This is a genomic window from Amycolatopsis sp. NPDC045836, from assembly GCF_056431745.1.
In genome coordinates this window covers 55,964-112,849 of the sequence record NZ_JBWKKF010000005.1, presented here as the reverse complement: position 1 = coordinate 112,849, position 56,886 = coordinate 55,964, and the positions used below count along the sequence as shown (strand labels likewise).

Sequence of the window (56,886 nt, the reverse complement as noted above, 5' to 3'; positions counted from 1 at the left end):
GCGCAGCAGCGCGCTGATGTCGGCCCGCCAGCTGCCGGTGCGCGGCGGCAGGTCCGCGCCGGCGAAGCACTGGTCGATCATCAGCTCGAGCAGTTCCTCCTTGTTCGGCACGTACCGGTAGAGGGTCATCGCGCCGGTGCCGAGTTCCGCAGCCACCTTCCGCATGGACAGCGCTTCGATGCCGTCGGCGTCGGCGAGGCGGATGGCGGTGTCCGCGATCTGCACCCGGCTGTAGGACGGCTTCGGGCCGCGGCCGCTCCACTCGGGCCGCATCCAGATGTTCCACGGGGCGCTCGGCTCGCTCATCCGCCGCATCCTCCTCCCGAAAGACTGGGGGATTCATTGTTGCGTACGACGTACCCAGTTGACTAGCCTCTGCGTACGACGTACCCGGTCTGTTTTCGGAGGGCAGCGGGATGGGCGCACCAGGGCACGAGCCGATCGTGGTCGCCGAAGGGCTGCGGAAGCGGTTCGGGGAGACCCAGGCGCTGGCCGGGCTGGACCTGCGCGTGCCGGCCGGCACGGTGTACGGGCTGCTCGGGCCGAACGGGGCGGGCAAGAGCACCACCATCCGCGTGCTCACCACGCTGACCAAACCGGACGCCGGGCACGCCAGGATCGCCGGGTTCGACGTGGCCACCCAGCCCGGGGAGGTCCGCCGCCGGATCGGGCTGGCCGGGCAGCACGCCGCGGTCGACCAGGAGCTGACCGGGCGCGAGAACCTGTGGATGTTCGGCAGGCTGTTCCACCTCACCGGCAAGCAGGCCGCCCGGCGCGCCGGCGAACTGCTCGAGCGCTTCGACCTCACGCACGCGGCGGACCGCCAGGTCCGGACCTACTCCGGCGGCATGCGCCGGCGGCTGGACGTGATCGCCAGCCTGATCATCTCGCCCGACGTGCTGTTCCTCGACGAGCCGACCACCGGCCTCGACCCGCGCAGCCGCAACGAGATCTGGGACGCCGTGCGCACGCTGGTGGCCGGCGGCACCACGGTGCTGCTGACCACCCAGTACCTGGACGAGGCCGACCAGCTGGCGCACCACATCGCGGTGATCGACACCGGCCGGGTGATCGCCGAAGGCACCCCGGCGCAGCTGAAGTCCCGCATCGGCGGCCGCCTCGACGTGGTCGTCGCGCCGACCGCCGACCTGATGCGCGCGGCCAGGGCGATGGCGGAGATCGCCCGCGCCGCTCCCGACGTCGACCCGGACGAGCGCCGCGTCAGCGTGGCCACCGGCTCGGCCACCCTCAGCCTGCCCGACGTGCTGCGCTGGCTGAACATGGCCGGTATCGAGGTCGCCGACATCGGCCGCCGCACGCCCACGCTCGACGAGGTGTTCCTCGAACTCACCCACCGCGAGCAGCCCGTGGCGGAGGTGCCCGCATGACCACGCTGGAGCAGCCCCGGTGGTCGAAGCTGCGCTTCACCGTGCACGACGGCCTGACCGTGTTCTACCGCAACCTGCTCAAGCTCAAGCACAGCCCGGGGCAGGTCATCGCCGGACTGGCCTTCCCGCTGGTCGCGGTGGTGCTGTTCGGTTACGTCTTCGGCAGCGCCATCCCGATCGACAACGGCGCCAACTACCGCGAGTACCTGATGCCGGGGCTGTTCGTGATGAGCCTGACCATGTCGATCGCGGGCACGCTGGCGGTGATCGCCAAGGACAACGGCCTCGGCGTGATGGACCGGTTCCGCTCGATGCCGATGTCGCGGGCGGCGGTGCCGTTCGGCCAGACCGCGGCCGACCTGCTCGTCGGCGCCACCGGCGTGGTGGTGATGTCGCTGTGCGGGCTGGCGTTCGGCTGGCGGGCGCACAACGGCATCGGCATGACGCTGGCCGGGTTCGGCGTGTTGTTCCTGATGAACTTCGCCGTCTCGTGGGTGGGGGTGTTCCTCGGTTCGGTGATCAAGAAGGAGGAGACCGCGTCGCGGGTCGGCCCGCTGCTGATGCCGGTCACCATGATCTCGAACGTCTTCGTGCCCACCGGCGGGATGCCCGGCTGGCTGGCGGTGCTCGCCGAGTGGAACCCGGTCAGCGCCACCGTCGGCGCGCTGCGGGTGCTCTTCGGCAATCCCGGCGTGCCGACCGGCCCCGACGTCGCCTGGCCGCTGGCGAACCCGGTGCTCGCTTCGGTCGGCTGGTCGGTGTTGCTGCTGCTGGTCTTCGCCCCGCTCTCGGTGCGCAACTTCAACCGGGCCGGGCTGTAGGCCGTGCGGGGGTGGCTCGCACCGGAGCCACCCCCGCGATCGGGATCAAGCGGCGGCGACCCAGGTCCGCACCACGTGCTCCAGCACCTGCAGCGGCACGATCCCGGCGCCGAGCACCACGTCGTGGAAGGCGCGGATGTCGAACCGCTCCCCCAGCGCCGCCTCGGCCTCGGCCCGCATGCGCTGGATCTCCAGGCGCCCCACCATGTACGACAGCGCCTGCCCGGGGCAGCCCGCGTACCGGTCGATCTCCAGTTCGATCTCCAGCGGCGCCATCGGCGTGTGCTCGACCAGGAAGTCCACCGCCTGCTGACGACTCCAGCCCAGCGCGTGCATACCGGTGTCCACCACCAGCCGCCCGGCGCGCATGGAGTCCTGGGTGAGCATGCCGAACCGCGACGCGTCGTCGGTGTAGAGGCCCATCTCCTCGGCCAGCCGCTCGGCGTAGAGGCCCCAGCCCTCCAGGTAGGCGTCGATGTTCATCATCCGCCGCACCAGTGGCAGTTCGGTCAGCCCCTGCGCGGTGCAGAACTGGAAGTGGTGCCCCGGCACGGCTTCGTGGAAGGCGATCGCCTCACTGGTGTGCCGCGGGCGTTCCTCGGCGCGGTGGACGTTCGCGTAGTAGACACCCGGGCGGGAGCCGTCCAGCGACGGCTCGATGTAGTAGGCGATCGTGCCGCCCTCGGCCTCCGACTCCGGAATGGAGGTGACCTCGCAGACCTGCTCCGGGATCCGCCCGAACCACCGGGGCGCCACGGTTTCCGCCCGCCGGATGGCCGCCCGCGCGGCGTCGAGCAGTTCCTCGCCGTCGCGCCAGCGGAGCCCGGGGTCCTCCCGCAGCCGGCGGAAGATCTCCGGCAGCTCCCCGGTGCCGAACACCCGCGCCCCCAGTTCGCGGTACTCCCCCGCCAGCTTCTCGATCATCTCCAGGCCGGTGGCGTGCAGTTCCTCCGGCGTCCGCTCGGTGGTCGTGTAGATCCGCGCCAGCGCGGCGTAGCGCTCCTTGCCGTCCGGCTGCCAGCACAGGCCGGGCTGGTCGGCACCGCGTGCCCCCGGCTTCAGCTCGTCCCGCAGCACGTCGCGGTAGCGCTCGAACGCCGGGCGCACCACCTCCGCGAGCAACCGGTCCTGTTCCTCGGCGTACCCCGGCAGTTCGACACCGGGGGTCAGGCGCAGCGGGTCGGCCTCGGGAGCGTTCAGGTACCGCTGCACACCGGCCATTCCGGCGTCCACCAGGAACTCCGGCGCCCGCAGCCCGTCGGCGAGACCGGCCCGGTGCCGGGAGATCGCCGCGTCCAGGTACTCCGGCACCGCCCGCAGCCGGTCCAGGTGCGCCTTGGCACCCGCCTCGTCGGCCACCGAGGGCACCGGCAGGAACAGCAGCAACCGCTGCGCCGGGCCGACCTGCATGTCGCTGACCGAGAACTCGGGCAGCCGGGCGTCGATCCTGGCCACTTCGGACCGGGCGAAGTCGATCAGCGCCAGCCGGGTGGTCGCCTCCTCGGCGGTCCCGGCCGCGGCCGCTTCGACCCGGCGGCCCAGTTCCAGGTAGCGCTCGCGGAACCCGGCTTCGGCTTCGGCCCGCAGATCGGGCAGCTGCCGGTCCGGGATGCCGAGGCCGAGCATCAGCGGCGCCGTCGGCTGCTGCTCGAAGTACAGGTCGAGGAACTCCTGCGCGAGTTCGTCCACAGTGCTCATCCGGCTGCCCTTTCCGCCGCCCACTCCGTCACCACCGCGTCCAGCACGGACAGCGGCACCTCACCACCGCCGAGCACCACGTCGTGGAAGGCGCGGATGTCGAACCGCTCCCCCAGCGCCGCCTCGGCCTCGGCCCGCATGCGCTGGATCTCCAGGCGCCCCACCATGTACGACAGCGCCTGCCCGGGGAAGGCGATGTAGCGGTCCACTTCGGACTCGATCTCCACCCGCGGCATCGGCGTGTGCTCGACCAGGTAGTCCACCGCCTGCTGACGGCTCCAGCCCAGCGCGTGCAGGCCGGTGTCCACCACCAGCCGACCGGCGCGCATCGAGTCGCAGCTCAGCATGCCGAGCCTGGCCACGTCGTCGGAGTACAGGCCCATCTCGTCGGCGAGCCGCTCGGTGTAGAGGCCCCAGCCCTCGGCGAAGGCGTCGAAGTGGCTCACCCGGCGCAGCAGCGGCAGGTGGTCCAGCCCCTGCGCGGTGCTGAGCTGGAAGTGGTGCCCGGGAATGGCTTCGTGGAAGGCGATCGCCTCGGCCTGGTGCCGGAACCGCTCGGTGGCCTGGTGGGTGTTGGCGAAGTAGATGCCCGGCCGCGAACCGTCGGCGGCCGGCCACAGGTAGTACGCCGCCGGCGCGCCCGGCGCCTCGGCCTCGGGCACCGGCTCGACCCGCCACGGCTGCGGCGGGATCCGGCCGAACCACTTCGGCGCCTCCCGCTCGGCCCTGGTGATCGCGGCCCGTGCGGACTCCAGCAGCTCGTCCGCGCTTTCCCAGCGCAGCGCGGGATCGGTGCGCAGGCGGTCGAAGACCTTCGCCAGGTCACCGGTGCCGAACACCCGGGCACCGAGTTCGCGGTACTCCTCGGCCAGCTCGCCGATCAGGCGCAACCCGGTGGTGTGCAGCTCCTGCGGGGTGCGGTCGGTGGTGGTGTGCTTGCGGGCCAGCGCGGTGTAGATCCCGTCCCCGCCCGGCAGCCACTTCAGCCCGACCCGGTCCAGCGGGCGGCCGTGCTGGGCGATCTCCTCGGCGAGCACGGTGCGGTAGGCGGCGAACGCGGGCCGCACCGAGGTCTCCACCAGCTCGGCCCGGCGGCGCGCGAACTCCTCGTCCGGCGCGTCCTGGCGCAGCAGCGGGTCGTTGGCCGGATCAGCGAGGTACCGGTCGAGGTGCTTGATCGCGGCCTCGACGAGGTGCGCCACGGGCGTGCGCCCGGCCCGCACCCCGGCGCGGTGCCGCTCGGCGATCCGCTCGAGGAACTCGGGGATCGCGGCGATCCGGCCGAGGTGCGCCTCGGCGGGCTCACCCGGGGTCACCGCGATCATCGGCAGCGTGGTCAGCAGGCCCACCACGGGTGAGACGAACATGTCGGTGATGGTGAACTCGGCCACGGCGCAGTCGATCACGTCGATCTGCGAGCGCGCCTGGGAGATCAGCACCTCGACGGTGATCCGGTCGGTCCCGGACAGGGTGGTGCGGTCGAGCGCGGCCGCCCGCTCGGCGAGGGAGACGAGCCGGGCGCGGTGCTCCTGTTCGGCTTCGGCGCGGGGATCGCCCAGGCCGGTGCGGGTCTGGTCCAGCCCGAGCAGCACCGGTGTCAGTGGATCGGTCTCGAAGAGCAGATCGGTGAACTCGTCGGCGAGCGCGGTGGCATCGGCGGTGTCGGCGGTGTCGGTCATCAGTGGCCCCCAGTGTCGGCTCGAGTGCTCACCCCGACCCTAACCGCAACCGGCGCGGCCGGGCCTGAACACGGCGGGGTGGGTGAGGCGGTAGCGTGACGGGCTGTGGCCGTGACCGATCCCGTGGATGCCCGCCTGCTCGCCGCGCTGGCCGAGGTGGGCAAGACGGCCGTGCACGAACTCGCCGCGAAGGTCGGCATGGACCCGCGTGAGGTGGCCTACCGGCTGGTGGCGCTCTCCGGCAGCGGGCTGCCGCTGCTGGTCGGGGTGGAGAGCGATCCGAACGGGCTGCGGGCGGCACTGGTCGGCGGGGCCGGGCCGCGCCCGCCGGTCGCCCAGCCACCACCCCAGCCCCAGCCCCAGAACGTGGCGGGCACGCCGTCGGGCCGGTACCCGGTGCACGCCCCACCTCCGCCGCCGCAACGGCCGGGGGTGCAGGGGGTGCCCAGCGGCGCGTACACCGTGCAGGGCACCCCGTCCGGCCGCTACCAGCCACCCGGTCCGCCCCGGCCGCCCCAGCTCCCGCAGCAGCAACCGCCGCACCGGCCGCCGATGCCGCCACCGCAGGCGGATCCGGTGATGAGCACCTGGGGACCACCGCAGAGCGCCTCCTGGGCCCGCGGCGACCAGCCGCCATCGGCCGGGTTGCCCGCCGGCAAGCGCACCGGGAAGGCGGGCGAGGTGCTGGAAACGCAGGGCCTGGAGGGCGAACGCCTGGCGCTGCAACTGCTGGAGGTCCAGGACCCGGCCGACTTCCTCTTCAGCGCGGCCGGGTACAGCCTGGAGCCGGGCGAGCGCGCGGTGGTGGTGCACACCGAGATCACCAACCGCGGCCAGGTCCCGTTCGCTTCGCTGCCGGACAACTACCTGGAGCTGATCACCGCCGACGGCGGGGCCGTCGCCAAGGCCCCGGTTTCGCTGTCCTCCCGGCCCCCGCACCGGATCGGCGTGCAGCCGGGTGAAACCGCGGGCGGGCACACCGTCTACGTGCTGCCGGAGACCACCCGCGTGGTGTCCGTGCGCTGGAACGCCCGACCCGAAGTGGACGAACGTTCCCTGACCTGGTCCATCGAGGACTAGGACTCCGCGCGCAGCTTTTCCAGCGCACTCGCCAGGTCGTCCGGGTACTCGGCCTCGAATTCCACCCAGCGGCCGTCCGCGGGGTGCGCGAAACCGAGCGTCCTGGCGTGCAGCCACTGCCGGGACAGGCCCAGCCGCCGCGCCAGCACCGGGTCGGCGCCGTAGGTCAGATCGCCGACGCACGGGTGGCGCAACGCCGCGAAGTGCACCCGGATCTGGTGCGTGCGCCCGGTCTCCAGCTTGATGTGGGCGAACGAAGCCGCCCGGAACGCCTCCACCACCTCGTAGTGCGTCACGCTCGGCCTGCCGCCGGCGACCACGGCGAACTTGTAGTCGTGCCGGGGGTGCCGGTCGATCGGCGCGTCGATGGTGCCCTTGGTCGGGTCCGGGTGCCCCTGCACCAGCGCGTGGTAACCCTTGTCCACGGTGCGTTCCTTGAACGCCCGCTTCAGCACGGTGTAGGCGTGCTCGCTCTTGGCCACCACCATCACCCCGGTGGTGCCCGCGTCGAGCCGGTGCACCACGCCCTGGCGCTCGGCGGCCCCGGAGGTGGAGATGCGCAGCCCGGCCGCGGCGAGCCCGCCGACCACGGTCGGCCCGGTCCAGCCGGGGCTCGGGTGCACGGCCACGCCGACCGGCTTGGCGACCACCACGATGTCGTCGTCGTCGTGCAGGATCCGCAGGCCGTCGACCGGTTCCGCGACCACCTCGACGGTGCGCGGCTCGGGCAGCGTGACCTCCAGCAGCCCACCGGCGACCAGCCGGTCGGACTTGCCCACCGCGGTGCCGTCGAGCAGCACGTCCCCGGCTTCGGCCAGTTCGGCGACCGCGGTGCGGGAGAGCCCGAGCAGCTTGGCCAGCCCGGCGTCCACCCGCATCCCGTCCAGCCCGTCCGGCACCGGCAGCATCCGCCCGCTCACGGCTTCTTGGCCTTCTTCTCGATCGTCCTGCCGTCGTAGTCCTTGCCCAGCAGCGAAAGCAGGATGACCAGGCCGCAGCCGACGAACAACGAGGAGTCGGCGACGTTGAACACCGGCCACACGTCCCCGTTCGGCGCGAACACCGAGACGAAGTCGACCACGTGGCCCTGGAGCACACCGGGGGCGCGGAAGAACCGGTCGGTCAGGTTGCCCAGCGCACCGGCCAGGATCAGCCCCAGCCCGACCGCCCAGCCGGGTGAGCGCAGCCGCTTGGCGAACCAGATCAACGCGATCACCACCGCGCAGGCGATCAGCGCCAGCACCCAGGTCATACCGGACGCCATGCCGAAGGCCGCCCCGGAGTTGCGGATCAGCTGCAGGTAGACCGCGCCGCCGAGAACGCGCACCGGCTCGGCGAACTCCAGTTCGGCCACCGCGATCGCCTTGGTCACCTGGTCCGCGGCGAGCACCAGCACCGCGATCACCGCGAGCAGCCCCACCCGTCGCTTCGGCAAGGGGGTGTCGGGCGCTTCGGTGGCCTCGCTCGGCTCGGCTTCAGGCGGATTCGGCTGGTCGCTCACCACGCCATTGTCCACGGCGGGTGACCAGCGCGGCGATCGCCCCGGCGGCCAGCACCAACCCCGGCACCAGGCCCGGCGGCGCGGGGATCGCCTCCAGCGAGCCCACCACGGTCAGCAGGGTGACCAGCGCCAGCAGCGGGCTGCGTTCCAGCCAGGCCAGCACCAGCAGGCCGGCGGTGTAGGCGAGCAGGTCGTCCATGCCCGGCAGGCCCATCGCCAGCAGCGTGCTCGCCACCAGGCCGGTCAGCACGCCGCCGGTCCAGCCCGCCGCCCGGCGGGCGCGGCCGGTGCCGAAGTACGCCCAGGCCAGGCCGCAGAGCCCGAGCGCGCCCAGCGGCAGCACGAAGGTGGAGAGCAGGCCGGGCCCGTCGGCCAGCGTCCAGCTGGCCCCGCCGAGGACCGACAGCACCAGGATGGCCGCGACCCCACCGGCCACCAGCCCGGCGACCCGCCACGGCGACGGCCGCGGCCGGGCGCGGAAGACGTACCAGGCCACGGTCAGCAGGAAGATCGCCAGCGCCCCGACCGGCCAGGAGTCGATCGGTTCGAACGGCTGGGCCGTGCGCAGCGGCACCACGCCGTCCGGGCCGGTGGTGTAGAGGTGGGCGACGGCCACGTTCTCGCCGGCCGGGCGGTAGGCGAACCAGCCGAACTCCGGCTCGCGCACGAAGACCACCGCGGCGAGCAGGGCCACCGAGGTCAGCGCCAGCGGCAGCCAGTAGTCCCGCCGGTCCGCCGAAATCGGTTCACGCATGCCGCTGTTCCACCCCGGTCAGTCCAGTCGAGCGCCGATCTCCCGCACCACCGCGACGAGCAGTTCGATGTCGGCCTCGCCGGTGCGCCAGTTGACGATGGCGGGCCGCAACGCGGTCCGCCCCCGGTACACGGTCGTGCCAGCGTAGACCCGGCCGTCTTCGAGCAGTTCGGCCCCCAGCCGCCGGTTCAGCTCGTCCAGCCGGTCCTCGGCCAGGCCGTCCCGGCGGTAGCGGAAGCACACCACGTTCAGGCCGGGCGGGGCGAGCGGCTCCAGCTCGGGCGCCTCGTCGACCAGCCTGCCCAGCAGGGCCGCGAGGTCGTGGTGGCGTTCGACCATGGCGCGGTGGCCCTCGCGCCCGTAGGCCCGCAGCGTGGCCCAGATCGGCAGGGCGCGGGCCCGGCGGGACGACTCCGGGCCGAGCGAGTTGTAGTTGATCCTGGCTTCGTCGCCCACCGGCAGGTAGGCCGCGTCCGGCATGGCGAACGCCTGCCCCAGGCGCTGCGGTTCCCGGACGAAGGCGAACCCGCTCTCGTACGGCACGTTGAGCCACTTGTGCCCGTCGGCGGCGATCGAATCGGCCCGTTCCACCCCGCGCACGAGGTGGGCGGTGCGCGGCGACACCGCGGCGAACAGCCCGAACGCGCCGTCGACGTGCAGCCAAGCGCCGTATTCCGCCGCCAGGTCCGCCAGTTCGGCCACGGGGTCGAAGTCGCCCGCGTTCACCTCACCCGCGTTCGCGATGAGCACCGCCGGACCGCCGATCGCGGCCAGCTCCGCTTCCATCGCGGCGAGGTCGGCCCGGCCGGCGTCGTCGCGGCTGAACACGCGCACGGTGTCGCGGCCGCAGCCGAGCACCTGCAACGCCTTGCGGCTGCTGGGGTGCACGTATCCGCTGGACAGCACGGGCAGGCGCGGCAGGCCGGCCAGCCCGTCGGCGCTGACGTCCACCCCGTGCCGCTCGGCCCACCAGTGGCGCGCGGCGGCGAGGCCGGTCAGGTTCGCCAGGGTCGCGCTCGGCGTCAGCACCCCGCCGTGGGACGCGGGCAGGCCGAACAGGTCCTTCAGCCAGTCCAGCACCACGGTTTCCACCCGGGCCGCGAACGGTGAACTCGGCCAGAGCCCGGCCGCCTGGTCCAGCAGGGAGGTCAGCCAGTCCGCGGCCTGGGCAGCGGGTGTCGAGCCACCGACGACGAAGTGGAAGAACCGCGGGCCGGAGGAGTGGGTGGCCGCTCCGGTGCCGATGCGCAGCAGTTCGCGGACGCTCGGCAGCGTGCCGTCACCGCGTTCGGGCAGCGGCCCGCCGAGTGCGTCCAGCAGCGGTGCCGCCGCCGGGTCCTGCACCAGCCGGCCGGCCAGGGTGTCGAGGTACGGTCCGGCCGCGTCGGCCACCAGGCGCAGTGCTTCGGCCGCCGAATCCCGTTCCGCCAGCGGATCGCTCATCCCGGCAGAAGATCACGGCTCACCACCGCCCGTCCAGCCTCAGTCCAGGAAACCGGGCAGCGGACGCGGATCCGGGGTCGGCGCCCAGCGGCCGTCGACCCGCGCGTACTCCCAGCGCGCTCCCCTGGCGACGATCTGCCGCAGCGCCAGCAGCAGCCGGTCGACGTGCTCCTCGGTGCTGCCGAGGCCGAGGCTGACCCGCACCGCCTGCTGCCCCTCGCCACCGGCTTCGCGGATCAGGCGCCGCGTCGCGATGTGGGCGCAGAAAGCCCCGTCGCGCACGCCGATGCCGTACTCGGCCGAGAGCACCGCGGCCAGCCAGCCCGGTTCGAAGCCGTCGAGCACGAAGCTCAGCGTGCCGACGCGGTCGACGTCGGCGTCGAACAGGCGCAGTTCGGCGAACCCGGGCACCGACGACAACCCGCGCCGCAAGCGCCGGAGCAACGCGTCCTCGTGCGCGCGGACGGCGTCCCAGTTCTCCGCGAGCACCTCGCAGGCGACCCCGAGCGCGTAGACACCGACCGTGTTCGGCGAACCGGCCTCGTGGCGCTCCGGCCCGGAGTTCCAGACCACGCCGACCTCGTCGCGTTGCCGCTGCACCACCTTGGTGGCGCCACCGCCCGCCAGGTACGGCTGCCCGGCACGCAGCCAGTCGGCGCGGCCGACCAGCGCACCCGCGCCGAACGGGGCGTACAGCTTGTGCCCCGACAGCGCCACGTAGTCCACGTCCAGCTCCCGCAGCGAAACCGGCCGGTGCGGCGCCAGCTGGGCCGCGTCCAGCGCGATCCGGGCGCCGTGCTTCCGCGCCACCGCGGCGATTTCGGCGACCGGCAGCAGTTCACCGGTCACATTGGACGCTCCGGTGAGCACCACCAGCCGCGGCCCCGGTGCGCAGGCCGCCAGCGCACCGTCCACAGCGGACACCGCAGCGAGCCGGGTGCGCGGCGGTTCGACGCGGTGCACGCGCGGACCGCGCCACGGCAGCAGGGCCGCGTGGTGCTCGGTGTCGAACACCACCACGGAGGTCTCCCGCGGCAGGCACTTCGCCAGCAGGTTGAACGAATCGGTGGTGTTGCGGGTGAAGACCACGGTGTCCGAGGAGCGGGCGCCGACGAAGCGCCGCAGCACCCCGCGGGTCCGCTCGTAGACCTTGGTCGACACCTGGGAAGCGAAACCCGCACCGCGGTGCACGCTGGCGTACCAGGGCAGGAACTCGTCGACGGCGGTGCGCACGCGCTGCAGGCACGGCGCGCTCGCGGCGTGGTCGAGGTTCGCGTAACCGAGCTGCCCGCCGGTCACCAGCGGAACGGACAGTTCGCTACCGGCGACTTCGGGGACAACGCAGGTGCGCTGGAGTGCAGAACAGCGCGCAGCTCCGCCGAGAGTGGTGGCGGGCGACGGGTGGACAAGCGTCATGGGGAGCCTCCTCGAGGTCGGGACCTCCGCCCGAGGAGATCCGCGCTTGCCCGCCACACCTCGTGACGAGCCAGGTCCTCACCCGGGGCACCCCACCGCGGTTGGAGGGTTGCCGGCCAGCTAGCCGGGGCTTGACGCTGGCACTCATGACCTAGCGGAAAAGGTAACCCACTGGGCGGCGCCCGCGCCAGGGCCGCCCAGTGGGTGAGAGCGCGATCACTTCGCTTCGTACTGGAAATCGCCGGGAAGCCGGACCGCCTCGCCGTCGGCGACGTGCACGGCGGTGCCGCTGTACTGCTCGTCGCCCTGCTCGAACCGCCAGCCGCCGAACACCTTGCCGTCGACCGGTTCCCCGTGCGCGTCGGCGACCTCGCCGTGGATCCGCGCGTAGTCGAGGCCGTCCCACTCACCCGCGGCGACCGCGTCCGCCGAGCGGCTGCCCGCCTCCGGCAGGGTCCACAGGGTGAAGTGCACGTGCGGCCCGGAACTGCTGCCCCCGCACGGCAGCGCGTTGCCGATCTCGCCGAGCACCGTGCCCGCCTCGACGGCCTGGCCGTCGGTGACCGCGATCTCCTCCAGGTGGTAGTAGCCGGTGCGCCAGCCGTCCTGGTGGTCGATGGTCACCCAGTCCCCCGCCTCGCAGTGCTGCAGGCGCGCGGTACCGGCCAGCGGGGCCCGCACCAGCCGGTCGGCCGGGCTCAGGTCGATGGCGTTCTGCACCCCGGTGGTCGCGTCCGAGTGCACCCCGGCCGAGCTGACCTGCTGACCCGCCGCCAGCGGCAGGGTGAACGCCGGGAAGGGACCGGCCGCCGAGGCGGGCGGGGCCAGCAGGAACCCGCCGGTCAGCACCGCCGCGGCGGCCAGGCCGCGAAGGTTGGGGAACTGGTTGCTCAATCCAGCCACGCTCCGTGCTCCTTGCGCTCGCTATCAGCCTTTCGGGCTAATAGACGCGGGTGAAATGTAGGCCATTCGGCCGCATTCGGAGTACACGGAAGCCAAAAGAATATGCGGTATGTGACCCAGGTCACATCAGCTGCCGGATTCGCCCCGCCAGCGGGCCAGCCTGCCCGCCCGGTCGATGGCCCGCAGGCGACGTTCGGCGGTGGTGCGTGCCGCTTCGGTGGTGACCACGAGCAGCTGGTCCAGTTCCTGGAGGCGACTGGTGGCCTGCGGGGTGAACGACTTGCCGTCGCGGACCACCAGGCTCACCGACGCCCCGGTGGGCAGCCGCAGCTCGGACAGGTACACCCCGTGCATCCGCGACCCGCGCTGGATGCGCACCTGGAGCAGTTCGGCGCCGAGTTCGTCCAGCGGCGCGACGTCGACCTGGATCTCCTTCGGCTCGGTCGAGTCGGACAGCCCGAGCCACCGGCCGAGCGGGGTCAGCGTCGCGCCCTGCAGCAGGGTCAGCACGATGACCAGCACAAAAACCGCGTCGACCAGTTCCTGGGCGCCCGGTACGCCCTCGGCGAGCGGGATCATCGCGAGCACGATCGGCACCGCTCCCCGCAACCCGGCCCAGGACAGGAACACCTGTTCGCGCCACGGCAGCCGGAACGGCAGCGCCGAGAGCAGCACCGACAGCGGCCGGGCCAGCAGCAGCACCACGGCGCCGGCCACCAGTCCCTGCGCCAGGCTCTCCAGCAGCCTGCCCGGCGAGGCGAACAGGCCGAGCAGCACGAACAGGCCGATCTGCGCCAGCCAGCCGAGCCCCTCGGCGAAGGACAGCGTGTCGGACCGGTGCGGCAGCCGGGAGTTGCCCAGCACCACCCCGGCGACGTAGGTGGCGAGCAGGCCCGAGGCGTGCGCCAGCTGACCGCTCGAATACGCGACCACGCAGACCGCGACGGTGGCCACCGGGTACAGGCCGGTGGCGGGCAGCGCCGCCTTGCGCAGGGCCAGTGCGCCGAGCCAGCCCAGCGCCAGCCCGATCAGCAGGCCGGCGCCCAGTTCGTAGAGCACCAGCAGCGGCAGCGTCCAGTCCACTGTGGTCCCGGTGGCCAGCACGACCACGGCGATGTAGGCGGGCGCGTCGTTGATGCCCGACTCGATCTCCAGCGTGCCGACCAGCCGCTTGCCGATGCCCGCCGAGCGCAGCACGGAGAACACCGCGGCGGCGTCGGTGGAGGCGAGCACCGCGCCCCACAGCAGCGCCATCCGCCAGTCCAGGCCGAGCAGCAGGTGCAGGGCCGCGCCGGTGACCCCGACGCTCACCCCAACGCCCACAGTGGACAGTGCGATTCCCGGCCACAACGCGGGTTTGACCGCCTGCCAGCGCGTGGTCAGCCCGCCCTCGGTGAGGATCATCACCAACGCGGCCAGCCCGAGCGACTGGGTGAGCGTGGCGTCCTCGAACTCCAGTCCCAGCCCGGCTTCGCCGATCAGCACGCCGATCGCCAGGTAGAGCAGCAGCGAGGGCAGCCCGAGCCGGATGGACACCCGCACCGCGAGCACGGAGACCAGCAGGACCGCCGCACCGGCCCCGAGAACGACCGGGAGCTGCTCCATCCGCCGCCTCCCCTCGTCACCTGATCGCGTGGTCAACAATAGTGAACGCACGTTCGCCCGGTGCCATCGGTGCGGCGCAACGGAAATCGGCGGGGCACCGGTACCGCCGAATGGTCGACCCCGGGCTCGTCCGGAGCGTTCTCGGCTGCGCACCACGGGAATCGATGGAACCCTTGGCTCCCAACGCTTTCCACAAACGACGGCGGAAGCTGATCACGGGTCACCTCCAGCGCGGTGCCGCCACGCGCTTAGTCGGGCGAAGCGCGAGCGAGGAGAGCACCCAGCCCAACGCCGCCGCCGCACGCCCGAGCCGGGCGAAGCCCAAGCGAAAAGATCACCCAGCCCGGCGCCTCCGCCGCGCCGAGCCAGGTGAAGCCCAAGCCAGCGGCTCACCCAGCCGAGGCCGCCCCGCCCACCGAAGCAGGCTGATTCAAGCCAGCGCGGCGCCGCCCGACCGCCCCACCGAAGACTCCACCCAGGCGATCACCCAGCGCGACGCCACCCCACCGCACCGAGCGGCGAAGCCCAGACCGCGAAGTCACCCACCACGAGGCCACCCCCGCCCACGCCCACCGAAGCAGGAGCTCACCCCATCCAGCACGAACCGCCCCGTTCGACCGTTCAGCTCGTTAGCCCGAATGGCCGCTTGTCCAGACCACCGGAAAAGGAGTGTCATGGAGGCAGGCGATTTGTTGTGATCAACAACATACGCGCTGTCACGCACGGCCCGTGAGCGGTGTGGGTCCCTCGGTCCCCGCCAATTTCCCGCCACCGCTCACGGGCCCCCGCTTCAGCGCTTGCGCACCGCCACGGACACCTTCACACCGTCCCCGACGGTCCCCGTGGAGCCCTCGGGCACCGAGTCGTAGCCCACCGACCCGGCCAGGGTCTCCCCGGCGATGAACTCCTCGTGCGCCTTCGCCGCCTCGACCACCTCGGCCGGGGCGTCCACGGTCAGCTCGATGCGGTCAGCCACCTCGAGCCCGGTGTCCCGGCGCGCCTGCTGCACCACGCGCACCAGGTCGCGCGCGAGGCCCTCCGCCGCCAGCTCCGCGGTCACCTCGGTGTCCAGCAGCACCAGCCCGGACCCGCCGGGCAGCTCCGCCGCGGCACCCCGGTCCTTGGCCACCAGCCTGCGCTCGTACTCGGTGTCCAGCAGCTCGACGCCGGCCGCCACCAGCGCGCCGGAGTCCGAAGTGGACCACTCGCCCGCCTTGACCGCCTTGATCACCCGCTGCACGTCCTTGCCCAGCCGCGGCCCGGCGGCGCGGGCGTTGACCGCCACCTCGAACCCGCCGTGCGCGGCCACGTCCGCGGTCAGCTCGACCGACTTGACGTTGACCTCGTCGCGGATGACGTCGGTGAACGGGCGCAGCGCCGCCACGTCCGCGGCCGCCACCACCAGCTTGGCCAGCGGCAACCGCACCCGCAGCTTGTTCGCCTTGCGCAGCGACAGCGCCGACGAGCACACCTGGCGCACCCGGTCCATCGCGGTGACCAGCGCGGCGTCCGCGGGCAGCTCGGTGGTGCCCGGCCAGTCGGTCAGGTGCACCGACCGGCCACCGGTCAGCCCGCGCCACACCGACTCCGTGGTCAGCGGCAGCAGCGGCGCCAGCACCCGGCAGGTCACCTCCAGCACCGTGTGCAGGGTGTCCACCGCGTCCTGCTCCCCGGCCCAGAACCGGTCGCGCGACCGGCGCACGTACCAGTTCGTCAGCACCTCGAGGAACTCACGCGTGGTGGCGCAGGCGCCGGCGATGTCGCTGACCTCCAGCGCCGCCCCCACGTCGGTGACCAGCTCGTGCGTCTTGGCCAGCACGTACCGGTCCAGCACGTGCGCCGAGTCGGTGCGCCACCGGCCCTCGGTGCCCTCGGCGTTGGCATAGAGGGCGAGGAAGTAGTACGAGTTCCACAGCGGCAGCACCGCCTGGCGCACCGCATCCCGGATGCCCTTGTCGGTCACCACCAGGTTGCCGCCGCGCAGGATCGGGCTGGCCATCAGGTACCAGCGCATCGCGTCGGACCCGTCCCGGTCGAACACCTCGTTGACGTCCGGGTAGTTCCGCAGCGACTTCGACATCTTCTGCCCGTCCGAGCCCAGCACGATGCCGTGCGAGACGCAGGTCCGGAAGGACGGCCGGTCGAACAACGCGGTGGCCAGCACGTGCAGCGTGTAGAACCAGCCACGGGTCTGCCCGATGTACTCGACGATGAAGTCACCCGGGTAGTGGTGCTCGAACCAGTCCGCGTTCTCGAACGGGTAGTGCACCTGGGCGTACGGCATCGAACCCGAGTCGAACCACACGTCGAGCACCTCGGGCACCCGGCGCATGGTGGACCGCCCGGTCGGGTCGTCCGGGTTGGGCCGGGTCAGCTCGTCGATGTGCGGCCGGTGCAGGTCCGCCGGGCGCACGCCGAAGTCGCGCTCCAGCTCGTCGAGCGAGCCGTAGACGTCGGTGCGCGGGTAGTTCGGGTCGTCCGACTGCCACACCGGGATCGGCGTGCCCCAGTACCGGTTGCGTGAGATCGACCAGTCGCGGGCGTTCTCCAGCCACTTGCCGAACTGGCCGTCCTTGACGTGCTCCGGGTACCAGGTGATCTGCTGGTTCAGCTCGACCATCCGGTCCTTGAACTCGGTCACCGCGACGAACCACGACGAGACCGCGCGGTAGATCAGCGGGTTCCGGCAGCGCCAGCAGTGCGGGTACGGGTGCTCGTAGGTCTCGTGGCGCAGCAGCACCGCACCGTTGCGCCCGGCCGAACCGGTGCCGTTCTTCAGGTCCCGGATGATGTTCGGATTGGCCTCGAACACCTGCTGACCGGCGTAGTCGGACACCTCGTCGGTGAACCGGCCCTTCGAGTCCACCGGGGTGACCGGGGTGATCCCGGCCGCGTCGGTGACCACCTTGTCCTCTTCACCGTAGGCGGGCGCGATGTGCACCACGCCGGTGCCGTCGTCGGTGGTCACGTAGTCGGCGGCGAGCACGCGGTGCGCGTTCTCCTGGCCCAGGAAGTACGGGAACGGCGGCAGGTACCGGGTGCCGAGCAGCTCGGCGCCGGTGTAGCGCGCCAGCACCTCGGGCTGCTCGCCGAGTTCCTTGGCGTAGGCGCCGACGCGGGCCTCGGCCAGCACGTAGCGCTGGTCCCCGGCGGCGACCAGGGCGTAGGTGACCTCGGGGTGCACCGCGGTGGCCAGGTTCGACGGCAGCGTCCACGGCGTGGTGGTCCAGATCAGCAGGTGCGCGCCGTCGAGCTCGCTGCCGTTGCCCTCCAGCCGGAAGCCGACGGTGACCGCCGGGTCCTGGCGGCTGGCGTAGACGTCGTCGTCCATCCGCAGCTCGTGGTTGGACAGCGGGGTCTCGTCGCGCCAGCAGTACGGCAGCACGCGGTAGCCCTCGTAGACCAGGCCCTTGTCCCACAGCTGCTTGAACGCCCAGATCACCGACTCCATGTAGGTGACGTCGAGCGTCTTGTAGTCGTGGTCGAAGTCGACCCAGCGCGCCTGGCGGGTGACGTACTCGCGCCACTCGCCGGTGTAGCGCAGCACCGACTCGCGGCACGCCTCGTTGAACGCGGCGATGCCCATCTCGTCGATCTGGGACTTGTCGGTGATGCCGAGCTGCCGCTCGGCCTCCAGCTCGGCGGGCAGGCCGTGGGTGTCCCAGCCGAAGCGGCGTTCGACGTGCTTGCCGCGCATGGTCTGGAAGCGCGGCACGATGTCCTTGACGTACCCGGTGAGCAGGTGCCCGTAGTGCGGCAGGCCGTTGGCGAACGGCGGGCCGTCGTAGAACACGTACTCGTTGGCCCCGTGCACGCCGGGGTCGCGGGCGTCCACGGTGGCCTGGAAGGTCCGGTCGGCCTCCCAGTAGGCCAGCACGGCCTGCTCCAGCGCCGGGAACGACGGCTGGGACGGCACCTGGCCGGTCGGTTCACCAGCCTCGGCCTTGGGGTACATCGAGCGCTCCTCGCGGTGTCCAGTGGTCCCGGGTCACGGGGACGAAGCCCGGCCGGTCACGGCCGCGATCCGCGGTACCACCCCGCTTGCCCGCACGCGAAGGCGCGGGCCGCTCGTTTCGACGGCTGTCACGGGCCGTACCCGGCCGGTTCTACTGGGGGCGCGAGCCCTGTTCTTCCGGCGGCTCCCCGGTGATGGCCGGATCAGCGCCTGTGTGCCACCAGGTTAACGCGACCGGGCAAGTCAATTCCGGGGAGGTCCGCTTTCCCGTCCCGCGGACCGGACAACGGCGAGACAACAGACCGTGAGGAATACCCGTCGAAAACCGTGGAAAACCTACTTCTCGGCTTTTTTCAGTGATTTTTTGCCCGCGTCACGGTGTTCGGCGGCGAGGTGCGCATCGGGACCGCAGCGATCACACGGGGTGAAACCCAGATCACGCGCTTCGGCGACGGCGAGGGGAATGGTTTCCCGGTCCACCAGCCACGAGCAGTGGGCGAGGTGGTAACGCGGGTACTCGTCGACCACGAGGACTTCCACCTGCAGCTCGGAGACCACCAGCAGGTCGGCCGCGTCGGTGTCCTCTTCGCCGGGGTCGCCCAGCTCACCGGCGGTGGCTCCGGGCTCCTCGTCGTCCGGCTCGGGCTCGTCGTCTTCCGAGCGCTCGGCCTCGCCCGCGGCGGGGAGCACGGCGGTCGGTTCCTTCTCGGTGGCCTCGGCCGCTTCGGCCACCGGCAGCTCACCGGCGACCTCACCCTCGACGGCGTCGGCATCGGCCTTCGCCGCTTCCGGCTCGGTCTCTTCCTTGGCTTCTTCGGCCTCTTCGGCCTTCTCGGCTTCCACCGCGGCCGGCTCGGCGGTGGTGGTCCGCTTCCGGCGGCGCAGCCACTCGGCCAGCATCACCAGCGCGGCCACCACGGACACGGCCACCGAGGCCCAGGCCCACACCACGCTCGCGGTGATCAGGCCGGCGACGATCAGACCAGCAGCGGCCAGTACCAGCACCAGGGCGACGTAGAGCACGCTGAATTACAGCACGGACGGCACGGCGAAACGGCCCCGACCCTCCGGCAGGAAGGTCGGAGCCGTGAATTCACTCGAACGTGTGGGTCAGCCGGCCTCGGCACGCGGGCCGAACGAGTAACCCTGGCCGCTGCTGGACCCGGTCGCCGACTGGTTGCCCGGCGAGGCCGGGGCCGCCGAACCGCGGTCGTCCAGCTCGCGCAGCTGCGACTCCAGGAAGCCGCGCAGCCTGGTGCGGTACTCCCGCTCGATGGTCCGCAGCTCCTCGATCCGCTTGTTCAGCTGGTTCTTCTCGGAGTTCAGGCTGTTCATCGTCTCGGTGTACTTGCGCTGCGACTCGCGTTCCATCGTGGTCGCCTTGTCGCGCGCCTGCCGCTCCAGGGTCTCCACCCGGGTGCGGGCGTCGTTCAGCATGGTCTCGGCGCGCGTGCGCGCCTCGTTGACCATCGAGTCGGACTTCGCCCTGGCGTCCGAGAGCAGCTGCTCCGACTTGGTCCTGGCCTCGGCCAGCATGCCGTCGGACTCGGTCTTGGCCTCGGCGGTCAGCCGGTCGGCCATCTCCTGCGCCAGCCCGAGCACCTTCGCGGCCTGCACGTTGGGCTCGGCGTTGTCCGGGCCCATGCCGTGCGCCTGGGTCTGCTCCATCGCACTGGGCGGCGGGACCGGGGCCAGCCGCCGGGGCTCCTCGCGCACCGGGGCGGGCGGGGGCACGCTGCCCACCGGACCGGCGGACCGCGCGGTCTCCAACTCGCCACGGGTCGATTCCAGCTCGGCATCGAGTTGCTCGACCTGCTGGCGCAGCTCGTTATTGTCCTCGATGAGCCGGGCGAGTTCGGTCTCCACCAGGTCGAGGAACGCGTCCACCTCGTCCTCGTTGTAGCCCCGTTTGCCAATGGGCGGCTTGCTGAACGCGACGTTGTGCACGTCAGCGGGGGTCAACGACATCAGATCACCTCACGCACTCCATGGCCTGCAGGTCACCAGGGTCCCCGATCACCCTGGATATGCCAGTTGCATCAGTATGAACACAACCAACAGCAGCACCATAATCGATAAGTCCAGTCCGACGCCGCCAATCCGCACCATCGGGATGATCCGCCGAACCAATCGGACCGGCGGGTCCGTAACTGTGTAGATGGTCTCCAGCGTCACCGCAACCCCTCCGGCGGGGCGCCACTCACGCGCGAAGGCGCGCACGAGCTCGACCACGACCCGTGCTGTGAGCAGGAGCCAGAACGCGAACAGCACGTAGTAGAGGACGATCCAGACCGCTTGCACGTCTCCACTCTGCCACACCCGCGCCCCGGCGTGGCGTCAGTGGGCTGACCTGGGCGGAATCGGGTGGTGCACAACACCGTACAACAACCGGGGAACGCGGATCAGGGGCACCGGCCACCCGGCCGGTGCCCCTGATCGCGAGCCGCTTCAGTTGCGCAGGAAGAGCCCGCCTTCGGCGATCCGGCGGCGGTCCTCGGCGGTCACGTCCACATCCGGCGGTGAGAGCAAGAACACCTTGTTGGTGACCTTGTCCATCGAGCCGCGCAGGGCGAACGCCAGCCCGGCCGAGAAGTCCACCAGCCGCTTGGCGTCGGCGTTGTCCATCTCGGTCAGGTTGATGATCACCGGGATGCCGTCGCGGTAGTGCTCGCCGATCGCCCTGGCCTCGGCGTAGCTGGTCGGGTGCAGCGTGGTGATCCGGCTCAGCGGATCCCGGCTGGGCACCCTGGCCTGCTCCGGCACCGGCCGCAGCCGGGCCACCGGATCCGGCCGGTCCACCGCGAGCGCACCCTGCACCGCGGGAGCGGGGGTGGGCGCGCGGCCGCGCGAGCGCGGCTCCTCGTCGTCGAACTCGTCCATCGTGCGGTATCGCCCCCTCGAGCGGGTGCGCACGGGCGGCGCGGCCGGCTCCTCGTAGGCTTCGTACTCGTCGGCGTCGTCGGCGTAGTCGTAATCACGGGAGTTGCGGGAGTCACGCCGGTAGTCACCGTCGTAGCTGTCGTACCCGTCGTAGCCGTCGCTGTCGGCCGGGACCATGCCGAAGTACGCCTTCAGCTTCTGCAGCGCGCTCATGCGGTGTGCCTCCCTGCCTTCTCGACCCTCGCGGCCACTCACGCCTGAAGCCACGCCAGTGCCCCACCATCACACTGCGTCACCGAATCCGACGCCGCTCGATGTTTTCACTACGGTGAGGCTAAACCTCGCCGTCCGAGCAGCGCGGTTCCGACACGCACACAGGTCGAGCCGCAGGCAATGGCTTGGGCAAGATCACCACTCATCCCCGCAGAGAGTTCCACGGCTCCGGGGTGGTCATCAAGGAACTTTTCCCTCGCTGCCGCCAGCCGGGAGAAAGCCGCCGAGGGGTCGGTACCCAGTGGGGCGACGGCCATCAGCCCCCGCAGCCGCAAATCACCCGACTGGGTGAGGTTTTCCGCCAGTGCGGGCAACTCCGGTAGCGGACAGCCACCCCGGCCGGCGGCCGCCTCCGCATCGTCCAGGCTGACCTGGGCGAGCACGTCGAGGGGTTGGTCACGTTCTCCGCGCTCCCGCGCGGCCCGGACCGCCTTCGCCAGCGCCTCGCCGAGCCGGATCGAGTCGACCGACTGCACCTCCTGCGCCCAGCGGACCACCGAGCGCGCCTTGTTCCGCTGGAGCCTGCCGACCATGTGCCAGCGCACCCGGGTGCCGGGGCGCATCGCGGCCACCTCCGCGGCCTTGGCGTTCGCCTCCTGGTCGCGGTTTTCGGCGAGATCGGTCACGCCGAGGTCGGTCAGCAGGGCGGCGTCCACGGCGGGGAACGTCTTGGTCACGGCCAGTAACCGCACGTCCTCGGGGCGGCGCCCCGCCGCCCGGCACGCCTCCCGGATCTGGCTCCGGACGAGTTCGAGGGCTTCGGCCAGCTCGGCCTGGCGATCGGTGCTCATGCTTCCACCCAGGTGATCGCGGCCAGCCTGCCGGTGGTGCCGTCGCGGCGGAAGCTGAACAGCGTCCGGTCCTCGGCGGTGCAGCGCGGGTCGACCCCGATCTTGGCGACACCCGCGTCGGCCAGCTGCCGCCACAACCCCGCGCGCAGGTCCAGCCCCGGCGTGCCGTTGCGGCTCCGGCAGGCGCTGCCGGGCAGGTGCGCCTCGACGTCCTCGGCCATCGCCTTCGGCACCTCGTAGCACTCACCGCAGATGGCCGGGCCGAGCAGCGCCTCCACCCGGTCGAGCTCGGCACCGGCCGACTTCATCGCCTCCAGCGCGGCCGGGACCACGCCCACCCTGGCGCCGACGCGGCCTGCGTGCACCGCGGCCACCACCCCGTTCTCGGGGTCGCCGAGCAGCACCGGCACGCAGTCGGCGACCAGCGCCACCAGCGCGACGCCGGGCCGCGCGGTGACCAGCGCGTCGGTGGCCTCGGCCGGCGCACCGCCCGGTTCGTCGACCACCGCCACGGTGCGGCCGTGCACCTGTTCCATCCAGGCCAGATCGCCTTCGGCGAGGCCGAGTTCACCGGCCAGGCGGCGGCGGTTGGCCGCCACCGCCGCTTCGTCGTCGCCGACGTGGTCCCCGAGGTTGAAGCTTTCGTACGGTGCCCGCGAGGCACCGCCCGCCCTGGTCGTGACGACCCTCCGTATGCGCACCAACGCAGCTTAGCGACGCATGAACGGCGGAACGTCGACTTCGTCGTCACTGGGGTCGTCGGTCACCGGTACGGCGCGGCCGGGCAGGTTGCCCTGGGCGCCCGGCCCGGTGGAACGCGGCGTCGGGTAACCGGGACGGCTCCCGCCCGGCTGCGGCAGGCCGCCGGAGATCGAGCCGGTGCCACCGCTGAAGCCACCGGTGAGCCGGTCACCACCGGCGGGCGGCGGCGTGCGCTGCCCCGGCGTCGGGCTGCCCGGCCGGGACGGGGAGGAAGACGACAGCGGGGAACCGCCGGAACCGCCGACCTGACCGGCTTCGGCGGAGACCGTGGTGCTGCGCGAACCGACCGCGGACGGGTCGAGCTTCTTGTGCGTCGGCGCGCCGGCGTCGAACCCGGCCGCGATCACGGTGACCCGGACCTCGTCGCCGAGCGAGTCGTCGATGATCGTGCCGAAGATGATGTTGGCGTCCGGGTGCGCGGACTCCTGCACCAGCGAGGCCGCTTCGTTGATCTCGAACAGGCCGAGGTCGGAGCCACCGGCGATGGACAGCAGGGCGCCGTGCGCGCCGTCCATCGACGCCTCCAGCAGCGGCGAGTTGATCGCCTTCTCGGCGGCCTGCACCGCGCGGCCCTCACCCCGGGCGGAGCCGATGCCCATCAGCGCGCTGCCCGCCCCGGACATCACGCTCTTGACGTCGGCGAAGTCCAGGTTGATCAGGCCGGGCGTGGTGATCAGGTCGGTGATGCCCTGCACACCGGAGAGCAGCACCTCGTCGGCCGAGCGGAAGGCGTCCATCAGCGAGACGCCGATGTCGCCGAGCTGCAGCAGCCGGTCGTTCGGGATGACGATCAGCGTGTCGCACTCGTTGCGCAGCGCCTGGATGCCGTCCTCGGCCTGCTTGCCGCGGCGCTTGCCCTCGAAGGAGAACGGCCGGGTGACCACGCCGATGGTGAGCGCGCCGAGCTTGCGCGCGATCTGCGCCACCACGGGCGCGCCGCCGGTGCCGGTGCCGCCGCCCTCGCCCGCGGTCACGAACACCATGTCGGCGCCCTTGATGACCTCTTCGATCTCCTCGCGGTGGTCCTCGGCGGCGCGCTGGCCGACCTCCGGGGCGGCGCCGGCGCCGAGGCCGCGGGTGAGTTCGCGGCCGATGTCGAGCTTGACGTCGGCATCGGACATGAGCAGCGCCTGCGCGTCGGTGTTCACCGCGATGAACTCGACACCCTTGAGGCCGACCTCGATCATCCGGTTCACGGCGTTGACGCCGCCGCCACCGATGCCGACGACCTTGATCACCGCGAGGTAGTTGTGCGGGGGCGTCATCGGGATCCGCCTTCCTGATCGTGATTGTGCGTGTAACCGCGCCGGCGGTCGCCCCTCGAACGATACGGGCACGTCTCCACGTCTCCGCCCGAAACCCTCGACCTCTAGTCGAGGCTTAGAGTTATGTCAACTACCGACGTTGTCCAGGACGGTAGGGAGCCGCACGCCCGGAATCCAGGTGCCACGCCGCGCGCGTCGCAATCTCTTCGGCCACAACGCCTTCTTGTGTGGAAAGTGTCAAGCGGCCATCGAGATGGTCAGCAGGGGCGCGGTCGTCGGCGCCGGGGAACCCCCGCGCGGTTCCACCGTGACGCCGAGCGCGGCCACGCCGGTCAGTCCCTGCGCGGTGAGCACCGAACCCGGTTCCGGTCCGCCCGGCACCAGGCCCATCGACCGCACCTGGCCGTCGGTGTGCACCAGCCAGACCTGGTATTCGCGGTCCGGGGGGCGGGCGGGCAGGTTCGTCGCCATGAAGGCGGCCTTGTCCAGGCTCGGCGACATCACCACGGTGCCGTGGCCGCCGGGGTCGTGCGCGGTCACCACGTCGGGCGCGGCGAGCAGCTCGCCCATCGGCGCGTACTTCGCCGTGGCCTCGGCGGCCTGCTGCCTGGCGGCGTCCAGTTCGCCCTGCGTGCGCAGCGCGAGCCCGCCGAAGATCCCGCCGAGCGCCAGGCCGACCACGGCCGCGGCGCTGGTCAGGGCGACCAGCCAGCGCGGCGCTCCCCCACCGCGCCGCGACCGGCCGCCCCGGTCGCCACCCGCCGACGGCGGTTCCTGGCGGGTGGTGCGGATCGCCGCCAGCACCCCGGCCTTCATGCCGGGTGGCGGTTCCTCGGCCACGGCGTTCCCCAGTCGCGCGGCGGTCGCCCGCAGCTCGCGCACTTCCTGCGCGCACGACGGGCATTCGCCCAGGTGCCGCCGGAACCGTTCGCGTTCGACGTCGTCCAGCGCGTCCACGGCGTAGGCCCCGGCCAGCGTGTGCATGTCCGGCGAGGTCATGCGGTCACCCCCAAGCAGTCCCGCAGCCGGATCAGGCCGTCGCGGAGCCGGGTCTTCACCGTGCCCTGCGGGGTGGCCAGCACTTCGGCCACCTCGCGGTAGGTGTAACCCTGGTAGTAGGCCAGCAGCACCGACTCGCGCTGCAGTTCGGTCAGGTGGCCGAGGCAGCGGCGCACCTGCTGGCGTTCCAGCCGCGAGGTGACCGCTTCGGCCACCTCGTCGAACGGGCGGCTCCTGCTCGCCTCGAAGGTGGCCTTGACCTCGCGTTCGGTGCTCGCGCGGGCGGAGCGGACGCGATCCACCGCCCGGCGGTGCGCCATGGTCAGCGCCCAGTTGAGCGCGCTGCCGCGCTCCGGCGAGTACCGCGGCGCCGTGCGCCACAGTTCCACCAGCACCTCCTGCGCCACCTCCTCGGACTGCGCGCCGTCGCGCACCACCCGGCGGACCAGGCCGAGGATCGGCCCGGCCAGCCGGTCGTAGACCTGCTCGAAGGCGCGCTCGTCGCCCTTGGCCACGCGGACCAGCAGGTCCTCCGTCGCCGGTTCGGCGCCGGAGACCGGCCGCAGCTCACCGCGCGGTGCCGTCTCATCCATCGAGTCCTCCGAGTCGGTCGGCGGGAGCCACGGTATGCACATCGGTCCTTCGGAGCACCCCGGCGGCCGGATTGGTGCCGGCTACTCCCCCTTCTGCCCGTCGGTGAGTTCCCGCAAGAGGTCGAGGTGCCCGGCGTGGCGGCCGGTTTCCTCGATCATGTGCATCAGCACCCAGCGCACGGTCACTTCACCGTCGCGCAACGGCACCCGGTGGTCCAGTTCGAGCTTCGCGGCGATTTCGCGGCCGGCCTGGCATTCCGCTTCGTAGGCGTCGACGAGTTCGGCGATGGGCACGGTGGCCGCGGCGGTGAACTCGGCGTCGGGGTCTTCCTTGAAGCGTTCGCGCCAGGGGTCCTCCTGACCGCCGAGCACCACGGAGAACCAGTAGGACTCGACGTAGGTGAGGTGCCCGACGAGGCCGGCGATGGTGGTGTGGCCGCTGGTGGGCACGTGCACCAGCCGGGCCTGCTCGTCGGTGAGCCCGCGTGCCTTGAGCGAGATCGCGCTGCGGAGGAAATCGAGGAAACCGTTCAGCTGTTCGCGTTCGGTACCGGTCCGCGGTGGGTCGGGGCGCTCGGTCGTGTCCATGCCCGGCATTCTGCCGCGCGCGCCCCGGCCGGGCTGAGGGGTTGTCCAGTGCTCGCGGGGCATCAGCCAAGAGGTTGATGCGCCGGTGCCGCCCGCCGCGACATGCTCGAACGGCAACGGCGAGCCGAAGGGGGTCCGATGCCGGGAGGCGCCGACACTAGTCGAATCCGTGGTGCCCAGTTGGTTCACTTGCCGGGTCCCCGCTCGTTCCACCGGCGACCGCGTGTTCGCCGGCCGCCCGCGGTCCGGCAGGAAGGAGTTCCCATGGGTGCGGTGACGGCCTTGCTCGTGTACTCCGAGGACGACGCGAAGGTGGTGCTGCCGGGGCACCCCGTGCCCGACCGCGGCGCGACGCGGGCGATGGCGCGGCGGTTGCAGCCGCACGCGCGGCTGGAGGAAATCGGCGACGGCAACCTGCTGGAGAACGTGAACCCGCCCGAGGGCCGCATGTATGTCGGCTGCTTTCCCGGGCTCACCGTGATCTGCGCCCCCGAGGCGGCGGTGGACCAGCCGTCGCAGCTGCCGCCGAACCTGCTCGAACCCGCCGGTGACGCCACGGTGTACCTGCACGCCATGCACAGCGCCGTGGACTGGTTCGCCTACGCGATGTGGGAGCAGGGCACGCTGGTGCGTTCGCTCAGCCTGGCGCCGGAATACGGGATCCTGGAGGAAACCGGGGACGCGCTGATGTTCGAGAAGCCGTACTGGTCGGGGGACCGCCCGTCGCCGGTTTGGAGCCCGTTCCCGTTCCACCCGCTGGATCTGGGGGAAGAGGCCCTGCGCGCCCTGCTCGGCATCACCTATGAGGGAAAACCCTTCGAGGGCGATCCGGACCTGAAGGAAATCACCCTGCTCGGCTTCCGCTACGACGAACCCGTGGCTTGACGTGATCGCCGTCAGGAGACGGTGGGCAGTTCCGGGCTGGAGACGTCGTAGACCTTGCCCGGCTGGGTGAGCAGGGCGGCCAGCACCTTCGTCTTGCGGTCGAGTTGTTCCGCGTCGCCCCAGCGGATTTGGCGGCCGTCGTTGAGGTCGAGGCGGACGCTCCCGGGGGAGTCGGCGCCGACGGCGGCCACCTGGCCCCTTAGCTGCTGCGGCAGGGCGATCAGCACGGCCGTCGCGGCGCGGGTGGGTGGGTCGTCCGGGCCGACCCGCGCGAGTTTCAGTTCCGGCAGGCCCGCGGGCGCCACCGCCACCTTCTTGAACACGAAACCCGAATCGTCGACCAGGTGGATTTCCTGGCCGGTGTTGAAGAAGCCGATCGGCGTGCGTTCCGAGACGGCGATCTCGATGGTCGACGGCCACGACCGCGAAACGTCCGCGGTGGCCACGCCCGGCAGGGTGAGCACCCGGTCGCGGATCTCGTCGGTGTCCACGCGCAGCATCGCGCGCCGGTCCGGGACGGCGGCGACCGCGCGGATCTGGTCCGGCGAAAGGCTGTTCGCGCCCACCACGTCCACCGTGCGCACGCCCAGCAGCGACGTGAAGAAAACCAGGTACAGCACGGCGAGCACGCTGACCGCGCTGAGCAGCGCCACCCACCGGCGCTGCATCGCCTTCCGCCTGCTCGGCCGGGTGCCGGTGCGCTGCCGCGCGCGCTCCGGACGGCGGCCGCGGCGGCTGGCCGACGCCGAGCGCGCGGGCCCGCGCTCCTCGCCCGGCCCGCGCCGCCGCCGCTGCCTGGCTTCCCTGGCCGTGGTCACCAGCCCTGCTCGCTCCGGCTGTCCAGCTCGGCGAGGATTTCCGGCCCGAGCTGCGTGACGTCACCGGCACCCATGGTGATCACCAGGTCACCCGGCTTCGCCAGCTCGGCGGCCAGGGTGACCACCTGGTCGAACGCGGGCACGTAGTGCACCGAGGACGACACCGTCGAGATCTGGTCCGCGATCAGCGCCCCGGTGACCCCCGGCTCCGGCTCCTCGCGAGCGCCGTAGACGTCGAGCACGATCACCTCGTCCGCCAGGTTCAGCGCCCGCGCGAATTCGGCGGAGAAGGTCTTCGTGCGCGAGTACAGGTGCGGCTGGAACAACACGATCACCCGCCCCGTGCCCGCCGCGTGCCGCACCGCACGCAGCTGCGCTTCGACCTCGGTCGGGTGGTGGGCGTAGTCGTCGTAGACCCGGACGTCGCCGGAGCGGCCCTTGAACTCGAACCGCCGCCGCACCCCGCCGAACGCGGCCAGCCCTTCGGCCAGCTCCTCCACCGGCGCGCCCAGCTCGATCCCGGCCAGCAGCGCGGCCACCGCGTTGTAGGCCATGTGCTCACCCGGCACCGCGACCAGCACGTCCAGTTCCTTGCCGCCGACGGCGACGCGGACGACCCCGCCCTCGGGCCCCGGCGTGTAGTCGAGCACCTTCGCGTCGGCCACCCCGGTGACCGACCGGCCGTAGCGCTGCACGCGCACGCCGTCGGCCTCCGCCTTGGCCGCCAGTTCGGCGGCGGGCTCGTCGTCCCCGCAGGCGATCAGCAGCCCGCCCGGCTCCAGCCGCCGGACGAACTCGGTGAACACCCCGGTGTACGCCTCGGCCGTGCCGTGGTGGTCCAGGTGGTCGGGCTCCACATTGGTCACCACCGCGACCGACGGCGAGTAGGCCAGGAACGAACCGTCGCTCTCGTCGGCCTCGGCGACGAAGATGCCGCCGGTGCCGTGGTGCGCGTTCGACCCGGATTCGTTCAGGTCACCGCCGATGGCGAACGACGGGTCGAGACGGCAGTGCTGCAACGCCACGGTGAGCATCGAGGTGGTGGAGGTCTTGCCGTGCGTCCCGGCGATGCAGGCCACCCGGTGCCCCGCCATCAGCCCGGCCAGCGCCTCGGCCCGGTGCAGCACCGGGATGCCGCGCTCGCGGGCCGCGGCCAGCTCCGGATTGCCGTCCCTGATCGCGGTGGACACCACCACCGCGCTCGGCCCGCCGTCGAAGGCGTCCAGGTTGGCCGCCGCCTGCCCCACCGCGATCTTCGCGCCCTGCGCGCGCAACCCGGGGAAGGCGCGGGAGTCCTTCGCGTCCGAACCGGACACCTCGGCCCCGCGCGCGAGCAGGATGCGGGCGATGCCGCTCATCCCGGCACCGCCGATGCCGATCAGGTGCGCGCGCCGCAGCACCTCGGGGAGTTCCGTCATTTCGCCGCCGCCTCCAGCACGATCCGGGCCAGCACCTCGTCGGCCTCGCGGTGGCCGAGACCCACCGCGGCCGCACTCATCTCCGCCACCCTGGCCGCGTCGGCCACCAGCGGCACCACCAGTTCGGCCACCTTGCCCGGGGTCAGGTCCGCGTCCTCCACCAGCAGCGCCGCACCGGCGTCGACCGCCGGCTTGGCGTTGAGCCCCTGCTCGCCGTTGCCGTGCGGCAGCGGCACAAAAACCGCGGGCAGGCCCACCGCGGACACCTCGGCCGCGGTCATCGCGCCGGACCGGCAGAGCACCGCGTCGGCGGCGGCGTAGGCCAGGTCCATCCGCTCCAGGTACGGCACCGGCACGTACGCGGGCTTGTCCGGGAACTCCTGCACCACCAGCGTGTTCTTCGGGCCGTGCGCGTGCAGCACGCCGATGCCGGCGTCGGCGAAGTCCTTGGCCGCCCCGGAAACCGCGGTGTTGATCGAGGCGGCGCCCTGGGAACCGCCGAACACCAGCAGGGTCGGCGCGTCCGGGTCCAGTCCGAAGTGCTCGCGGGCCTCCGCCCGCAGCGCGGCGCGGTCCAGCGAGGTGATCGAGCGCCGCAGCGGGATGCCGACCACCTCGGCCCCGGGCAGCGGCGTGCCCGGCACGGCGACCGCGACGCGCCTGGCGAACCGCGCGCCGACCTTGTTCGCCAGCCCGGCGGTCTTGTTCGCCTCGTGCACCACGATCGGCACCCGGCCGCGGGCGGCCAGGTAGGCGGGCAGCGCGACGTAACCGCCGAAGCCGACCACCACGTCGGCACCGACCCGCTCCAGCACCTCACGGGTCTTCTTCACCGAGTCGCGCACCTTCAGCGGCAGCCGGATCAGCTCCGGCGTCGGCTTGCGCGGCAGCGGCACCGGCGGGATCAGCTCCAGCGGGTAACCGCGCTCGGGCACCAGTTTGGTCTCCAGGCCGCGTGCGGTGCCGAGGGCGATCACCTTCGCGTCCGGCCGCAGGCGCTTGACCGCGTCCGCGAGGGCGAGCGCTGGCTCGATGTGCCCCGCCGTGCCACCGCCGGCCACGACCACCGTCGGCGCCGCCTGCTCGACGGCTCGCCTGGCTCGGCTGGCCCTGTCCGCTCCAACTGCCGGGTCTGTCACCGACGTCCTCTCCGTGTCGAACTTCCGCGTGCCACGCCCGCCCTGCTGGCTCCGGCGCGGCGTTCGCTCGCGCGGGCCGCGGGACGGCCGCGTTTGGTACCGCTGCCGCGTGCCCCGGCGGAGCCCCGGCGCTTGGTCGGCGGGCGGTACGGCTCGGGCGCCGGCAGGCGCAGCAGGCGACCGAACTTACCGGGCCCCTGGGTGCGCAGCGCGGCCACCGCCTCCGGTTCGTGCCTGGCGCAGTTGGCCAGGATGCCCAGCAGCAGCATGGTCACCACCAGTGACGTGCCGCCGTAGGAGATCAGCGGCAGGGTCACCCCGGTGACCGGCAGCAGGCCGATCACGTAACCGATGTTGATCGCCGCCTGCGCGACCACCCACACCGTCAGCGTGCCTGCCACGATCCGGATCCACGGGTCCAGGTTACGCGTGGCGATCCGCATGCCGACCACGGCGAGCAGGCCGAACAGGCCGATCACCACCACGCAGCCGACGAACCCGAGTTCCTCGCCGATCAGGGCGAAGATGAAGTCGTGCTGGACGTTGGGCAGGTAGCGCCACTTCGACTGCCCCTGCACCAGTCCCTTGCCGAAGAAACCGCCCTCGGCGATGGCGTAGAGCGCCTGGTTCGCCTGCAGCCCCTTGCCCTGCGGGTCGGCGCCGGGGTTGAGGAAGGTCATCACCCGGTCCAGCCGGTACTGCGCGACCAGCGCCAGCACCACCGCCCCGCCGACCCCACCGGCCAGGATCACCCCGAACAGCCGTTTCGGCGCGCCGGCGAACCACAGCAGCGCGATCAGCACCACGCCGAGGGTGACCGTGCCGCCGAGGTCGGGCTGCGCCATCACCAGCGCGAACATCAGCAGCGCCGCGGGCACCACCGGGACCAGCAGGTGCCGCCACTGGTGCAGCACGTTGTACTTGATCACCAGGATGTGCGCGCCCCACAGCGCCAGCGCCACCTTGGCCAGCTCGACCGGCTGCAGCGAGAACGGCCCGACCATGAACCAGCCCTGCGAGCCGTTGACGTTCTTGCCGAGCGGGGTGAGCACCAGCATCAGCAGGCTGAGGCAAACCACCATGGCGGTGGAGGACAGCGCCCGGATCCGCCGCAGGGACACCCGCAGCCCGATCAGGAACGCCAGCGAGCCGATGCCGACGAACATCAGGTGCTTCTGGAACAACGCGTACACCGACGAGCCGGTCTTCGGGTCGTAGGAGGACGGCGAGGAAGCCGACAGCACCATCACGATCCCGATCACCGTCAGCGTGCCGGTGATGGCGAGCACCAGGTGGAACGAGGCCAGTGGCCGCGACAGCCACGCGGTCAGCGCGAACTGCTCGGTGGAGAAGCTCCGCGAGGGCCGCTCCCCGCGAGGGGCGCGGCCGAGCCGCCGGGCGACGCGTGTCGCGCCCGGTTCGGTGTTGTTCGTCTTGCCGGTGTTCCCGGTCCTGTTGATCCGATCCGGCCTAACCACTGCCACTGTTCAGCCCCCGACCTGCCAGGGCACGCACCGCGGCAGTGAAGGCATCGCCCCGCTGGGCGTAGTCGCGGAACATGTCCAGTGAGGCGGCCGCGGGCGCGAGGACCACCACGTCCCCGGGACGTGCCATGGCACTGGCCGCACCCACCGCCGCAGTCATGGGGTCATCGTCACCCGGGCGGAGCGTGTTCACCGGGACATCCGGCGCGTGTCGCGCCAAAGCGGCGGCGATCACCGGCGCGTCCACGCCGAGCAGCACCACCCCGCGCAGCCGGTCGGCGGCCGCTTCGACCAGCGCGTCCACCGCGGCGCCCTTGAGCTGGCCACCGGCGATCCAGACCACGTCGGGGTAGGCGCCGAGCGAGCCGGCCGCGGCGTGCGGATTGGTCGCCTTCGAGTCGTTGACGTAGCGCACGCCGCCGACCTCGCCGACCTCGACCGCCCGGTGCGCGCCGGGCTGGAACTCCCGCAGCCCCTTCGCGACCGCCTCGGCGGGCACGCCGCAGGCGCGGGCCAGCGCGGCGGCGGTGAGCGCGTTCAGCACGTTGTGCGGCCCGGCCGGGCGCACGTCGGACAACGCACCCAGTTCCTCGGCGCGGTGCACCGGATCGGCCACGAACGCGCGGTCGACCAGCAGGTCCTCGACCACGCCCAGCTCACCGGGGCGCGGGGTGTCCACGCCGATGCCCACCGTCCGCGCGCCCTCCGGCGCGTACGCGGCAGCCAGCCGGACGGACCACTCGTCGAGCGAGTTGTGCACCACGGTCGCCGAACGCCGGTGGATCTTGCCCTTGGCGGCGGCGTACTCGGCCATCGAGCCGTGCCAGTCGATGTGGTCCTCGGCGAGGTTGAGCACCACCGACGCGTGCGGGGCCAGCGTGCTCGACCAGTGCAGCTGGAAGCTGGACAGCTCCACCGCCAGCACCCGGTGCCCGGCGAGCACCGCGTCCAGCACCGCGTACCCGACGTTCCCGCAGGCCACCGCGTCCAGCCCGGCGGCACGCAGCACCGACTCCAGCATGCCGACCGTGGTGGTCTTGCCGTTGGTCCCGGTGACCGCCAGCCACACCGGCGGCTCCGGCAGGTCCTGCCCGATCCGCCAGGCCAGCTCGACGTCGCCGATCACCTCGGCCCCCGCCGCCTCGGCGGCGACGAGCAGGGGCGCGGTCGGGCGCCAGCCCGGGCTGGTCACCACCAGCGCGGTGCCTTCGGGTGGCTCGGTCAGCCCCGGCACCAGGGTGGCCCCGAGGCCGTCGAGTTCGGCCAGCCGCTCGGCGTTGCCGTCGGTGACGGTGATCTCGGCGCCCAGTCCGGTCAGCGCGGCGACCACCGACTTGCCGGTCACCCCGGCCCCGGCCACCAGCACCCGGCGTCCGGCCAGGTCCATCAGCTGCGTCCCTCCTGCTTATCCGCCGCCGGCGAGCTGCTCGCTGTAGAACAGGCCGAGGCCGAACATGCAGCAGATCGCCGAGAGCAGCCAGAACCGGATGATCACCGTGGTCTCGGCCCAGCCCGCCAGCTCGAAGTGGTGGTGGAACGGCGCCATCCGGAACAACCGGCGCCGGGTGGTGCGGAAGACCGCGATCTGCAGCACCACCGAGATCATCTCGACCATGAACAGGCCGCCGATGACGATGGCGAGCAGCTCGGTGCGGGTGGTCATGGACAGCCCGGCGACCAGGCCGCCGAGCGCCAGCGAGCCGGTGTCGCCCATGAAGATCTTCGCCGGGGCGGCGTTCCACCACAGGAAGCCGACGCAGGCGCCGGTGGCGGCCGCGGCGACCACCGCGAGGTCCAGCGGGTCACGCACGTTGTAGCAGGCGGCGGCTGGGCTCTCCGCGCAGCTGAGGCGGGCCTGCCAGAACGAGATCACCACGTAGGTGGCCAGCACCATCGCCGCCGCGCCACCGGCCAGCCCGTCCAGGCCGTCGGTGAAGTTCACCGCGTTCGACCAGCCGGAGATGACCACCAGGGTGAACAGCACGAACAGCGGGATCGGCAGCACGATCAGCTCGATGTCGCGCACGTAGGACAGGTTCATCGACGCCGGGCTGAGCCCGTTCTCGTCGGCGAACTGCAGCGCCAGCACCGCGAAGGCGACCCCGACCACCACCTGGCCGACGATCTTCGCGGTCTTGTTCAGCCCGAGGTTGCGCTGCTTGCGGATCTTGATGAAGTCGTCGAGGAACCCGACCACCCCGAGGCCGACGCCGAGGAACAGCACCAGCAGCCCCGAAGCCGACGGCCCGCTCGAGGCCGAGTTGCCCATCCAGTCGATCAGGTGGGCGACGAAGTAGCCGACGACCATCGCGACGATGATCGCCACGCCGCCCATGGTCGGCGTGCCGCGCTTGGACTTGTGCCCGGCCGGGCCCTCTTCGCGGATTTCCTGGCCGAAGCCCTGCCGCGAGAACACGCGGATCAGGTACGGCGTGAGCAGGATGGAGACCAGCAGGCCGACGGAGGCCGCGATCAGGATGCTGATCACGCGTCACCGCCGGTGGCCAGCACCGCGTCGGCCACCCGCCAGAGGGCGGCGACCTTGGAAGCCTTGACCAGCACCACGTCCTGCGGCCGCAGCTGCTCGCGCAGCAAGGCGATGGCGGCGTCGGTGTCGGGCACCAGGACGGACTCCTCTCCCCATGAACCTTCGTGGCTCGCGCCTTGGTGCATCGCGGCGGCGTCCTCGCCGACCACCACGAGCCTGTCGATGTTGAGCCGGACGGCCAGGCGGCCGATCTCGTCGTGCGCGGTCACGCTATCGGCACCGAGTTCGGCCATCACACCGAGGACCGCCCAAGATCGACGGCCCGTGCTCATCGAGGCGAGCGCCTTGAGCGCGGCGCGGACCGACTCCGGATTGGCGTTGTACGAATCGTTGAGCACCACCAGGCCGTCGGCCCGGGTGGTGACCTCCATGCGGCGCGCGGACCGCGGGGTGACCCCGGCCAGGCCCGCGGCGACGTCCGCCACCGAGGCACCCAGTTCGAGGGCGACGGCGGCGGCGGAAAGGGCGTTGCCGACGTGGTGCTCGCCGTGCAGCGGCAGCTTCACGTCGGCGGAACCGGCGGGGGTGACCAGCCGGAACGAGGCACGGGCCTGCTCGTCGAGCGTCACGTTCTCCGCGCGCACGTCGGCGTCCGGGTGCTCGCCGACGCCGACGATCCTGGCCTTCGTGCGCGAGGCCATGCCCGCCACCAGCGCATCGTCGAGGTTGAGCACCGCGACGCCGTTCTCGGGCAGCGACTCCGGCAGTTCGCCCTTGGCCTGGGCGATGCCCTCGCGGGAGCCGAACTCGCCGACGTGCGCGCTGCCGACGTTGAGCACCACGCCGATGCGCGGTGGCGCGATCTCGGCCAGGTCGGCGATGTGCCCCGGCCCGCGGGCGGACATCTCCAGCACCAGGTGGCGGGTGCTTTCGTCGGCACGCAACGCGGTCCACGGGTGGCCTAGCTCGTTGTTGAACGAACCGGGCGGCGCCACCGTCGGGCCGAGCGGTTCGAGCAGCTGGGCGATCAGGTCCTTGGTGGAGGTCTTGCCGGAGGAACCGGTCACGCCGACCACGGTCAGCCCGGTCTTCGCCAGTTCGTCGACCACGTACCGGGCGAGCTTGCCCAGCGCGGCCAGCACGGCGGCGCCCGAGCCGTCGGTGTCCCCGGCGAGCACGTACGACCGCGCGTGCGCCGGGTCGTCCTCCAGCCGCGGCACGATCACCGCGGGCGCGTCGACCTCACGGGCCGCGAGCACACCCGCCGCCCCGGCGGCGACCGCCTTGGCGGCGAACGCGTGCCCGTCGACCTTCGCCCCCGGCAACGCGAGGAAGAGGCCGCCTTCGGTGAGCTGCCGCGAGTCGAACTCCACCGAACCGGTCACCCGCGGGCTCCCGTCGGTGCCGTGCAGCCGCCCGCCGACGATTCCGGCGATCTCGGCCAGGGTCAGCGCGATCACGCGTGCACCCCCAGCCGGGTGCGGATCGCGGCTTCCAGTTCGTCGCGGTCGGAGAAGGGGTGCACCACGCCGCGGGCCTCCTGCCCGGTCTCGTGGCCCTTGCCCGCGACGAGCACGATGTCGCCGGGCCTGGCCAGTTCCACGGCACGCGCGATGGCCGCGCGCCGGTCACCGATCTCTTCGATCTCGCAGCCGGCGGCCCCGGCCGAGCGCGCCCCGGCGAGCATCGCCGCGCGGATCAGCTCGGGGTCCTCGGAGCGGGGGTTGTCGTCGGTCACGATCAGCACGTCGCTGCGCTTGGCCGCGGCCTCGCCCATCATCGGGCGCTTGGCGGTGTCGCGGTCGCCACCGCAGCCGAGCACGGTGAGCACCCGGCCGTCGGTGCGGGCGCGCAGCGCGTCCAGCGCCTGCGCCACCGCGGCGGGCTTGTGCGCGTAGTCGACCACCGCGGTGAACGGCTGGCCGAGGTGGACGCGCTCCATCCGGCCGGGCACCTCGACCGCGCCGATGCCGCGGACGATGTCCGGCAGCTCCACCCCGGTCACGTCCAGGATGGCCGCGGCCAGCAGGGCGTTGGCCACGTTGAACGCACCGGGCAGCGGGATCTTCGCGGTGGCGGTGCGCCCGCCCGGCGCGTGCACCGCGAAGGACTGCTCGCCGGTGGGCAGCGCGGTCAGCTCGGTGGCCGTCCACGCGGCGTCGGTGTCCGGCTCGGTGGACACGGTCACCGTGTGCGGGGTGACCAGCGCCTGCCCCCAGGCGCTGTCGACCACCACCACCTCGGTGGTGGACCGGCCGTCGAACAGCAGCGACTTGGCGGCGAAGTAGTCCTCCATGTCGCGGTGGAAGTCCAGGTGGTCCTGGGAGAGGTTGGTGAACGCGCCGACGGCGAACCGGGTGCCGGTGACCCGGCCGAGCGCCAGCGCGTGGCTGGAGACCTCCATCGGCACGTGCGTGACGCCCCGCTCCACCATCACCGCGAACAACGCCTGCAGGTCGGGCGCCTCGGGCGTGGTGAAGGCGCTGGTCAGCCGCTCGCCCGCGATCCGGGTCTCCACCGTGCCGATCAGCCCGGTGGTGCGGCCCGCGGCCTTGAGCCCGGCGTCGACCAGGTAGGCCGTGGTGGTCTTGCCCGAGGTGCCGGTCACACCGAGCACCGAGAGCTTCAGCGAGGGCTCACCGTAGATCCAGGCGGCCATCAGGCCCAGCGCCTGCCGCGGCTCGGGGTGCACGAGCACCGGCACCCCGGCGTCGCGCACGGCCGGGCGCTCGGCACCGGCCTCGTCGGTGAGCACCGCGGCGGCACCGGCGGCGATCGCGGCTTCGGCGAAGTCGGCGCCGTGGGCGCGGGCTCCTGGCAGCGCGGCGAACAGGTCACCCGGCAGCACGTGCTGGGCACGCAGGGTCGCCCCGGTGACCGCGTTCTCCGCGCTCTCGGGTGGCGCGATCAGCCGGGCGTCCGCACGGGCGACCAGCGTGTTCAGGGGGACCGGCTCGGTCAGCGCCGGCCGGGGCGGGGCGACGACGGCCTTCACCGGGCTGTCCGGCACCTGCCCGCCGGACCTGCCAGGCCCATCGTTGTTGACAGACACAGGCGGCAGGTTACCGGCGGCGCATTCGGGTGACCCAAGGCGGTACTGGGTGCGAGCGGCCGATCGCGCTTTGGTAGCGGGCCTGCCGCGCCCGCCGTGGTCAGAGCGCGGTGAGTTCGGCGATCTTCCAGGCGCCGTCGATCTTCCTGGCCTGCACGTCCAGGTGAGCGGCCGAGGAGGTCTGGCCGTTCTCACCGGGCCGCAGCGTCTGCTGGTCGAGGAAGACCAGCAGCCGGGCGGTGTCCCCGCGCAGCTCGCGCACCCCGGTCCAGCGGATGGTGGTGGTGCGCACCAGTTTCTGCTCCTCCGCCTGCTTCTTCGCGGCGGCGAAGCTGTCCTGGTACTGGGTGACCGCCTTGTCCACCAGCAGCCCGCCCGCGGCGCGCTCGGTGCGGGCGAGATTGGCGTGGTCGTAGGAGAAGATCGCCTTGATCGCCCCGCCGACCTGCTCGGTGACCTCCGCCGTCGCGGTCGCGTCCACCAGCGCCAGGTTCGCCGAGGGATCGCCTTCGGACAACCGCGCGGATTCCACGCCGAACCAGATGGCGCAGCCGGTGGCCAGCACCACCACGGCGGTCAGCAGGGCGATGGAGGTGGCCAGCCGGGAGTCCGGTTTGCCCGGTTCGGCCCCGGGTTCGCCGGCTTCCAGTTCCAGCGTGCCCGAATGCGATTCGGTGATTTCGTCTTCGTGTTCGTCGGTAGCCATCAGCCCGCCTGGACGGCGCTCACCTTCCAGCCCTGGTCGGTCCGGGTCAGTTCGACGGCGAGCCGGCTGCGGTTGGGCACCGGTGGCTCGTCGTTGATGCCGATCCGCACGTCCAGCACGGCGACCAGCCGCGCGGTGTCCGGCAGCAGTTCGACCAGCGCCGCCTGGCGCACCGAGGCGGTGGCCATGGTCCTGGTCTCCCCGGTCCGCCGCAGGTGCTCCTCGCGGTCGGCGGCGAGGTCCTTGCCGAACTGGCCGGTGCTGACCTGCAGCCAGCGGTCGTAGTCGAACTGCACGGTCCGGTGGTCGACCGTGTTCAGCGCGGTCAGCGCGGTGGACGCGGCCGAGAGCACCTCGTCGCGCTCGCGCGCGCGGGTGAGGTCGTCGTCCTGCGCGGCGGCCCGCCAGGACCAGCCGAACCAGGCGGCCGCGGCCACGGCGAGCACCGCGGCCACGAGCAGGCCGCGCCGCAGCAGGCGGAGGTTCACGGATTTCACACGCGCACGATTCCAGATCAGCGGGGCAAGCCCAAGAGCCCGCCGACATTTTCCGCACCGGGCAATCCGGCGAGGTCGAGCAGGCCGGGCAGTTTCGCCTGCCCGGATGGCGCGGGGGCCTGCCGGGCCGGCTTCGGCACCTCCACCGGCTTGCCCGCGTACGGCGCGTTCTGCGCCCCGCGGACCCCGGTCGGGCTGCCCGGCGGTTCGGCGCAGTACGCCTGCGTGTTGGCGGGCAGTTCACTGGTGTCGTTGGCGGGCCGCTGCCTGGTGCCTTCGTAACCCTTCGTGCACGAGTACGGGTCGAACAGGTTCAGCACAAAACCGAGGTGGCCTTCGCCGTTCGAGGTGACCGAGTGGCTGAACGCGGAGATCACCGGATACGCCACCAGCAGCTGCTCCACCGCGTCCACCCGCACGGTGGTGAGCTGCGCGGTGGTGAGCAGGTTGGCGAAGAGCACGCCGAGATCGGGCCCGGAGGTGGCCAGCACGTCGCTGACCTGCCTGCTCAGCTTCGGCGCGTCGTCGATCACCTCGCGCAGCCGGGGGTCGGACTCCTTCAGCTGCGCGCTGATCTCCTTGAGCCCGCTGGCCAGCGAGGTGAGGTTGTCGCCCTGGCGCCGCTGCGTGTCCAGCACGACTCGGGCGTCGGCGAGCAGCGCCCGGGTTTCCGGCAGGTGCTCGGTGGCGGTGGTGGTGAGCGAACCGGCGGTGTCCAGCAGCAGCCGCAGGTCCGGACCGGCGCCGGCGAAGGCGAGGTACGCCTCGTCCACCACCGTGCGCAGCGCCTGCGGATCCACACCGGACACCAGTGCGTCCAAACCGGACAACACGGTGTCCGGGGAAACCGGGATCTGCGTGCGGTCCTTGGTGATCACGCTGCCCTCTTCGAGGTACGGCGCGTTCTCGTGCAGCGGCCGCAGGTCGACGTACTGCTCCCCCACCGCCGACCGGTTGGCCACCACCGCGGCCGTGTCGGCGGGGATCTTCGGGCCGCCGGGGTCGAGGTCCAACCGGACGTCCACGCCGTCGGGGCGCAGCACCAGCTCGGTCACCTTGCCCACGGTCACCCCGCGGTAGGTCACCTCGGCGTTGACGAAGATGCCGCCCGAATCGGCCAGCCGCGCGGTGACCAGGTAACCGCGGGCGCCGAACAGCCGGTCCAGCCCGGCGTAGTTCCCGCCCGCGTACACCACCGACACCACGGCGATGACCAGGAAGGCGAGCAGTTGGATGCGGTGCTTGCGGCCGAGGGTCACCAGCCACCTCCGAGCAGGCTGCCGAGCAGGCCGTCCAGGCCGCCGAGCACCCCGCCGCCCGGTGCGGTCAGCGGGGGCGGCGCGGTCGGCAGCGGCAGGGACGGCAGCGGCGGCGGGTTCTGCGGCAGCGCGATCGGCGGCTGGGAGGAGTCGAGGAAGTTCTGCACCAGCGAATCCAGGTTGAGGTCGACCCGGGCCCGCACGTTCGCGTAGTCACCCTTGACCACCGCGCCGGCGGCGTCCGGGAACGGGTAGGTGGGCAGGATCTTCAGCGCCGTCGGCAGGTTCGACCCCGCCTCGGCCAGCTTCTCCAGCGTCGGCTCCAGCGCCCGCAGGTCGGCGATCAGCTCGTCGCGGCTGGCGTTGACCGTGCTCACCGCCACCCCGGACAGCTCGTCCAGCGACTGGAGCATGCCGACCAGCTGGTCGCGTTGCGCGGTGACCACCTGCAGGCCGGGCGCCAGGTCGTCCAGCGCCACCTCGAGGTCGCCGGTCTGCGTGCTCAGCGTGCTGGACAGGCGGTTGAGCCCGTCGATGGCCCGGACGATCTCGCCCTTGTGCCCGTCCAGCCCGGTGGCCACTTCGTCCACCCTGGACAGCAGGGCCCGGATGTCGGCTTCGTTGCCGGACAACGCGTTCGCCAGTTCCTCGCTGATGGTGCGCAGCTGGTCGATGCCACCGCCGTTGAGCAGCAGCGACAGCGCCCCGAGCACCTCCTCGACCTCGGGGTTGCGATTGGTCTTCGCCAGCGGGATGACCGCGCCCTCACCGAGCCTGCCGGACACCGGCTCCCCGGCCGACGGCCCGCGCAGCTCGACGAACTTCTCCCCGAGCAGGCTGGACTGCCGCAGCTCGGCACCGGCGTTCGCGGGCAGCACCACGTCGCCGTTGACCACCAGCCGCACCACGGCGTGGTGGGTGTCCTCCGACAGCTCGATCCCCTCGACCCGGCCGACCGGCACGTCGGCCACCTTCACCGCCGCCTGCGGCACCAGGTCCAGCACATCGGTGAACTGCACGGTCAGCCGGAACGGGTGGTCGCCGAGATCCGCGCCACCGGGCAGGGGGGTGTCGTACACGCCCGAGAACTCCCCGCAACCGCTCGCCAGCAGCGCGCCCGCGAGCACCGCGGCCAGCTTCCCCCGCCCGCTCATCTGACCCCCAGGTTGCCCGAAAGCAGGTCGACCAGCGGCAGCGGCAACGGTGGCAGTTCGCCGTTCTGGATGGAGTTGAGCAGCTGCGACAGCGACGGCACCCGGAGCGTGCCGTCGATGATCGGTGCCAGCCCCTGGCACAGCTGCCCGAGCGTGTCCGGCAGCTGGGCCGGGGTGCTCGCGCTGACCAGCTTGCACACGGTGACCATCAGCGGGTGCGCCAGCTCGTTGGCGTTGTACCGCACGGCGATGCTGCCCGAAGCCGCGTCGTAGGTGTTGATGAAGTTGTTCATCCCGGTCGGCCCGACGTCGAGCACCTCGGCCAGCGCTCCCCGCTGGTCCACCAGCACCTTGGTGATCCCGGCCAGCTTGTCCACGTTGGACGAGAGCAGGCCGCGGTTCTCTTCGACGAAGGCACGCACGTCGTCCAGCGAGGTGGCCAGTGCGGTCAGCGCCGCGCCCACGTCGTCCGACTCGGCCGCCAGGTGACCGGCCACATCGGACAGCCGGGCGTAGAACTCGTTGAGCTGCTCGTCGCTGCCCGCCAGCATTCCGGTGAACGACCGGAGGTTCTTCACCGTGGCGAACAGGTCGCCCTTCGACCCCTCCAGCGTGCTGGACAGCTCCGAAAGCCGGGTCACCGTGTCGTTGAGGTTCTGCCCGTTGCCGTCGAGGTTCGCCGCCGCCGTGTCGAGCACCCGCGACAGCGCCCCGTCGGCGTTGGCGCCGTTCGGCCCCAGCGCGGCCGACAGTTCGTCGAGGCTGCCGTAGAGGTCGTCCAGCTCGGCCGGGGTGGCGGTCCGATCGGTGCCGATGACCGCGCCGGAAGCCAGTACCGGTCCCTCGTCGTAGGCCGGGGTGAGCTGCACGTACCGATCACTGACCAGGCTGGGCGCCACCACGGCCGCCCCCGCGCCCTCGGGGATCTCCACACCGGCGTCCACCCGCAGCTCGACCCGCACCACCCCGCCCTGGGGTGTCACCCCGGTGATCTCGCCGACCGGCACCCCGAGCACCCGGACCGCCGAACCGGCGTAGAGCCCGACCGTTTTCTCGAAGTACGCGGTGATCTTCGTGCCGCCGGTGTCGCGCAGGGCGAACCACAGCCCGGCGGCGAGCACCAGCAACGCCACGCACGCCAGGGAAAGCCACGACAGCAGGCTGCGCCGGGCCCGGGTGTCGACGGTCATCGCGGCGCCACCCCCTGGTTCGGCGCGGCGATCGGCGGCGTGCAGCCCTCCGGATTGAGCTGTGCGCCCGCCACGGTGATCACCGGCGGCAGCAGCCCGCAGATGTAGCCCTCGAACCAGCGCCCGTTGCCGGTGGCGTTGGCGCCGATCCGGGTGAACGGCGCGAGCAGTGCCAGGCTGCGACTGAGGTTCTCCTGGTTGCGGTGCAGCACGTCGGTGACCCCGCCGAGCTTCTCCAGCGCCGGTTCGAGCTGCTGGCGGTTGTCCGCGACCAGTCCGGAGAGCTGGTCGGACAGCTGCTTGGTGCCGTCCAGCAGCCGGGTGATCGCGTCCTGGCGGTGCTGCAGTTCGGAGAGGAGCAGGTTGCCGTCACCGATGATCCGCGAGAGCTGCGCGTTGCGGTCCGACAGCGTTTTCGAGAGCTGGCTGGTGTTCGACAGCAGGTTCGCGAGTTCGGTGTCCCGGGAGGAAACCGTCTTCGACAGCGAGGACAGCCCGTCGAGCGCCTCACGCAGGTGCGGCGGGGTGTCCTCGAGCGCGTCCGAGAGCACGTTGAAGCTCTGCGCGAGCTGGTCGGTGTTCACCTCCTGCACCGTGTCGGACAGCTTTTCGAAGGCGTCCTGGAGTTCGAACGGCGTGCGCGTGCGGTCCAGCGGAATGCTCCGAGCCGGGTCCTGCGGCTGCTCCCCCGCCGGGTGCAGCGCCAGGAACTTCTCGCCGAGCAGGGTTTTGATCTCGATCGAGGCGACCGTCGCGTCCGGCACGCCGACCCGCTCCACCTCGAATTCGACCAGTACCTTCTTGCGGTCCAGCGCCACCGAGGTCACCTCGCCGACGGTCACCCCGGCCACCCGCACCTCGTTGCCGGCGGCCAGCCCGGCCGATTCGGCGAACTCCGCCGAGTAGCCGACACCCCGGTCCAGCAGCGGCAGGTCGTTCCAGGCGTAGGTGACCACGGCGACCAGGGCGAGCAGCACCAGCGCCACGCCGCCCACCGCGGCCTGGTTCCGTTCGCGCAGCGGCTTCATGACGGCTGGCACCTCTCCGGCATCTCGTTGGTCGGGAGCGGCAGGAACGGCACGGTGATGTTCAGCGAGGAGATGCCGATCGTGCCGGACAGCCCGCACAGGTAGTAGTTGAACCAGCTGCCGTAGCTCAGCGTGCGGGTGAACTTCTCCAGGTTGCCCGGCATCACCCCGAGCAGTTCGTCCAGCAGCTGCTCGGAGTCGGCGAGGTTGCCGGCCAGCTGCCCGAGCGCGGCGATGTCCTCCTTCAGCGGCGGGCGGGCTTCGGCGAGCAGCCCGGCCGTGGTGTCGGTCAACTCGCCGAGCGCGGACACCGCCTCGCCGATCGGCTCGCGTTGCTCGGCCAGTCCGGTGACCAGCTGCTGGGTCTGGCCGATCAGGTCGCCGAGGCCGGGGCCGTGCTGGTTGACCGTGCCGAGCACCTGGTTCAGGTTGGTGATCACCTCGCCGATCACCGCGTCCCGGTCCGCGATCGCCGAGGTCAGCGACGCGGTGTGCGAGAGCAGGCTCCGGATCGTGCCGCCCTCGCCCTGGAACACCTGGATGATCTCGTAGGACAGCTGGTTCACCTGCGCCGGCTGCAGTGCGTCGAACAGCGGCTCGAAGCCGTTGAACAACACCGTCAGGTTCAGCGCGGGCTGGGTGCGCTCCAGCGGGATCCGGCCGCCGTCCGGCAGTTTTCCGCCCCCGTCGACCGTGGTGCCGAGCGCCAGGTAGCGCTGGCCGATCAGGTTGCGGAACTTGACCGTGGCGGTGACGGCCGCCGGGAGTTCGCGCCGGGCGTCCACGCCGAAGTGGACCTCGGCGCGGTGGTCCGCCGACACGGTGATCTCGTCGACCTGGCCGACCTTGACCCCGGCGATGCGGACGTCGTCACCGGCCCTGAGCCCCGACGAGTCGGTGAACACGGCGCTGTAGCGGGAACTCTCGCCGAAGTCGGTGTTCGCGATGGTGGCCCCGAGCACCGCGGTGAGCAGCACGGTCACCAGCGCGAAGGCGAGGATCTTCAGCAGCGCCGGGACGAAGCTCCTCATTCGAGCGTCACCTCCGCCCCCCGGTACAGCGGCGCGACCAGCAGGCCGCCCCAGCCGGGCACCTCGGCGGGCGGCAGGCCCAGCGCCGGGGCGGTGAGCGCGGAGATCAGCTGCTGCTCCTCCGGGGAGTTCGCCAGCGACGCGGCCCCGCCGCCCGGCAGGCCGGGGCCCGGCGACTTCGGCGGCGCGGGCTTGCTGGAGCCGTCCTCGATCGGCCCGCCCGGCGGGTACTGCGGCCAGCGGCCGGGCGCCGGTACCTGCGGGTAGCAGCGGGGCCCGCGCTTGTCGTCGTACCGCGGCTCGTCCACGCCGGGCAGGTACTTGCCGCGGCTGGCGGTGATCCGGATGGTCACGTGGTTCATCTCGTCGGTCCCCTTGCCGAACGCCTCTTCCGCGCGGGGCACCGATTCGGCGAGCTGGCGCAGCAGGCACGGGTATTCGGGCGCGTACTTCGCCAGCACGTCGAGCGTCGGCCGCACGGTCCTGGTCAGGTCGATCAGGTTGTCCCTGTTGACTTCGAGGAAGCTGGTCAGGTCGTTCGACGCGTCGGTCACCGTGCCGAGCAACTCGGCGAGGCCGGTCTGCTTCTCCACGATGGTCCGGGTCGTCGTGGTCAGGTCCGCCAGCGCGTCGAGGAAGTCGGGGGCGGCGCGGTGGTAGACGTCGGCGGTGTCGGCGAGCCCGGTGATGTCGGCCTTGAGGTCGGGCAGGGACGGGTTCAGCTGCCCGAGGTAGTCCGAAAGCCGCACCAGCGTCCGCCCCAGCTGTTCACCGCGGCCGTCGAGTGCGGTGGCCACCGCGTTCAGCGTGCTGGACAACTTCTGCGGCTGCACCGACTGCAGCAGCGGCAGCACGTTGCCGAGCACCTGCTCCAGCTCGATGGCCGTGCTGCTGCGGTCCTGCCCGATCACCGCGCCCGCGGCGATCGGCGGCGCCGGCTGCTCCGGCAGCTGCAGGGCCACATACCGTTCGCCGAACAGGGTCTTCGGCAGGAGCCTGGCGTTGACGTTGGCCGGGATGACCTCGGTTTTGCCCGGGTCCAGCGCCAGTTCGAGCACGGCGGCGTCCCCGGCCGCCCGGATCGACCGCACCTCACCGACGATCATGCCGCGCACCTTCACGTCGGCGCCTTCCCGCAGCTGGTTGCCGACGTGGTCGGTTTCCAGCGTCACCGCGGTGTAGGGGACGAACTTCTTGTCGTAGATGGCGACCGTGACGGTGAAGAACAACGCGACCACGACGAGGAACAGCACACCGAGCGCCTGGTGGCGCAGGCGGCCGAGGAGGATGCGGCGCGTGGGGTTCACCCGGAGATCCGCACGGTCGTGTTGGTGCCCCAGATGGCCAGGCTGAGGAAGAAGTCCAGCACCGAGATGAGCACGATCGAGGTGCGCACCGCCCGGCCGACCGCGATGCCGACCCCGGCCGGCCCACCACGGGCGGTGTAGCCGTAGTAGCAGTGCGAAAGGATCACCAGCACGCTGAACACGATCACCTTCAGGAACGACCAGAGCACGTCCTCCGGTGGCAGGAACAACCCGAAGTAGTGGTCGTAGGTCCCGGCCGACTGCCCGTAGAACCAGATGGTGATCTGCCGCGAAGCCAGGTACGAAGACAGCAGGCCGACCGCGTAGAGCGGGATGACCGCGGTGACACCGGCGAGCACGCGCGTGGTCACCAGGTACGGCAGGCTCGGCACACCCATCACTTCGAGCGCGTCGATCTCCTCGGAGATCCGCATCGCACCCAGCTGCGCGGTGAACCCGCAGCCGACGGTGGCCGACAACGCCAGCCCGGCGGAAAGCGGCGCGACCTCGCGGGTGTTGAAGTAGGCGGAGATGAACCCGGTGAGCGCGGCGGTGCCGAGCTGGTTCAGCGCCGAATACCCCTGCAGGCCGACGATGAGCCCGGTGAACAGGGTCATGCCGATCATCACGCCGAGGGTGCCGCCGATCACCGCCAGCGCCCCGGTGCCGAAGCTGACCTCGGTGAGCAACCGCAGCGTCTCCCGCGAATACCGGCGCAGCGTGCGCGGCACCCAGGCGATCGCGCGGGCGTAGAAGGACAGTTGCGCGCCGAAGCCCTCCAGGAAGGCGCCGGGGCGCGCGATCATCTCCAGCGTGCGGTCCGGTGCGCGTTCGTCGGTACCGGTCATCACAACGCCTTCGGGGGAACGATGCGCAGGTAGATGGCGGTCAGCACGACGTTGATCGCGAACAGCAGCAGGAAGGTGAGCACCACCGCCTGGTTGACCGCGTCCCCGACGCCCTTCGGCCCGCCGGACGGGTTCAGCCCGCGGAAGGCCGCCACCACCCCCGCGACGAAGCCGTACAGGAACGCCTTGATCTCGCTGATCCACAGGTCCGGCAGCTGCGCCAGTGCGTTGAAACTGGCCAGGTACGCCCCGGGCGTACCGCCCTGCATGACCACGTTGAAGAAGTAACCGCCGAGCACCCCGACCACGCTGACCAACCCGTTGAGCAGCACCGAAACCACGATGGCGGCGAGCACCCTCGGCACGATCAGCCGCTGGATCGGGTTGACGCCGAGCACCTCCATCGCGTCGATCTCCTCGCGGATCTTCCGCGCGCCGATGTCCGCGCACACCGCGCTGCCGCCCGCGCCCGCCACCAGCAACGCGGTGATCAGCGGGCTCGCCTGCTGCACGATGGCCAGCGCGCTGGCCGCGCCGGTGAACGACTGCGCGCCGATCTGCTGGGTCAGCGAGCCGAGTTGCAGCGCGATCACCGCGCCGAACGGAATGGCCACCAGGGCGGTGGGCAGGATGGTGACGCTGGCGAAGAACCAGCACTGCTGGATCCACTCGCGGAACTGGAACGGCCGCCGCGGGGTGGCGCGCAGCACCTCCCACGCCAGCGTGGCGAGCCGGCCCACCTGGGCCAGCGCCGCCGTGCCGGGCACCCCGGGCGTTCCCGCCAGGCCAGCCATCGCGCCTCCGGATCTCAGACCTTCAAGGCGTGCGTGGCGGTCGCCCCGCCATCCGCCACGAACTCACTCCCCGTGCAGTACGAGCTGTCGTCGCTGGCCAGGAACGTCACCAGCGCGGCGATCTCCCCGGCCGCGCCGACCCGGCCCAGTGCCACCTTCTTGCCGATGAACGCCATGTCCACCGGCGCGCCGCCGAGCGCGTCGGTGACCATCTGCGTGTCGACCGCGCCGGGGTGCACCGAATTCACCCGGATGCCGCGTTCCCCGAGTTCCAGCGCGGCCACCTTGGTCATGCCGCGGATGGCGAACTTGCTCGCGGTGTACGCGGTCAGGAACGGCATCCCGGCCAGGCCCTCCACAGAGGACACGTTGACGATCGAGCCGCCACCGGCCTCGGTCAGCGGGCCGACCGCCGCGCGCATGCCGAGGAACGTGCCGATCTGGTTCACCCGGATCACCCGCTCGTAGTCGGCCAGCTTCGTCTGCTCCAGCGCGGAGAAGAACAGCACTCCCGCGTTGTTCACCAGCACGTCGAGCTTGCCGAACTCCTCGGCCGCACGAGCGGTGGCCACCGGCCACGCGTCCTCGTCGGTGACGTCGAGGTGCTGGTACACGCAGGCGTCACCGAGTTCGGCGGCCAGTTCCCCGCCGAGTTCGTCCGCCACGTCGGCGGCCACCACGCGCGCGCCCTCGGCGACGAACCGCCTGGCCGCCGCCGCCCCCTGTCCCCTGGCCGCGCCGGTGATCAGCGCGACCTTGCCGTCGAGCAACATGAGCGGGCCTCCTAGGGCAGGGACAGCACTTCCGAAGTGGCGAACACGCGTTCCGGGTCGCGGTCGGCGAAGTGGCTGCCGAGCCGGTCCGCCAGTTCGTCCTGGCTCCACAACGCGCCGCTCGCGTCGAACCGCTGCTCGATCGACGGCGGTGCGAGCAGGGCGACCATGCCGCCGTGCACCACGAAGACCTGGCCGTTGATCTTCGCCGCGGCCGGGGAAGCGAGATAGGCGACCAGCGGCGCCACGTGCTCGACCGACAGCGGATCGACGCCGTCCGGTGCGTCGCCGAAGACGTCCTTGGTCATCGCCGTGCGTGCCCTCGGGCAGATCGCGTTGGCGCGCACGCCGTACTTCGCCAGCCCGCGTGCGGTGGACACGGTCAGCGCGACGATGCCGGCTTTCGCCGCGGAGTAGTTCGGCTGACCGGGCACACCGAGCAGGAACGCTTCGGAGGCGGTGTTCACCACGCTGCCGGACACCGGCTGACCGTCCGATTTGGACTTGTCACGCCAGTAGGCGGAGGCGTTGCGGGAGAGCAGGAAGTGCCCGCGCAGGTGCACGCGGATCACCGTGTCCCACTCCTCGTCGGACATGCCGAACAACATCCGGTCGCGCAGCACCCCGGCGTTGTTCACCACCACGTGCAGTCCGCCGAACTGCCCGATCGCGGTCTCGACGAGGGCGTCCGCGGTGGCGCGTTCCCCGATGTCCCCGGTGACCGCGACGGCCTTGCCGCCCGCCGCCTCGATCTCCTCGACCACCGCGGTGGGTTCGGCGACGTCGTTGACCACCACCGAGGCACCGGCGCGGGCCAGCGCCAGCGCTTCCGCGCGGCCGAGGCCACCTCCGGCCCCGGTGACGATCGCCGTCCGGCCTTCCAAGGTCACGGCCGCTCGCACGCTGTCCCACCCACCTCACTGCTGCCACGTTGCCGCCACGGCCGTCGTCGGCCGCCGGGTGCGTCCCACAGAGTAGAATCTGTTCTCGACGCAAGCAAGGCCACCAGACAGTGTTTTTGTGAAATTATCGAGAACGTGTTCTAGTTCAAGTTGGGTCCGCCGCCTTCCTCCGGCCAGCCTTCTGCGGTACAACTAGAACCTGTTCTAGGTTAACGCGGGCAACGGGCATACACCAGAACGAGCCCGGCGGGCGGAGGTGACGGTATGCGGATCGGCTACACCGGGGCGCAGGAACGGCTGGCGGACGAGTTGCGCTCCTACTTCGCCCGGCTGATGACCCCCGAACGGCGCGAGGCACTGTCCGCGGGCGGGGCCGAGTACGGAAAAGACGGCGCCTACCAGGAAATCGTGCGGCAGCTGGGCAAGGACGGCTGGCTGGCGCTCGGCTGGCCCGAGGAGTACGGCGGCCAGGCCCGCTCCATGCTCGACCAGCTGGTGTTCACCGACGAGGCGGCCGCGGCGGGGGTGCCGGTGCCGTTCCTGACCATCAACACCGTCGGGCCGACGATCATGCGGTACGGCACCGACGAGCAGAAGGCCTTCTACCTGCCCCGGATCGCCGCGGGCGAACTGCACTTCTCGATCGGCTACTCCGAGCCCGGCGCGGGCACCGACCTGGCCTCCCTGAGCACGCGCGCGGTCCGCGACGGCGACGAGTACGTGGTCAACGGGCAGAAGATGTGGACCAGCCTGATCGAGTACGCCGACTACGTCTGGCTGGCCGCGCGCACCGATCCGGCCGCCAGGAAGCACCGCGGCATCAGCATCCTGGTCGTGCCGACCAGCGCCGAAGGCTTCTCCTGGACCAAGGTCCGCACGGTGGCCGGGGTCAGCACCAGCGCCACCTACTACACCGACGTGCGCGTGCCGGTCGGCGCGCGGATCGCCGAGGAGAACCAGGGCTGGCCGCTGATCACCAACCAGCTCAACCACGAGCGCGTCGCGCTGACCTCGGCCGCACCGATCCGCACCGCACTGGCCGAGGTGCGCGACTGGGCGCGGAAAACCCAGGCGCCGGACGGGCGGCGGGTGATCGACGCCGAATGGGTCCGGCTGCACCTGGCCCGCGTGCACGCGCACGCCGACTACCTGAAGCTGCGCAATTGGAAGATCGCCTGGGCCGCGGCCGAGCAGGAGCTGGGCCCCGGCGAGGCGTCGGCGACGAAGGTGTTCGGCACCGAGTTCGCGCTGGAGGCGTACCGGCTGCTGATGGAGGTGCTCGGCGCGGGCGCCGTGGTGCGCGAGGGCTCCCCCGGCGCGCTGCTGCGCGGCCGGATCGAGCGGCTGCACCGGTCCTCGCTGGTCCTGACCTTCGGCGGCGGCACCAACGAGGTGCAGCGCGACCTGATCGCCGCCACCACGCTCGGCCTGCCGGTCACGCGCTGAAAGGGAACGCCATGGACTTCTCGCTGACCGAGGCGCAGCAGGACCTCGGCGGGCTCACCCGCCGCATCGTCGACAGCAAGCTCGATCCCGGCTCGTGGGAGCCGGCCGGCTCCGGTGGCTTCGACCGTGCACTGTGGACAGAGCTGGCCCGGGCGGGCGTGCTCGACGCGGCTCTGCCGTCGGCGGCGGGCGGCGGTGGGTTCGGCCTGCTGGAGCAGTGCTCGGTGCTGATCGAACTGGGCCGCGCGGTGGCGCCGGTGCCGTACCTGCCCAGCATCACCATGGCCGCGGCCGCACTGGCCGAGTTCGGTTCGGGCAGGCAACTGGAGGCACTGGTGCCGGTGCTGCGGGGTGAGCGGGTGCTGACCGCCGCCGTGCCGGACGCCGGTGCCCCCTGCGCGTTCACCGCCGAGGCCGACGGTGACGGCTGGCGGCTCACCGGCACGCAGACCGCCGTGCCCGCGGCGGCCTTCGCCGACAAGCTCCTGATCGCCGCCGATACCGGAGTTTTTGTGGTGGACCGGGAGGCCGCCCGGATCTCCGCGCAGGAGGTCGTCGACCGCGGCGACGCCGGGCTGGTCGAACTGGACGGCGTGCCCGTCGAGGGCTCGGCGCGGCTGGACGGCACCGACGTCGCCGGGTGGATTCGCCTGCGCGGCACCACCGGGTTGTGCGCGTACCAGCTCGGCACGGTCGAACGCGCGCTGGAGATGACCACCGAGTACGCCAAGCAGCGCAAGCAGTTCGGCAACGTCATCGCCTCGTTCCAGGCGGTGCGGCAGCGGCTCGCCGACGCCTACACCGACGTGGAGGCGGTCCGCCTGACACTGTGGCAGGCGGCCTGGCGGCTGTCCGAAGGACTGCCCGCCGACGAGGAGGTGGCCACCGCGAAGTTCTGGGCCGCCGAAGCCGGGCACCGGGTCGCGCACACCGCGGTGCACCTGCACGGCGGCCTCGGCATCGACGTGGACTACCCGCTGCACCGCTATTTCGTGGCGGCGAAACGCGCCGAATTCGCCCTCGGCGGCGCCACCGCCCAGCTGCGGCGGCTCGGTGAACTGATCTCCGGCTGAGACCAGCATCTGGGAGCCGTGGCGGATTTTCGCCGGGTTGTGTTCTGCTGAATCGGGTGAACACCCTGCCGATCCTGGACCTGTCCCGTTTCCGGGTGCCGTGGCAACGGGAACGCTTTCTCGCCGACCTGCGGCACGCCGCGCACGAAGTCGGCTTTTTCTACCTGGTCGGGCACGGGGTCGCCGCGGACACCACCCGCTCGATCTTCGATTCCGCCCGGCGGTTCTTCGCGCTGCCCGAACTGGAGCGGCTGGAGATCGAGAACGTGCGTTCGCCGCAGTTCCGCGGTTACACCCGGACCGGCACCGAGCACACCGGCGGCGGCGCGGACTGGCGTGAGCAGCTCGACATCGGCCCCGAGCGCCCGGCGTTGTCGCTGACCGAGGCCGACCCGCCGTACCTGCGCCTGATCGGGCCCAACCAATGGCCGTCGGCGCTCCCGGAACTGCGGGACGTGGTCCTGCTCTGGCAGGCCGAAGCCCTCCGGGTGTCCCGCGAAGTGCTGCGTGCGCTGGCCGTCGCACTGGGCCAGGAACTGACCTTCTTCGACCGCTGGTTCGACGCCGAAGCGGCCGTGCACCTGAAGGTCGTGCACTACCCGCCGCGTGAACCGGGCGGCACCGAGCAGGGCGTCGGCTCGCACAAGGACTACGGTTTCCTGGCCCTGCTGCAACAGGACGAAATCGGCGGGCTGCAGGTGCGGGCCGCCGACGGTTCCTGGCTCGACGCGGTGCCGATTCCGGACAGTTTTGTGGTCAACATCGGCGAAATGCTGGAAATCGCCACGAACGGTTATCTGCGTGCCACCGAGCACCGCGTGCTGAGCCCACCGGCCGGCGTCGACCGCTATTCCATCCCGTTCTTCCTCGCCCCGCGCCTCGACGCGGTGATCGAACCGATCGACCTGCCGCCCGAACTCGCCGCCGCCGCGCGCGGCGTCACCCAGGACGAGCACAACCCGCTGCTCGCGGCCTACGGGGAGAACGCCCTGCTCGGCTGGCTGCGATCGCACCCGCGGGTCGCCGAGCGCTGGTGGCTCACGCCGGCGGAGCGTTGATCGGGCGCAGGCGGCGCGGCCCGGTGTCCGGCCGGGACGGCGGCGGCCCGAGCACCACGCGGCCGTAGACCACGAAGGCCCCGTCCGGGGAGGCCAGGATCGGGTCGAGCACCAGCGACCGCACCTCGGGATTGTCCTCGGCCAGCGCGGCCACCCGCAGCACCAGGTCCTGCAACGCGGCCAGGTCGGCGGGCTCGTCGCCGCGGTAACCGGTGAGCAGCGGGGCGGTGCGCGGCTCCCGGATCAGCGTGGCCGCGTCCACGTCGGTCAACGGCACCGCGCGGTAGGCCCGATCGCCCAGCAGATTGCTGACCAGCCCGGACAGCCCGAACGAAACCAGCGTGCCGAACGACGGGTCGTCCTGCAGGCCGATCACGCAGGACAGGCCCTTGGGCGCCATCGCCTGCACGTACATGTCGTCCTCGCCGGAGACCTCACGCAGGTCCCGGTAGGCGGCGCGCACGGAATCCTCCGACGACAGGTCGAGCCGCACCCCGGCCAGGTCCGGCCGCCCGCGCAGCCGTTCGTCCACCGCCTTGAGCACCACCGGGTACCGCAGTCCGGCTGCCGCTTCGACGGCCTGGTCCGCGTTCGACACCACCCGGAACGGCACCACCTCGATGCCGTAGCAGCCGAGCAGCCGCACCACGTCCTCGTCGGCGAGCACGGTGGTCCGCCCGTTCTCCGCGGTCAGGAGTTCGTTCACGATCACCTGCGCCTGTTCGGCGTGCAGTCCGGCCGGCCGGGTCAGCGCCCCCTGCGGCCGCTGCTGCCACGCCGCGTAACGGATCACCCGCGCCAGCGCGTTCACCGCGCGTTCCGGGCTCGCGTACGACGGCACCGAACCCCGCGTCGGCGCGCCGTCCTCCGACCGCACGGCCAGCTCGTCCGGCACGCCTTCGGCGGCGAGGAAGGTCGAGACGATCGGCTTCTCCTTGCGCAGCTCCTGCACCACCTCACGCAGTGCGCGGGCGTACGCGGTGCCCGGGATCGCCAGCGGTGGCACAAAAACGACCACCAGCGCGTCGGTCTCGGCGGAGTTCAGCGCTTCCCGCACGGCACCGGCGAACTCCTCCGGCGTCGCCTGCGGGCCCACGTCCACCGGATCGAACGCCAGCCGCAGGCCCTGCGCACGGGCGGTGTCCGCGGCGAGCAGGCCGATCGCGCTGGAGTTGCCGACGATGCCGACCCGCGGCCCGGCGGGCAGCGGCTGGTGCGCGAACACCAGCGCGGTGTCGAAGAGCTGCGCGAGGGTGTCCACCCGGACCACCCCCGCCTGCTCGAACAACGCCTGCACACTCGATTCGTCCACCTCGGCCGAGGTCGCCGCGAGCTGCGGGCGCACCGCGTGCCTGCCGGACTTCACCGCGACGATCGGCTTGGTCCGGCCGAGCCTGCGCGCCAGCCGCGCGAACTTGCGCGGGTTGCCGAACGACTCCAGGTAGAGCAGCACCAGATCGGTGCTGGGATCGGTCTCCCAGTACTGCAGCAGGTCGTTGCCGGAGACGTCGGCGCGGTTGCCGGCGGAGACGAAGGTCGACAGGCCGAGCCCGCGTGCCTCGGCGTCGGCCAGGATCGCGGTGCCCAGCGCACCCGACTGGCAGAAGAACCCGGCCCGGCCACGTGCGGGCAGGCGCGGCGCCAGGGTGGCGTTGAGGCGCACACCCGTGTCGGTGTTCAGCACACCGAGCGCGTTCGGCCCGACCACGCGCATGCCGTGCGCCCGTGCCTCGCCGACCAGCCGCAGCTCGGCGTGCAGCCCGTGCGGCCCCGCCTCGGCGAAACCCCCCGAGACGATCAGCAGCGTTTTCACGCCCTTTTCCAGCGCCCCGTCGAGCACCGACTCCACCTGGTCCGCCGGCACCGCCACCACGGCGAGGTCCACCGGATCCGGGATGTCCACAACGGACGGGTACGCCCGCACCCCGCGCACCGACCGGTGTTCCGGGTTCACCGGGTAGACGGTGCCGGCGAAGTCCGCGGACAGCAGGTTCGTCAGCGCGACGTAGCCGATCTTCGTCGGATCGGTGGACGCGCCGATCACCGCCACCGACCGCGGGTGCAGCAGGTTGTGCACGCTGCGGGCCTCGGCCGCCTGCTCACGCGACCGGGCCACCGCCAGCGATTCCTCGGTCGGGTCGATGTCGAACTCCAGGTGCAGCACGCCCTCCTCGATCGCCCGGCTGACCTGGTAACCGGCGTCGCGGAACACCCGCACCATCTGCGGGTTCTCGGCGAGCACCTCGGCGACGAACCGGCGCAGCCCGCGTTCGGAGGCCGCCGCGGCGAGGTGCTCCAGCAGGATCGAGCCGAGGCCGCGGCCCTGGTGCGCGTCGTCGACGACAAAGGCGACCTCGGCCGAGGGACCGTGGTCGAGCCGCTCGTACCGGCCGACCGCGACGATGTTGTCACCGAGCATGGCCGCGAAGGCGACCCGATCGTGGTGGTCCACCCGGGAGAACCGGTCGAGGTCGCGCTGCGGGATGCGCGGGTATGCACCGAAGTACCGCAGGTACCGGGTGCGCTCGGACAGCCTGCCGTGCAGCGCGACCAGGCCGTCCGCATCGTCGGGCACCACCGGTCGCAGGTGGACGGTGCCCCCGTCGGAGAGCAGCACGTCGGCTTCCCAGTGCCGCGGGTAGTCGTAGGACTCCCGCAGGTCGGGTTCGTTCTCGGTGGTCATCTTCAGTCCCTGGGGTCGTCGGGATCGAGACCGTGCGAAGGGAACACCGCGCGCCGGGTGTCGCGGATGGCGACGTCCACCGGATCGTCCTGCCCGTCGCCCCACGGGCGGTAGGCGGTGTCGGCGTCGTCACTCATCTTCAGCGGCAGCTCGGCGTTCGGCGCGGCCCGGCCGACGGTTTCGCGCCAGTTCGGCGGCACCGGGGTCTCCGGGCTGACGTCGCGGTTGAGCACGGTGGCCAGCAGGTGCGTCCACGACCGCGGCACCACGCGGATGAGCTGGTACCCGCCACCGCCGACGGCCAGCCACTTGCCGCCGGCGTACCGCTGCGCCAGCTCCCGCAGCGTGCGGTAGATCTCGCGGTGCCCGTCCACCGACAGCGACAGGTCGGCCAGCGGATCCTCCTCGTGGGAGTCCACCCCGCACTGGGTGACCAGCAACTGCGGCTGGAACTCGCGCAGCAGCGACGGCACCACCGCGTGGAAGGCCCGCAGCCAGCCGGGGTCCCTGGTGTGCGGGGGCAGCGGGAGGTTCACCGCGGTGCCCTCGGCCTCCCCGTCCCCGGTCTCCGCGGAGTAGCCGGTGCCGGGCCACAGCGTGAACGGGTGCTGGTGCAGCGAGATCGTCAGCACCCGCGGGTCGTGGTAGAAGGCGGCCTGCACGCCGTCGCCGTGGTGCACGTCGGTGTCCACGTACGCGATGCGGTCGAAGCCGTGGTCCAGCAGCCAGGAGATGGCGATCGAGCAGTCGTTGTAGACGCAGAAGCCGGACGCCCGATCGGGCATCGCGTGGTGCAGCCCACCCGCGATGCTGACCGCGCGATCGGCCTCCCCCTCGGCCAGCTTGCGCGCGCCGAGCAGGGTGGAGCCGACCACCAGCGCGGCCGAGTCGTGCATGCCGGAGAACACCGGGTTGTCCGCGGTACCGAGCCCGTGGCCGACGTCCCAGCCCGCCATCGGGGCCTGCTTGACCGCCTCCAGGTACTCGGGCACGTGCACCCGGTACAGCTCCTTCTCCGTCGCCGCCTCGGGGACCAGCAGCTCGACGTCCTCCAGCACGCCCAGTTCACGGGCGAGCCGGATGGTCAGTTCGAGGCGCACCGGGTTGAACGGGTGATCCCCACCCAGGTCGTAACCCAGCAACGCGGGATCCCAGACGACGGCGGAGGGGTGCATGCCCGAAACCCTAGTGCGTCCGGCGGCGCTCAGCCGGGCTCGTGACCGGTGGCCGCGGGCCGTTCCGGATCCCGTGACCAGTGCGACCACGAGCCGGTGTACAGCGAGGCGGGCGCCGGGTGCCCGGCGATCTCCAGCGCGAGCACCACCGAACTCGCGGTGACCCCGGATCCGCAGTAGGCCCCCACCGGCGTGGTCGCGCCCACACCCACCTCGGCGAAGTGCCGCGCCAGTTCTTCGGGTGCGCGCCAGTGACCGTCGGCACCGGCGTGCGCACTGAACGG

The 56,886-nt window shown here is 71.9% G+C and carries 51 protein-coding genes and 1 riboswitch (2 of these 52 only partly in view); of the genes, 7 read left to right on the top strand and 44 right to left on the bottom strand.

Features of this window, described 5'->3' with window-relative positions; genetic code table 11:
• On the bottom strand, positions 1 to 306 hold the 5' end (the start) of the coding sequence (locus AC07EG_RS10245) for a TetR/AcrR family transcriptional regulator (RefSeq protein WP_478252728.1). The gene continues 405 nt to the left of window position 1, outside the view; only the first 306 of its 711 coding nucleotides appear in the window; it begins with the start codon at positions 304 to 306; its stop codon lies off the left edge, out of view.
• A gap of 110 nt (positions 307 to 416) precedes the next feature.
• On the opposite strand from AC07EG_RS10245, the gene AC07EG_RS10240 reads away from it, so the two are divergent.
• Together AC07EG_RS10240 and AC07EG_RS10235 are read left to right on the top strand one after the other, a co-directional pair.
• On the top strand, positions 417 to 1,388 hold the full coding sequence (locus tag AC07EG_RS10240) for an ATP-binding cassette domain-containing protein (RefSeq protein ID WP_478252727.1): 972 nt from the start codon (positions 417 to 419) through the stop codon (positions 1,386 to 1,388).
• Positions 1,385 to 2,209: an ABC transporter permease gene (locus AC07EG_RS10235; RefSeq protein ID WP_478252726.1), complete on the top strand. Its 825-nt coding sequence runs from the start codon at positions 1,385 to 1,387 to the stop codon at positions 2,207 to 2,209. Before AC07EG_RS10240 ends, AC07EG_RS10235 begins: the two co-directional genes overlap by 4 nt.
• 45 nt (positions 2,210 to 2,254) lie before the next feature.
• Here AC07EG_RS10235 and AC07EG_RS10230 read toward each other — a convergent pair whose 3' ends face one another.
• Together AC07EG_RS10230 and AC07EG_RS10225 are read right to left on the bottom strand one after the other, a co-directional pair.
• Positions 2,255 to 3,907, bottom strand: a complete 1,653-nt coding sequence (locus AC07EG_RS10230) for a DUF885 domain-containing protein (protein ID WP_478252725.1) — start codon at positions 3,905 to 3,907, stop codon at positions 2,255 to 2,257.
• Positions 3,904 to 5,586, bottom strand: coding sequence for a DUF885 domain-containing protein (locus AC07EG_RS10225; RefSeq protein ID WP_478252724.1), 1,683 nt, complete (start codon positions 5,584 to 5,586; stop codon positions 3,904 to 3,906). The genes AC07EG_RS10230 and AC07EG_RS10225 overlap by 4 nt, the downstream gene beginning before the upstream one ends.
• 105 nt (positions 5,587 to 5,691) lie before the next feature.
• Here AC07EG_RS10225 and AC07EG_RS10220 point away from each other — a divergent pair, with 105 nt between their 5' ends.
• On the top strand, positions 5,692 to 6,666 hold the full coding sequence (locus AC07EG_RS10220) for an AsnC family protein (protein WP_478252723.1): 975 nt from the start codon (positions 5,692 to 5,694) through the stop codon (positions 6,664 to 6,666).
• Here AC07EG_RS10220 and AC07EG_RS10215 read toward each other — a convergent pair.
• From AC07EG_RS10215 to AC07EG_RS10130, 18 genes are all read right to left on the bottom strand, one after another.
• Positions 6,663 to 7,586 carry an RluA family pseudouridine synthase gene (locus AC07EG_RS10215; protein WP_478252722.1) on the bottom strand — a complete coding sequence of 308 codons (924 nt, stop codon included), beginning with the start codon at positions 7,584 to 7,586 and terminating at the stop codon, positions 6,663 to 6,665. The two genes, AC07EG_RS10220 and AC07EG_RS10215, sit on opposite strands and share 4 nt — an antisense overlap.
• Positions 7,583 to 8,167 (bottom strand): signal peptidase II, encoded by a 585-nt coding sequence (gene lspA / locus AC07EG_RS10210; protein ID WP_478252721.1) that lies wholly within the window; start codon positions 8,165 to 8,167, stop codon positions 7,583 to 7,585. The genes AC07EG_RS10215 and lspA overlap by 4 nt, the downstream gene beginning before the upstream one ends.
• Positions 8,142 to 8,921: a hypothetical protein gene (locus tag AC07EG_RS10205; RefSeq protein ID WP_478252720.1), complete on the bottom strand. Its 780-nt coding sequence runs from the start codon at positions 8,919 to 8,921 to the stop codon at positions 8,142 to 8,144. Before AC07EG_RS10205 ends, lspA begins: the two co-directional genes overlap by 26 nt.
• Before the next feature lie 18 nt (positions 8,922 to 8,939).
• On the bottom strand, positions 8,940 to 10,364 hold the full coding sequence (locus AC07EG_RS10200; protein WP_478252719.1) for a pyridoxal phosphate-dependent decarboxylase family protein: 1,425 nt from the start codon (positions 10,362 to 10,364) through the stop codon (positions 8,940 to 8,942).
• 39 nt (positions 10,365 to 10,403) lie between these two features.
• Positions 10,404 to 11,780 carry an aminotransferase class V-fold PLP-dependent enzyme gene (locus AC07EG_RS10195; protein ID WP_478252718.1) on the bottom strand — a complete coding sequence of 459 codons (1,377 nt, stop codon included), beginning with the start codon at positions 11,778 to 11,780 and terminating at the stop codon, positions 10,404 to 10,406.
• Positions 11,781 to 11,817: 37 nt separating this feature from the next.
• A riboswitch (SAM riboswitch) is annotated at positions 11,818 to 11,932 on the bottom strand.
• A 64-nt stretch (positions 11,933 to 11,996) separates the two neighbouring features.
• Positions 11,997 to 12,683, bottom strand: coding sequence for a M23 family metallopeptidase (locus tag AC07EG_RS10190; RefSeq protein WP_478252717.1), 687 nt, complete (start codon positions 12,681 to 12,683; stop codon positions 11,997 to 11,999).
• Between the two features lie 126 nt (positions 12,684 to 12,809).
• Entirely contained in the window at positions 12,810 to 14,288 is a 1,479-nt protein-coding gene (locus AC07EG_RS10185; protein ID WP_478252716.1) for a potassium/proton antiporter, read from the bottom strand.
• A gap of 790 nt (positions 14,289 to 15,078) precedes the next feature.
• Entirely contained in the window at positions 15,079 to 18,243 is a 3,165-nt protein-coding gene (gene ileS / locus AC07EG_RS10180; protein ID WP_478252715.1) for an isoleucine--tRNA ligase, read from the bottom strand.
• A 336-nt stretch (positions 18,244 to 18,579) separates the two neighbouring features.
• Positions 18,580 to 19,266, bottom strand: a complete 687-nt coding sequence (locus AC07EG_RS10175) for a hypothetical protein (RefSeq protein ID WP_478252714.1) — start codon at positions 19,264 to 19,266, stop codon at positions 18,580 to 18,582.
• A gap of 87 nt (positions 19,267 to 19,353) precedes the next feature.
• A complete protein-coding gene (gene wag31, locus AC07EG_RS10170) occupies positions 19,354 to 20,211 on the bottom strand; it encodes a DivIVA-like cell division protein Wag31 (RefSeq protein WP_478252713.1) in 858 nt (285 codons plus the stop codon).
• A 48-nt stretch (positions 20,212 to 20,259) separates the two neighbouring features.
• Positions 20,260 to 20,544 (bottom strand): YggT family protein, encoded by a 285-nt coding sequence (locus AC07EG_RS10165; protein WP_113693163.1) that lies wholly within the window; start codon positions 20,542 to 20,544, stop codon positions 20,260 to 20,262.
• Between the two features lie 147 nt (positions 20,545 to 20,691).
• Positions 20,692 to 21,336 (bottom strand): cell division protein SepF, encoded by a 645-nt coding sequence (locus AC07EG_RS10160; protein ID WP_478252712.1) that lies wholly within the window; start codon positions 21,334 to 21,336, stop codon positions 20,692 to 20,694.
• 110 nt (positions 21,337 to 21,446) lie between these two features.
• Positions 21,447 to 22,187 (bottom strand): YggS family pyridoxal phosphate-dependent enzyme, encoded by a 741-nt coding sequence (locus tag AC07EG_RS10155; RefSeq protein WP_478252711.1) that lies wholly within the window; start codon positions 22,185 to 22,187, stop codon positions 21,447 to 21,449.
• A complete protein-coding gene (gene pgeF / locus AC07EG_RS10150; protein ID WP_478252710.1) occupies positions 22,184 to 22,888 on the bottom strand; it encodes a peptidoglycan editing factor PgeF in 705 nt (234 codons plus the stop codon). Before pgeF ends, AC07EG_RS10155 begins: the two co-directional genes overlap by 4 nt.
• A gap of 9 nt (positions 22,889 to 22,897) precedes the next feature.
• Positions 22,898 to 24,214, bottom strand: a complete 1,317-nt coding sequence (gene ftsZ, locus AC07EG_RS10145; protein ID WP_478252709.1) for a cell division protein FtsZ — start codon at positions 24,212 to 24,214, stop codon at positions 22,898 to 22,900.
• Between the two features lie 237 nt (positions 24,215 to 24,451).
• Entirely contained in the window at positions 24,452 to 25,213 is a 762-nt protein-coding gene (locus AC07EG_RS10140) for an anti-sigma factor (RefSeq protein ID WP_478252708.1), read from the bottom strand.
• The gene (gene sigK / locus AC07EG_RS10135; RefSeq protein WP_478252707.1) at positions 25,210 to 25,806 is read right to left on the bottom strand and encodes an ECF RNA polymerase sigma factor SigK; all 597 of its coding nucleotides are present in this window, start codon (positions 25,804 to 25,806) and stop codon (positions 25,210 to 25,212) included. Before sigK ends, AC07EG_RS10140 begins: the two co-directional genes overlap by 4 nt.
• 81 nt (positions 25,807 to 25,887) lie before the next feature.
• Entirely contained in the window at positions 25,888 to 26,403 is a 516-nt protein-coding gene (locus AC07EG_RS10130; RefSeq protein WP_478252706.1) for a DinB family protein, read from the bottom strand.
• Between the two features lie 255 nt (positions 26,404 to 26,658).
• Between AC07EG_RS10130 and AC07EG_RS10125 the strand changes: the two genes are divergently transcribed.
• Positions 26,659 to 27,279 (top strand): DUF6928 family protein, encoded by a 621-nt coding sequence (locus tag AC07EG_RS10125; RefSeq protein ID WP_478252705.1) that lies wholly within the window; start codon positions 26,659 to 26,661, stop codon positions 27,277 to 27,279.
• Between the two features lie 11 nt (positions 27,280 to 27,290).
• Here the strand turns inward: AC07EG_RS10125 and AC07EG_RS10120 are convergent, their stop codons facing one another.
• The 20 genes from AC07EG_RS10120 to AC07EG_RS10025 all read right to left on the bottom strand — a co-directional run bounded on the left by AC07EG_RS10120 (position 27,291) and on the right by AC07EG_RS10025 (position 49,155).
• On the bottom strand, positions 27,291 to 28,097 hold the full coding sequence (locus AC07EG_RS10120) for a cell division protein FtsQ/DivIB (protein ID WP_478252704.1): 807 nt from the start codon (positions 28,095 to 28,097) through the stop codon (positions 27,291 to 27,293).
• A complete protein-coding gene (gene murC, locus AC07EG_RS10115; protein WP_478252703.1) occupies positions 28,094 to 29,515 on the bottom strand; it encodes a UDP-N-acetylmuramate--L-alanine ligase in 1,422 nt (473 codons plus the stop codon). Before murC ends, AC07EG_RS10120 begins: the two co-directional genes overlap by 4 nt.
• Complete coding sequence (gene murG / locus AC07EG_RS10110) at positions 29,512 to 30,582, bottom strand: undecaprenyldiphospho-muramoylpentapeptide beta-N-acetylglucosaminyltransferase (protein WP_478253078.1); 1,071 nt, start codon at positions 30,580 to 30,582, stop codon at positions 29,512 to 29,514. Before murG ends, murC begins: the two co-directional genes overlap by 4 nt.
• A 68-nt stretch (positions 30,583 to 30,650) precedes the next feature.
• The gene (ftsW, locus tag AC07EG_RS10105) at positions 30,651 to 32,114 is read right to left on the bottom strand and encodes a putative lipid II flippase FtsW (protein ID WP_478253077.1); all 1,464 of its coding nucleotides are present in this window, start codon (positions 32,112 to 32,114) and stop codon (positions 30,651 to 30,653) included.
• Between the two features lie 10 nt (positions 32,115 to 32,124).
• Positions 32,125 to 33,525 carry a UDP-N-acetylmuramoyl-L-alanine--D-glutamate ligase gene (murD, locus tag AC07EG_RS10100; protein WP_478252702.1) on the bottom strand — a complete coding sequence of 467 codons (1,401 nt, stop codon included), beginning with the start codon at positions 33,523 to 33,525 and terminating at the stop codon, positions 32,125 to 32,127.
• A gap of 18 nt (positions 33,526 to 33,543) precedes the next feature.
• A complete protein-coding gene (gene mraY / locus AC07EG_RS10095; RefSeq protein ID WP_478252701.1) occupies positions 33,544 to 34,626 on the bottom strand; it encodes a phospho-N-acetylmuramoyl-pentapeptide-transferase in 1,083 nt (360 codons plus the stop codon).
• Positions 34,623 to 36,086 carry a UDP-N-acetylmuramoyl-tripeptide--D-alanyl-D-alanine ligase gene (locus AC07EG_RS10090; RefSeq protein ID WP_478252700.1) on the bottom strand — a complete coding sequence of 488 codons (1,464 nt, stop codon included), beginning with the start codon at positions 36,084 to 36,086 and terminating at the stop codon, positions 34,623 to 34,625. Before AC07EG_RS10090 ends, mraY begins: the two co-directional genes overlap by 4 nt.
• Positions 36,083 to 37,621 carry a UDP-N-acetylmuramoyl-L-alanyl-D-glutamate--2,6-diaminopimelate ligase gene (locus AC07EG_RS10085; RefSeq protein ID WP_478253076.1) on the bottom strand — a complete coding sequence of 513 codons (1,539 nt, stop codon included), beginning with the start codon at positions 37,619 to 37,621 and terminating at the stop codon, positions 36,083 to 36,085. Before AC07EG_RS10085 ends, AC07EG_RS10090 begins: the two co-directional genes overlap by 4 nt.
• Positions 37,622 to 37,778: 157 nt before the next feature.
• A complete protein-coding gene (locus AC07EG_RS10080) occupies positions 37,779 to 38,384 on the bottom strand; it encodes a hypothetical protein (RefSeq protein ID WP_478252699.1) in 606 nt (201 codons plus the stop codon).
• Positions 38,384 to 38,881 (bottom strand): hypothetical protein, encoded by a 498-nt coding sequence (locus AC07EG_RS10075; protein WP_478252698.1) that lies wholly within the window; start codon positions 38,879 to 38,881, stop codon positions 38,384 to 38,386. Before AC07EG_RS10075 ends, AC07EG_RS10080 begins: the two co-directional genes overlap by 1 nt.
• Before the next feature lie 17 nt (positions 38,882 to 38,898).
• Entirely contained in the window at positions 38,899 to 40,140 is a 1,242-nt protein-coding gene (locus AC07EG_RS10070; protein WP_478252697.1) for an MCE family protein, read from the bottom strand.
• Complete coding sequence (locus AC07EG_RS10065) at positions 40,137 to 41,294, bottom strand: MCE family protein (RefSeq protein ID WP_478252696.1); 1,158 nt, start codon at positions 41,292 to 41,294, stop codon at positions 40,137 to 40,139. Before AC07EG_RS10065 ends, AC07EG_RS10070 begins: the two co-directional genes overlap by 4 nt.
• Positions 41,291 to 42,484: an MCE family protein gene (locus AC07EG_RS10060; protein ID WP_478252695.1), complete on the bottom strand. Its 1,194-nt coding sequence runs from the start codon at positions 42,482 to 42,484 to the stop codon at positions 41,291 to 41,293. Before AC07EG_RS10060 ends, AC07EG_RS10065 begins: the two co-directional genes overlap by 4 nt.
• A complete protein-coding gene (locus AC07EG_RS10055) occupies positions 42,481 to 43,512 on the bottom strand; it encodes an MCE family protein (protein WP_478252694.1) in 1,032 nt (343 codons plus the stop codon). The genes AC07EG_RS10060 and AC07EG_RS10055 overlap by 4 nt, the downstream gene beginning before the upstream one ends.
• Complete coding sequence (locus AC07EG_RS10050) at positions 43,509 to 44,543, bottom strand: MCE family protein (protein WP_478252693.1); 1,035 nt, start codon at positions 44,541 to 44,543, stop codon at positions 43,509 to 43,511. Before AC07EG_RS10050 ends, AC07EG_RS10055 begins: the two co-directional genes overlap by 4 nt.
• Positions 44,540 to 45,850, bottom strand: a complete 1,311-nt coding sequence (locus AC07EG_RS10045) for an MCE family protein (protein ID WP_478252692.1) — start codon at positions 45,848 to 45,850, stop codon at positions 44,540 to 44,542. Before AC07EG_RS10045 ends, AC07EG_RS10050 begins: the two co-directional genes overlap by 4 nt.
• Complete coding sequence (locus AC07EG_RS10040; protein ID WP_478252691.1) at positions 45,847 to 46,698, bottom strand: MlaE family ABC transporter permease; 852 nt, start codon at positions 46,696 to 46,698, stop codon at positions 45,847 to 45,849. The genes AC07EG_RS10045 and AC07EG_RS10040 overlap by 4 nt, the downstream gene beginning before the upstream one ends.
• Positions 46,698 to 47,492: an MlaE family ABC transporter permease gene (locus AC07EG_RS10035; protein ID WP_478252690.1), complete on the bottom strand. Its 795-nt coding sequence runs from the start codon at positions 47,490 to 47,492 to the stop codon at positions 46,698 to 46,700. Before AC07EG_RS10035 ends, AC07EG_RS10040 begins: the two co-directional genes overlap by 1 nt.
• Positions 47,493 to 47,506: 14 nt before the next feature.
• Complete coding sequence (locus tag AC07EG_RS10030) at positions 47,507 to 48,265, bottom strand: glucose 1-dehydrogenase (RefSeq protein ID WP_478252689.1); 759 nt, start codon at positions 48,263 to 48,265, stop codon at positions 47,507 to 47,509.
• Between the two features lie 11 nt (positions 48,266 to 48,276).
• Positions 48,277 to 49,155 (bottom strand): 3-oxoacyl-ACP reductase, encoded by an 879-nt coding sequence (locus tag AC07EG_RS10025; protein WP_478252688.1) that lies wholly within the window; start codon positions 49,153 to 49,155, stop codon positions 48,277 to 48,279.
• A 276-nt stretch (positions 49,156 to 49,431) separates the two neighbouring features.
• Between AC07EG_RS10025 and AC07EG_RS10020 the strand changes: the two genes are divergently transcribed.
• Genes AC07EG_RS10020 through AC07EG_RS10010 form a run of 3 tightly spaced genes read left to right on the top strand, consistent with a single transcriptional unit; the run spans position 49,432 to position 52,744 of the window.
• The gene (locus AC07EG_RS10020; protein ID WP_478252687.1) at positions 49,432 to 50,613 is read left to right on the top strand and encodes an acyl-CoA dehydrogenase family protein; all 1,182 of its coding nucleotides are present in this window, start codon (positions 49,432 to 49,434) and stop codon (positions 50,611 to 50,613) included.
• Between the two features lie 11 nt (positions 50,614 to 50,624).
• Positions 50,625 to 51,686 (top strand): acyl-CoA dehydrogenase family protein, encoded by a 1,062-nt coding sequence (locus tag AC07EG_RS10015; RefSeq protein ID WP_478252686.1) that lies wholly within the window; start codon positions 50,625 to 50,627, stop codon positions 51,684 to 51,686.
• 56 nt (positions 51,687 to 51,742) lie between these two features.
• A complete protein-coding gene (locus AC07EG_RS10010) occupies positions 51,743 to 52,744 on the top strand; it encodes an isopenicillin N synthase family dioxygenase (protein ID WP_478252685.1) in 1,002 nt (333 codons plus the stop codon).
• On the opposite strand, the gene AC07EG_RS10005 is transcribed toward AC07EG_RS10010, so the two are convergent.
• The 3 genes in view from AC07EG_RS10005 to AC07EG_RS09995 are tightly spaced (at most 29 nt apart) and all read right to left on the bottom strand, a layout consistent with a single transcriptional unit that may run on beyond the window.
• A complete protein-coding gene (locus AC07EG_RS10005; protein WP_478252684.1) occupies positions 52,725 to 55,427 on the bottom strand; it encodes a bifunctional acetate--CoA ligase family protein/GNAT family N-acetyltransferase in 2,703 nt (900 codons plus the stop codon). The two genes, AC07EG_RS10010 and AC07EG_RS10005, sit on opposite strands and share 20 nt — an antisense overlap.
• 2 nt (positions 55,428 to 55,429) lie before the next feature.
• Positions 55,430 to 56,602 (bottom strand): acetoin utilization protein AcuC, encoded by a 1,173-nt coding sequence (locus AC07EG_RS10000; RefSeq protein ID WP_478252683.1) that lies wholly within the window; start codon positions 56,600 to 56,602, stop codon positions 55,430 to 55,432.
• Positions 56,603 to 56,631: 29 nt separating this feature from the next.
• On the bottom strand, positions 56,632 to 56,886 hold the final stretch of the coding sequence (locus AC07EG_RS09995; protein ID WP_478252682.1) for a sulfurtransferase. It continues 594 nt past the right edge of the window; only the last 255 of its 849 coding nucleotides appear in the window; the start codon falls outside the window, past its right edge — the gene reads right to left on this strand; it ends in the stop codon at positions 56,632 to 56,634.

Coding starts and splice junctions, on each gene's coding strand:
- AC07EG_RS10205 (WP_478252720.1), bottom strand. CDS start 8,921: ATGCGTGAACCGATTTCGGCGGACCGGCGGGACTACTGGCTGCCGCTG.
- AC07EG_RS10020 (WP_478252687.1), top strand. CDS start 49,432: ATGCGGATCGGCTACACCGGGGCGCAGGAACGGCTGGCGGACGAGTTG.
- AC07EG_RS10195 (WP_478252718.1), bottom strand. CDS start 11,780: ATGACGCTTGTCCACCCGTCGCCCGCCACCACTCTCGGCGGAGCTGCG.
- wag31 (WP_478252713.1), bottom strand. CDS start 20,211: ATGTCGTTGACCCCCGCTGACGTGCACAACGTCGCGTTCAGCAAGCCG.
- AC07EG_RS10155 (WP_478252711.1), bottom strand. CDS start 22,187: ATGAGCACCGATCGCCAGGCCGAGCTGGCCGAAGCCCTCGAACTCGTC.
- AC07EG_RS10060 (WP_478252695.1), bottom strand. CDS start 42,484: ATGACCGTCGACACCCGGGCCCGGCGCAGCCTGCTGTCGTGGCTTTCC.
- AC07EG_RS10000 (WP_478252683.1), bottom strand. CDS start 56,602: ATGCACCCCTCCGCCGTCGTCTGGGATCCCGCGTTGCTGGGTTACGAC.
- AC07EG_RS10050 (WP_478252693.1), bottom strand. CDS start 44,543: ATGAGGAGCTTCGTCCCGGCGCTGCTGAAGATCCTCGCCTTCGCGCTG.
- sigK (WP_478252707.1), bottom strand. CDS start 25,806: ATGGATGAGACGGCACCGCGCGGTGAGCTGCGGCCGGTCTCCGGCGCC.
- AC07EG_RS10225 (WP_478252724.1), bottom strand. CDS start 5,586: ATGACCGACACCGCCGACACCGCCGATGCCACCGCGCTCGCCGACGAG.
- ileS (WP_478252715.1), bottom strand. CDS start 18,243: ATGTACCCCAAGGCCGAGGCTGGTGAACCGACCGGCCAGGTGCCGTCC.
- AC07EG_RS10230 (WP_478252725.1), bottom strand. CDS start 3,907: ATGAGCACTGTGGACGAACTCGCGCAGGAGTTCCTCGACCTGTACTTC.
- AC07EG_RS10130 (WP_478252706.1), bottom strand. CDS start 26,403: ATGCCGGGCATGGACACGACCGAGCGCCCCGACCCACCGCGGACCGGT.
- AC07EG_RS10080 (WP_478252699.1), bottom strand. CDS start 38,384: ATGGCTACCGACGAACACGAAGACGAAATCACCGAATCGCATTCGGGC.
- AC07EG_RS10185 (WP_478252716.1), bottom strand. CDS start 14,288: ATGGAGCAGCTCCCGGTCGTTCTCGGGGCCGGTGCGGCGGTCCTGCTG.
- AC07EG_RS10200 (WP_478252719.1), bottom strand. CDS start 10,364: ATGAGCGATCCGCTGGCGGAACGGGATTCGGCGGCCGAAGCACTGCGC.
- AC07EG_RS10005 (WP_478252684.1), bottom strand. CDS start 55,427: ATGACCACCGAGAACGAACCCGACCTGCGGGAGTCCTACGACTACCCG.
- AC07EG_RS10235 (WP_478252726.1), top strand. CDS start 1,385: ATGACCACGCTGGAGCAGCCCCGGTGGTCGAAGCTGCGCTTCACCGTG.
- murD (WP_478252702.1), bottom strand. CDS start 33,525: ATGGACCTGGCCGGACGCCGGGTGCTGGTGGCCGGGGCCGGGGTGACC.
- AC07EG_RS10140 (WP_478252708.1), bottom strand. CDS start 25,213: ATGACCTCGCCGGACATGCACACGCTGGCCGGGGCCTACGCCGTGGAC.
- AC07EG_RS10030 (WP_478252689.1), bottom strand. CDS start 48,265: ATGTTGCTCGACGGCAAGGTCGCGCTGATCACCGGCGCGGCCAGGGGA.
- AC07EG_RS10065 (WP_478252696.1), bottom strand. CDS start 41,294: ATGAGCGGGCGGGGGAAGCTGGCCGCGGTGCTCGCGGGCGCGCTGCTG.
- murC (WP_478252703.1), bottom strand. CDS start 29,515: ATGACGGAACTCCCCGAGGTGCTGCGGCGCGCGCACCTGATCGGCATC.
- AC07EG_RS10160 (WP_478252712.1), bottom strand. CDS start 21,336: ATGAGCGCGCTGCAGAAGCTGAAGGCGTACTTCGGCATGGTCCCGGCC.
- ftsZ (WP_478252709.1), bottom strand. CDS start 24,214: ATGACGCCCCCGCACAACTACCTCGCGGTGATCAAGGTCGTCGGCATC.
- AC07EG_RS10055 (WP_478252694.1), bottom strand. CDS start 43,512: ATGAAGCCGCTGCGCGAACGGAACCAGGCCGCGGTGGGCGGCGTGGCG.
- AC07EG_RS10040 (WP_478252691.1), bottom strand. CDS start 46,698: ATGACCGGTACCGACGAACGCGCACCGGACCGCACGCTGGAGATGATC.
- AC07EG_RS10125 (WP_478252705.1), top strand. CDS start 26,659: ATGGGTGCGGTGACGGCCTTGCTCGTGTACTCCGAGGACGACGCGAAG.
- AC07EG_RS10240 (WP_478252727.1), top strand. CDS start 417: ATGGGCGCACCAGGGCACGAGCCGATCGTGGTCGCCGAAGGGCTGCGG.
- AC07EG_RS10015 (WP_478252686.1), top strand. CDS start 50,625: ATGGACTTCTCGCTGACCGAGGCGCAGCAGGACCTCGGCGGGCTCACC.
- AC07EG_RS10035 (WP_478252690.1), bottom strand. CDS start 47,492: ATGGCTGGCCTGGCGGGAACGCCCGGGGTGCCCGGCACGGCGGCGCTG.